Here is a 48,950-nt window from a genome sequence, read left to right as displayed (position 1 = left end):
GCGACGTGCCGATGGCGGCGGCCTCGTGGAGACGTCGGAAGGTCACCGGCCGCACCCGCGGCATGTCGACGGCGAGCACCCCGAGCGTCCGGGGCGTGCGGAGCAGGGCGTCGACGCCGGTGAGCAGCGCCGCGACCGGCCCGCCGTGGCGCGGGTCCTCCCGGACGAAGGTCACGGGCCGCTCGGTGGGCACCTGGTCGCCGACCACCACGACCTCGGCGGCGTCGACGAGCGCGTCGAGCGCGTGCACCAGCAGGGTGCGGCCGTCGACCTCGAGGCCGGCCTTGTCGGCGCCGTCGAGCCGGGTGCCGCGCCCGCCCGCGAGCACGATCGCGCAGAAGCCGCCCCGGCCGGGGTCCAGCAGGTCGCTCATGCCTCCATCCTGGCCCACCCGTCGCGGGCCCGGGCGGGCGCCGGGCGCTCGGGCGGGCGATCCGCGTCACGTGCCGGCCCCCGCGCCTAGGGTGGGTCCATGGACGAGCCCGCCCGCGGCCTGCGCGTCGCCCTCCTGCAGGAGGCCTCCGACCTCGAGCCCGCCCGCAACCGTGATCGTCTGGCCGCGCTCGTGCCCGTCGACGCCGACCTCGTCATCGCGCCCGAGGCCTTCGCCCGGGACTTCGGCGCCGCCGGATCCGACGTCGCCCCGTTCGCGGAGACGCTCGACGGGCCGTTCGTGCGCGAGGTCGAGCGGCTGGCCGCCGAGCGGTCCACCACGATCGTCGCGGGCATGTTCGAGACCTCCGCCGACCCCGCCCGGCCGCTCAACACGCTGGTGGTCCGCGGCGCCGTGAGCGCGGAGTACCGCAAGATCCACCTCTACGACTCCTTCGGCTACCGCGAGTCCGACCGGCTGCTCGCCGGCCCGCCGACGCCGCAGGTCGTCGACCTGGGGACGGCCGCCCGCACCTGGCGGCTGGGCCTGATGACCTGCTACGACCTCCGCTTCCCCGAGCAGGCGCGCCGCCTCGTCGACGCCGGCGCAGAGGTGCTGGTCGTGCCGGCGGCCTGGGTGGCCGGCGAGCGCAAGGTCGACCACTGGCGCACGCTCGTGCGCGCCCGCGCGATCGAGAACACCGTCCACGTCGTCGCGGTCGGCCAGCCCGGTCCGCGCTACACCGGCCACTCGCTGGTCGTCGACCCGCTCGGCGACGTGCTCGTCGAGGGCGGCGAGGACGCGCAGGTCCTGCGCGCCGAGCTCGATCCGGACGCCGTCGCGTCCGCCCGCGCCGTCAACCCGTCGCTGGCCAACCGGCGCCTGTAGCCTCTGCGGTCGTGTCCCGCCGCCCCGCCCTCCCCGTGCCGGTCCCCTCGCCGGTGCCGGTCGGCGTCCTCCTGGCCGCGGGCCTCGCGCTGCTCGTCGCCGCGGCGGTGCCCGTCGGCCCCGACGTGCTCGGCGGTCTCGGCTCCACCCTCGTCGTCGCCACCTACACGTGGGTCCTGGCGGCGCGCACCGGCGGACGGCCCCTGACCTTCGGCGTCCTCGCGGCCGCGCTGGGCGTGACGACGGTGCTGGCCGACCGCGCCTGGCTCTCCACCGGCGCCGCGGTGCTCACCTGCGCCGTCTCGGCGGTCCTCGCCGTCATGACCACCGTGCCCGCCGCGCGGTTCGTCCAGGCCGCGCGCGAGTGCGCCCTCGCGACCGTGACGGCCGGCCTCGGCGCGCTGGCCACCGTCGGCTTCGAGCCCACCGCCAGCCTCACCCGCTTCCAGTACACGACGCTCGTGCTCGCGCTGGTCGGCGCCTTCGCGCTGGTCTTCCGCCTCGGCGCCGGCTTCCACGGCCTCGGACGCCGCGGCCTGCTCACGGTGCTCGGCGGCGGCGTGCTGCTCGTCGGCACCGTGGCCTACGCCGAGCTGCTGCGTCGCTACGGCCCCGGCCCGGTCATGGACCGGCTCTTCGACGTCGCCGACGCCTCGCGCGAGCACCTCGGCGCGTTCCCGCGTCCGGTGGCGGCCGTGCTCGGCATCCCCGCGCTGGCCTGGGGCTGCCACATGCGCGCGCGACGGCGTCAGGGCTGGTGGGTGTGCGCGTTCGGCGTCGCCGCCACCACCCCGATCGCCGCGTCCCTCGTGCAGCCGTCGGCCACGCTGCTCGGCGCCGGACTGCAGGCGCTCTACAGCCTGCTGGTGGGCCTGGTGCTCGGGTACGCCGTCATCCGCGTCGACCTCGCGCTCACCGGCCCCCGGGGACGCCGGGCCCGCCGCGCCGAGGAGGACTCCGCGGTGCGTCCGGAGCCCCCGCGCACCGAGGCGCTGCTGTAGCGCTGCTGCAGCCCTGCTCCCGCGCCGTCGCACCGACTCGGGGTACCTGCCGGTAACGACTACGGTCGCAGCGTGGCCCGTGTGCAGCAGATCGAGATCGTCGCCGAGATGGTCGCCGCCGTCATGACCGTCTCGGTGCAGCCCGGGGCCTCCGTGGCCGCCGGCGACACCGTGGTGCTGCTGGAGTCGATGAAGATGGAGATCCCGGTGCTCGCCGAGGCTCCCGGCGTCGTGAGCGCCGTGAAGGTCGCCGCCGGCGACGTCGTCCAGGAGGGCGACGTGCTCGTGGTGCTCGACCCCGCCTGAGGGCGTCCCGACGCCGGGCTCACCCGGTCGTGAGACACCGCGTCGCCGGATGGTGCGCCGCGCCCACGACGCTGCTACCGTCAGTTGCGTTGAAGGGGACACTCGGGTCCCTCCGCCGGCTGAAAGATCCGCCTGCGGCTCATCTGCACGTCCTTGGTCTTCGGTACTGCTGGGCATCAAGCGCAAGAGATGTCTTCAGCTCGACCGCCGGCACGGTGTCGGCGGATCAACACCCGAAGGAAACGCATCATGGCTCAGGGCACCGTCAAGTGGTTCAACGCTGAGAAGGGCTTCGGCTTCATCGCCCAGGACGGCGGCGGCGACGACGTCTTCGTCCACTTCTCCGCCATCCAGGGCAGCGGCTACAAGTCGCTCGAGGAGAACCAGAAGGTCGAGTTCGAGGTCACCCAGGGCGCCAAGGGCCCGCAGGCCTCCAACGTCACCGCGATCTGATCACGCCTCTCGCGTAGATCGACCGCGTCTCTCGACGCACCGCTCGCCCCCGTCCGGCTCTGCCGGGCGGGGGCGAGTCGCGTCCGGGGACGTGCGCCGCAGAGGGGGCGGGATTCGAACCCGCGGTGGGTCTCCCCACGACCGCTTTCAAGGCGGTTCCGATCGGCCACTCCGGCACCCCTCCTCGAGCCGCCGCCCGCGGGCCGCGGCTCGCGCCGGAGTCTAGTGGTGCGGCCGGGCTACTCCGACCCGCCCAGCTCGAGCTCGACGGCGTCCCACGCCAGGTCGCGACGCCGCTGGGCGTGGTGGGTGAGGTCGAGGGCCAGGCGGCGCAGGTCGTCGAGCTGTGCGGCGGGATCGTGGGGCAGCCGGACGCCGAGCGCGCCGATCCGCTCGAGCAGGGCGCGCCCGGCCCGCACCGTGGCCTCGCCGCGCGCGGCCAGCCAGGCCTCGCCGGCCTCGGCGCGCTCGGCGAGGAGGGCGTCGCGCACGTGGGCGAGCGCCGGCCGCAGCGGCCAGCCGCTCCCGCCGCGGGCCAGGTCGGCGATCGCCCCCTCGAGCTCGGCGATGGACGCCGCGAGGGCGTCGTGACGGGCGGGCGCGTGCGGGTCGAGGAGCGTCATGGCGGGCCTCCCGGAGACGAGGTGGTCCTCGACCATGCACCCGCGAGGTCCGCCTCCGCAAGGGCGTGCGTCGGGTCAGGTCGGGCGGCTGGGAGAATCGGGTCATGGCTCGACGCGATCCCCTCCCCGTGCCGCACGACTACCGGCTCGCCCCGCAGTTCGCCGCCCGCTTCTTCGGCCTCGCCCTGGTGCTGCTCGGCGTCGTCGCCTTCGCCGGCACCGCGATCGTGTCGGTGGCGCCGATCAACCCCGACGTCATGGTGCTGGTCCTCGTGCTGGCCCTGGCCGCGGTGTTCTGGTTCGGCTGGTGGCTGCGCACGCGCGCGACGCTGATGCACGTGGACGCCGAGGGCTACCGCGTCCGCTTCGTGCGCGGCGCCGGCGTCACGCAGGCGGCCTGGACCGACGTCGAGGAGGCCGCCACCGCCTCGCCCCACGGCATCCCGGTGGTCGTCCTGCAGCTGCGCGACGGCGGCACCACCTCGATCCCGGTGCAGGCGATCGCGCTGGACCGCGAGCAGTTCGTCCGCGAGCTGCAGCAGCGGCTGCGCGACGGGCAGACCCGCCCGCGCTGACGCGTCGGACCCGCACCGGACGCTCCGACGCCGCGCCCGACGGAGGCGATTGGGCGCCCGCCACCCGAGGCCTGTAGCCTGCTGCCGCTGTAGGGAGGCGTCGCCTAGTCCGGTCTATGGCGCCCGACTGCTAATCGGGTTTGGGGCTACAACCCCATCGGGGGTTCAAATCCCCCCGCCTCCGCAGACACCGATCCCGCCCGGCCGCGCCGGGCGGGATCGTCTGTCTCCGCAGGTCCCGTCGCCGCGACGTCAGTCGCGCCGCAGCAGGCGCTGGGTGACGGGGTCCTTCTGCGCCTGCGCCGAGCCGGCCAGGGAGGTGGTGCGGAACAGTGCGGCCGCGGCGTACCAGCTCGGGACCGCCAGGCCGACGAACGCCACGAACAGCGCTGCGTCCTGATCGGCGGGCCAGACGTCGGCGAATCGGCCCTCGGCATCGGTGACCAGGCGCAGGAGGATCAGCGGGGCCAGCCCGCCCAGGGCCGCGAGCCCGGCCGCGAGGTAGCGGCGCGGGTGGAGGTACCAGGTGCGGGCCTCGACGGCGGCCTCGACGCCGCTGGCGCCCCCGCCGACGCCCCAGTCGGTCGCGCGGCCCTCCGCCTGTGCGACCAGGCGGGGCAGCACGCTCCACCAGCAGAACGCGTCGACGACGCGACGCCCGGCCGCGCGCACGCGGATCGCGAGCAGGACCGCTCCGACGGCGAGCGCGACGCCCAGCACCAGGCCGCCGACGCGCAGCGCCGGCGCGGCGCCGGACCACGCGCTGGCCGTGAGTCCGGCGGCCGCGCCGATCCCGAGCAGCCAGGCGAGTCCGCCGGCCAGCAGGCGTCCAGGCGCGACGAGCTCGGTGTCGAGCACGCGCAGGGCCCGTGGACGGTGCGGCAGGTGTCCGCCGAGCATCGCCGGGTCGGTGAGGGAGCCCTCGAGGGCCTCCCGGACGGAGGCAGCCGCACGCTCGGAGACGAGTGATCGGGGGGACCTCATGGCCTGGTCGTCCTGCCCCCGCGGACGCGGGGCCGAACCCTGCGGGGCCGCCTCTGTGACCGGCGTCGCGCTGCAGTTTCTCGCACTGCATCAAGTCGCAGTAGGTTTCGAGCAACGTGTCAGGGGGGCACACCACACACTGTGTCCCACTGTTCGAAGTCGGCCGAGACCCGGCCCTGCATGAAGGCGGCACCCATCTCATGAGCACCCTGCGTCGCGTCGGCCTCACCCTGGCCTCCACCGCGCTGTCCCTCGGCCTGGTCTCCCTGGTCGCGCCCGCATCTCACGCTGACACCAGCTGGGACTACAACCGCGTGCCCGTCACGAAGACCAAGTGACCTCCGGGGCCTCCGCGCCCCGACTCAGTCCTGGGCCGTCTCCGCGTCCACCGGCTCCTCGCCGGTGATGCGGAGGCGGCCCATCTGGTATCCGAGCTGGAACCGGGTCTCCGCGTCGTACTCGCCCTTGAGCTCGGCGACGTAGCCGGCATAGGTGCGTGGGCTGACGCCCAGCCGCTTCGCGCTCACCGGGTCGGCGTGACCCTCGATGAGCATGCGGATCGTCATGGAGCGCTGCTCCGCGGCGATGCGGCGCAGGGTGCCGCCGTCCTTGTCGCCGAAGGGCCGGCCGCGCTCCCAGGCGCGCTCGAAGACGTCGACGAGGTAGGCGACGATCGCCGGCTCGCGGATCGCGACGGCCACGCGCATGTCCTCGCTGCCGGGGATGATCGCCACCCGGCGGTCGAGCACGATGAGGCGGTTGAAGAACTCATCGAGCGTTCGCACCTCCGCGCCGCGGGCGCTGACGGCCGCGACGTACTTGTGCGTGATGGTGCTGCGTCGCGCGGAGTGCTGGTAGAGCGTGCGCATCCGCACGCCCCGGTCCAGCGCCGCGGTGTCGCGCAGGGCCGCGCTGGCCAGCGTGCGGGCGTTGCGGCCGGTCTGCGGCTGCGCGGTGAGGATCTCCTCCTCGACGTCGTTGACCAGCCCGGTGAGGTAGGGGCCGATGGCCTCCTCGCGCAGGTGGGTGATGGAGCCGTGACCGGTGCCGCCCGTGGACGCTCGCCGCCAGGTCTGCCCGAGCGAGCCGAAGGCCTGGGCCCACTGCGTCGACTCCTCCAGCAGGCGAGTGCCCTCCTGGCTCATGGGGGCCACGACGTGGCCCTGCACCGCGGAGGGGTCCTCCGCCACCCAGCGCTCGCCCGCGGCGTCGCGCTGGACCAGGCCGATGTCGACGAGCAGCGCGAACGCCGGCGCGAGGTCGGGGCCCTCGGTGACGCGCTCGTCGTCGAGGGCGAAGGAGCCCTCGCGCACCAGCGCCTCGTAGAGCCTCGCGGACTCCGACTCCAGCAGCCTGCGCTGCTCCGGCCCGAACGCCGTCACGCCCCCACCTCCTGTGCTCCCGGCGGTGTCCCGCCTCCGACTTCCATCCTGGCCCATGCCCGGGCCGGCACCGCGCACCACCTCGCCGAACCCGCCTCGAACGCACCTCGTCGGACGCAGCGGGGCCCCCGCCGGATCGGCGAGGGCCCCGGGTGCGCGTCGGGCGAGGGCTCAGAGGCCCAGGCGCGCCTTGAGCCCGTCGAGCTCGGTCCACAGGACGCTCGGCAGGTCGTCGCCGAACTTGTCGAACCACTCCTGGATCTGCGGGATCTCGGCCTTCCACTCCTCGGGGTCGACCGCGAGGGCCGCCTCGAGCGCCTCGGGGGTCATGTCGAGGCCGTCGACGTCGAGCGAGCCCGGCGCCGGGATGTGGCCGATCGGCGTCTCGACCGCGGCGGCCTGGCCCTCGATGCGCTCCACGACCCACTTCAGCACGCGGCTGTTCTCGCCGAACCCGGGCCACAGGAAGCCGCCCTCGTCGTCGCGGCGGAACCAGTTGACGTAGAAGATGCGCGGCAGCTTCGCGGCGTCGTTGTCCTTGCCGACGTTGATCCAGTGGCCGAAGTAGTCGCCGGCGTTGTAGCCGATGAAGGGCAGCATCGCCATCGGGTCGCGACGCACGACGCCGACAGCGCCGATGGCGGCGGCGGTGGTCTCCGAGGAGAGCGTGGCGCCGAGGAAGGTGCCGTGGGTCCAGTCACGGGCCTCGAAGACCAGCGGGACGGTGGTCTTGCGGCGACCGCCGAAGAGGATCGCGTCGATCGGGACGCCGCGCGGGTCGTCGTACTCGGGGGCGAGGATGTCGCACTGCTTGATCGGGGTGCAGTAGCGGCTGTTGGCGTGGGAGGAGAGCTCCTCGGAGTCGGGCGTCCAGGGCTCGCCCTTCCAGGACGTCGCCTCGGCCGGGGTGTTCTCCAGGCCCTCCCACCAGATGTCGCCCTCGGGGGTCAGCGCCACGTTGGTGAACACCGAGTTGCCCTTGTTGATGGTGCGCATCGCGTTGGGGTTGGTGTGCTCGTTGGTGCCGGGCGCGACGCCGAACAGGCCGTACTCGGGGTTGACGGCCCACAGTCGGCCGTCCTCGCCGATGCGCATCCAGGCGATGTCGTCGCCCAGGGTCTCGACCTTCCAGCCGGGGATGGTCGGCTGCAGCATCGCCAGGTTCGTCTTGCCGCACGCGGACGGGAAGGCCGCGGCGATGTACTTGACGACGTTCTGCGGGCTGGTGAGCTTGAGGATGAGCATGTGCTCGGCCAGCCAGCCCTCGTCGCGCGCCATGGCGCTGGCGATGCGCAGCGCGTAGCACTTCTTGCCCAGCAGGGCGTTGCCGCCGTAGCCCGAGCCGTAGGACCAGATGGCCCGCTCCTCGGGGAACTGCACGATGTACTTGGTGTCGTTGCACGGCCACGCGACGTCGGCCTGGCCCTCGGCGAGGGGGTGGCCCACCGAGTGCAGCGCCTGGACGAACGGGGCGTCGAGCTCGGTCATGCGCTCGAGCACGTGGCTGCCCATGCGGGCCATGACGCGCATCGAGGCGGTGACGTAGGCGGAGTCGGTGACCTCGATGCCGAACATCGGCTTCTCGGCCTCGAGGTGACCCATCACGAAGGGGATGACGTACATGGTGCGCCCGCGCATGCAGCCGTCGTAGAGATCACGCATGATCCCCTTCATCTTCTCCGGCTCCATCCAGTTGTTGGTGGGGCCGGCGTCGCGCTCGGCGACGGAGCAGATGTAGGTGCGGTCCTCGACGCGCGCCACGTCGATGGGGTCGGAGGCCGCGTGGAAGGAGTTCGGCTTGATGGCCGGGTTGAGGCGGGTGAACGTGCCGGTCTCGACGAGGGCGTCGGTGAGCTGCGTCCACTCCTCGTCGGAGCCGGTGCACCAGTGGATGGCGTCGGGCTTCATGAGCTCGGCCGCGGAGCGGACGAACTCGAGGATGCCCTGGTGGGTGGTGGGAGCGTCGGTGAGTGCCGGAGTGGCGGTCATCTGCCTGGGATTCCCTCTCGAGCTTCGCGGCTACGCACCTGCTGGGGTGGGCGTGTCCGGCCGTCGAGCGTGTCGACGAATGCGTGGAGTTGTGTGGTCGGATCGCGCGGCGTCGTTGTCGGCGAGAAGTCCGGTGCGGGGGAGGTCGACGGGTCGAGCACTCCTCCACCTCGGTCAGGTTCGCGAGGCTACCCCTCGGACAGGGGGCCTCATATTGGATCGTTCAACGAGTGTGGGACGTCTCACACTCGGATATCGGACGGCCGTGTCTCGCTGGTGTGTCACGTCGCCGACCGGGTGAGGCGGCTGCACGGAGCCCGATTCGGCATCGCCGGAGGACTCCGCTATTCTCCTCAGGTCGTCCTCGGACGGCATGCGCCCGTAGCTCAACGGATAGAGCATCTGACTACGGATCAGAAGGTTTGGGGTTCGAATCCCTACGGGCGCGCAGGACAAAGAGGCGCCTGACCTGCAGAGATGCGGGGCAGGCGCCTCTTTCCGTGCTGGGGGATCACCGCCGTTGCTAACGGCCTGCTAACGCGTCTTCGCGCCCACGCCCCGCAAACGGCGCTGTGAGCTGGCCGTTTGTCGGCGATCTCCGCAAGGGTGGGGCCATGCTCGACAACCCCACGAAGCGCCTTGCCGCCGTCCTCCTCCTCACGACGCTGCCGTTGGCGTCTGCGTGTGGAGGCGGCACTGACCTCGGGGCCGCGCCGACGGCCAGGGCTACGGGATCGCCGAGCGCCAGCGCGTCGCCCACTGCGTCCACTGCTCCGTCAGCCACGGCCGACCCGGATCCCCAGTTCGCTCTGCTGTCGGAGCGCGCGCTCAAATCCGCGTTGTTGACGATCCGGGACATGCCTGTCGGTTACAGCCAGGACGCCAGCAGCGGGTCGAGTGACACCGCCAAGACCTTCTGCGACTACAAGCCTCCGTTCACCGAGAAGATCTCCGTCTCCCGGGACTTCACCAAGGGCGGCGGCATGTCCGCGGAGTTCCTCAGTAGCGGGCTGCGTCAGTTCCAGAACGCCGAGCAGGCCCGGGCAGCCTTCGACGCGCTCGTCAAGGCGCTCGACACCTGCAAGGGGGAGACGTATGAGGGCACGAAGCTCACGTATGCCTTGATGTCGGCGCCGAAGGTTGGCGATGACGCCGTCGGGGTCCGGATCACCGCTGACGGCACGACGCTCCTCCAGAACTTCGCCCTCGTGGGTCCGGTGCTCGTCAACACCGGTGGGGGAGGGGTCATGCAGGCCGACGCTGACGAGATCGCTGGACTGCTCGAGGACCAGGTGTCTGTGTACGAGGACGCCGCCAGTTCAGCGACGTAGGCAAGTACGACCCTGGCGAGTCGAGGCTGGTGCGGCGCTAGAAAGACGCCCTGCGGCTCTTGTCGGTGAGCTCCGCAAGGGTGAGGCTGTGCTTGAGCCCTATGACCGCCTGCCGGGGCGACAGCCGTGGCAGGATCTGTGGCGGCATCGGCGGGCGTTGCCGGGGACATTCGGCCGTGATGAGGACCGTTTGCGCCTGTGGACCATCCAGTCGCGAGAGGCCTACGAGCTGTTGGTCCGCGATGGCGTGCTGCGGGGGAGTCCTGAGCACATCGAGCCGACCTTCGCTATCCCCTATGCCTGGCTCGAGAAGCAGGCCACGGAGCGCCTTGCTACCGGTGCAGGAACGTTGCTATGGCTGTGGGCGCGCGGCCCCGCCTCGATGGTGCGGCAGTGCGCGGTTGACGGGGCTGGCGAGGTGCTTCCGGAGGTCGCCAGGCCGCGTGCGGACGTTCTCCTGTCGAGCTTTGAGGCCTGGCACAGCTGCTTGAACGGCTATCCGCACGTGCCAGACGTGCGCGGCGAGACGCCGGAGGGACTGCTGAAGGTCTACTTGTCAGGCAGGTCACTTCAAGTGCATCCTCGCAGGTCACAGGCGTGTTCGCCGGCCCTGGATGGACAGTCTTGGAGGGCCCTCGGCCAACTACGGATCAGAAGGTTTGGGGTTCGAATCCCTACGGGCGCGCAGGATGACGAAGGCCCCCGCCGATCGGCGGGGGCCTTCGTGCGTCAGGGCACGTACGTCACCCGGTAGGCCGGGCCCAGCTCGTCCTGGACCCGTACGGCGAGGACCTCGCCGGCTCGCTGGATGGCCTCGTGCTCGGCCTTCGCCGCTCGCTCGCGCGCAGGGTGGAGGAGCCGTCCGATGGAGTACCTCAGGCTGACGAGGGTCTGCATGACGGGGACGCCGTCCCACCGGTCGTCGAACACCTCCGGGTCGGTCGCGGCGTCCCAGCGGGCAGCGAACGCCCGGAGGTCCGCTCGCAGGCCCTCGCTGAGGTCGAGGTCGTCGACGTCTCCGTCGTCGTCGAGCCACAGGGGGATGTCGACGAAGTAGTCGGTCATCACCCGGACGCCGATGGGCTCGTCCGAGGGCGGGGTCTCCTTGCTCATGGGATCAGTCTCGCGGGCGAGCGGGCTTGCGCGGTGGGCTGGGGACGACGAGGGGATTGGTCAGGGGAGCTTGGGCGTCGGAGCCCCCCAGTTCCCCTGACCTTTGAGAAGCTCCCCGGTCAGCCGGGGAACTCCTCGGCCTGTGCCGCCGGCGTCAGGGCCGCTGACGTCCGGGATGTGGAGCCCGCCGCTGTCCAGCACCCGAGCCGTCGTCCGTCGTCCGCGGACGGATGTCAGGCTCGGGCGTTCCCGCCGGTCCCCCATCCGAGGAGTCCCGATGTCGAAGCGCGCCCAGGCCACCGCCCGAGCCACCCTGTCCGTCAGCCTCGCGCAGGCGTGGGCGGCGCTGTCGCAGCACGAGGCCATGGCCGGCTGGGGTCCGGGCATGAAGGTCACCGTCGACGACTCCCGCGCGGAGACCCCCGGCGGTGTCGGCGCCGTGCGCCGCATCGCGGCTCCCGGTCCGGCGCCGGCGATCGTCGAGGAGATCACCACCTTCGACGCCCCGCACGTGCTCGGCTACCGCGGCGTGGCCGGCGTCCCGTTCCGCGACTACCGCGGCGAGGTGCGCCTCACGCCTGCCGGCGAGGGCGTCGCCGTCACCTGGACCCTCTCGGCCCAGACCCGTGTGCCGTTCGTCGAGCAGGCCGCGCTGGCGCTGATCTCCCGGACGCTGCTGGCGCTCTACTCGCGCGCGGTGCGCCGGGGCTGACCCGGACCTGCCCGCGCTCAGGCGGGCTCGACGCCCGCGAACGGCACGCTGACGGTGGTGCGGCGGTCGAGGCGGACGTGGTAGCAGGTGCGACGCCGCTCGACGACGGTGCCGATCCGCCCGGCGTACTGACCCGGCGCGACGACGCGGGCCGGCTGGCCGACACCGAGGCGCACCGGGGTGCGTCCGGAGCGGTGCAGGGCGAGGTCGGCGACGTAGTTGGGGTGCATCGGGACGGCTCGGCCGTGATGGGTCCAGGTGAGGACGTGGGCGAGGTCGAAGGCGCGGCTGCAGCGTCCGCAGGTGACGACGCGCTCCGGGCGCCGATGCCGCTCGTAGACATGGCCGGCGCTGCACACGCCCTGCCAGGCGCCGGGCACCCGCGGCGACTCCGCGGACACGCAGCGCTCGCCCGTGCAGCCGATGCGCTGGGCGGTGGCCCGCCAGACGGCGTCGTGCCGGTGGGCCGGCCCGACCAGGGCGTGGGCGATCTCGTGGAGGATCGTGTCGCGCACCTCGGCCTCGTCGTGGAGCGCGGTGACCGGGCCCGACAGGCCGATGACGCGGCGGTCGTGACGGCAGATGCCGGCTCGGCTCTTCGCGCGGTCGATCTCGACGCGCCAGCCCTCGAGGCCGTGCTCGGCCAGGAGGGAGACCGCCAGGCGGCGGGCGGCGTCGAGGTCCATGGGAGAAGCACATCACGCGACGCCGACAGTCCGCGGCGGCGGTCCGGGACCTGGGGATCAGGCCCCGGGGATCAGGGCCCGCTCAACGCGAGGTCGACCGCGCTGACGTCGCCGGCGTCGTCGAGGTGGACGGCGACGGCGAAGTCGCCGAAGCAGTCGCGGCCCTGGTCCGGCCGGATCCAGCCGGCGGCCTCGCCCAGGCCGGCCGGCGTCCTGACGCGGTCGCACCCGACGACGGACGGAGCGTCGTCCTGGATCGAGACCGTCCGCGACCCGAGGTTCGCGTCACGGATGAGATCGAGCACGGAGACCGGGCAGTCACGACCCTCGAGGGTCGCCGCACCGCGGCGGCACGCCGACCACGAGCTCCGACGCCCGGCCTCGGCCGCGTCGAGGCGAGCCACCTCGACGCCGTCGACGTAGAGCGTCGTCTCCCGGGCCCACGGCACCGTCGTCGAGGCGCCGGTGGCGAAGTCGACGAACGCCTGCACCGCGGATCGGGACGAGGCGGTCGCCTCGGCCCTACCGGAGGCCGCGCTGCTCGTGGCGTCGCACCCCGAGACGAGCCCGAGCCCGAGCAGGACGACGGCCAGGGAGATGGCGGCGGGCACGTGCCTGGTGCGTGATCTTCGCATGTGGATCTCCCGATCTCCCGAGGGTGCTGTGAAGGCGAGAGGATGCGTGCCGTCCCTTGGGTGACGCGCCACGGCGCCGATTCGTTGCGACGGCCTGATGTTGGCGCGCTCGGAGGTCGGCGTCGAGCGCTGAGGCCGTCCTCCGGACCTCCTCCCTGCGGGGAGGACGTTGACGCGGGGCCCCTGGGCGCGGAAGGCTCCGCGCACCCCACCCCCCACCCCGAGGAGTCCCATGGACACCTTCTTCGAGCTGGTCCAGTTCGTCGGCCGTCTGCTGTTCGTGTTCCTGATGATCGGATCCGGCATCGGCCACCTCACCCAGACCGCCGCCATGGCGGGCTACGCGGAGTCGCGCGGCGTCACGCCGGCCAAGACCCTCACCCAGGTCAGCGGCGTCGCCCTGCTGCTCGGCGGCCTCTCGGTGCTGCTGGGCGTCTTCGGCGACATCGGCGCGCTCGGCCTGGCGATCCTGCTGATCGTCACCGCCGTGATGATGCACGCCTACTGGAAGGAGAGCGATCCCCAGGCCAAGCAGATGGAGATGATCGCCTTCAACAAGGACCTCGCCCTCGCCGGCGCCGCGCTGTTCATGTGGGTGTACTTCCACTACGACGCCGTGCCGTGGACGCTCACGGACGCGCTCTTCGGCGCCTACTGAGCGCTAGCGAGCCTGACGCGGCGTGACGCCAGGAGCCGCCCCCGGACTCGTCCGGGGGCGGCTCCACCACGTCAGCAGCCCGATCATGGCCAGGCCGGTCCACACGTAGGCGTTGCCGCTGACCTGCTCGAAGGCGTTCCAGTGCAGCTCGCGCCCGTCGCGGAACGGCGCCCACCAGATCGCGCGCGAGGCCAGCACGAGCCCGAGGGCGAGTGCGACGTCGCGGGCGCCGGGACGGCCCGAGGCGAGGACGCCGAGGGTCAGCGGGACCAGCCAGACCCAGTGGTGGTCCCAGCTGATCGGCGAGCAGAGCACCATCGCGAGGGCGGCGACGCCGAGGCCGAGAAGCCGGTCGACGTCGCGGCCCGTGGCCCACAGGCTCCGGGCGCCGAGCAGCGCGACGAGCGCGACCGGCGTCGCGCAGGCGACCCACAGCCAGGTGGGCGCGTCGTGGCCGAGCAGGCGGGCGAGCAGGCCGTTGAGGGACTGGTTGCCGGCGAACTCGGTGGCGCCGATGCGGCTGGAGTCGAAGAGGGTCGAGGTCCAGTAGGTCACCGACTCCCGGGGCGCGACGGCCAGGGCGAGCAGCGCCGTGGCGGCGAAGGTGCCGGCGGCGACGACGGCCGCGCGGCGTCGACCGACCGCGACGAGGAACGCCAGCAGGAACAGCGGGGTCAGCTTGATGCCGGCCGCGAGACCCACCAGCCACCCGGAGAGACGGTGCTGGGGGCCGAGGACGTCGAGCAGCACCAGCGCCATCAGCATCAGGTTGACCTGCCCGAACGACAGCGTCGACCAGACCGGCTGGGCCGCCAGGGCCGCGACGACGAGCAGGCCCATCATCCGCCGGTCGGCGAGCACGCGGTGGGCGTCGGCGCCGAGGTGGTCGACGGTGACGCGCAGCGCCACCAGCAGCGAGCCCACGGACGCCGCGGTCCACATGGCCGCGGCCAGCGGCCAGGCCAGCCATCCCAGCGGCAGCATCAGCAGCGCCGGGAACGGCGGGTAGGTGAAGGGCAGGCTCGCGGTGGGGAAGCGCACCCGGTAGAGGTCGCCGCCGAGCGCGGCCTCCGCGCCCATCCGGTAGACGTGCAGGTCGAGAAACATCCCCGTGCGCCAGGCGACGGTCGCGCCGATCCCCGCGGCCAGGGCCAGGACGACGGCGCTCTCGCGTCGCAGGCGGGGTGCTGCGGGCACGGCGGCAGGGGCGATCGGCGCGGTGCTGGTCACCGGCCGGACGGTAGGACGCCTCGATGGCCGGGTGACGCCGCCGGAGTGGACCGGTGGTGAACGGAGGTACTAGCACCACCGACCACTGTCGGACCCGACCGCGCGGACGACAGCCTGGTGCCCTGCCCCGGAGAGGCCGGGGTCCCAGCCCGAGGAGCATCACCATGACGACCCTGAAGACCCTGACCCGCACCCTGCCCGCCGCCCTCGCCGTCGCGGCGCTGACCGTCGCCGCCGCGCCCGCCCTCACCACCGCCGCCGAGGCCAAGAGCGGCGGCGGCACCCGGGTGATCCGCACCGGCGACTGCACCGGCTCCACCAACTGGAAGATGAAGGCCAAGCCCGACGACGGCCGCATCGAGGTCGAGGCCGAGATCGACAGCAACCGCACCGGCCAGACCTGGCGCTGGACGCTGACCCACGACGGCGGCGTCTCCTCGCGCGGCACCTCGGTGACCCGCGGCCCCAGCGGCTCCTTCACCGTCAACCGCCGGCCGGTCGACTCGGCCGGCTCGGACACCTTCGTCCTGCGGGCCACCCACGGCAGCGAGGTCTGCCGCGCGACCGTGCGTCTGTGAGCGACTCTGGCCCGCCGAGCGACCCCCAGGCCCCATACTGCCGACGATGAGCCCGCTTCGTGACCTGCTCCGAGCTCTGCCCCGAGCTCTGCGCAGCAGCCCGGTGGCGCAGTACCTCGCCGTCGGGCTGCTCGGGCTGGTCGCCGCGCTCGGGGCCGGGCAGGCGATGGCCCGGCACGCCGCCCGCGACGAGGCGCTCGGCGACGCCCGGGCCACCACGCAGGTGCTCGCGACGTCGGTGGCCGAGCCGGCCGTCCCGCGCGGCCTCGTCGACGGCGAGGCCAGCGCGCTGGACCGCTTCGACCGCGTCGTCCTGCAGCGGCTGCTCGTCGACGGCGTGCAGCGGATCAAGGTGTGGCGCGAGGACGGCACGGTCGTCTACTCCGACGAGGCCCGCATCATCGGCGAGCGCTTCGCCCTCGGCGGCGAGGAGCTGGAGATCCTCCGCGAGGGCGGCTCGGAGGCGGAGATCTCCGACCTCGGCAAGCCGGAGAACCGCTTCGAGCCCCGCGGCCGCGGACTCGTCGAGGTCTACACCCAGATCCACAGCCCCGAGGGCGAGCCGCTGCTCTTCGAGACCTACTACGCCGCCGACGGCATCGACCGTCGTCAGGCCGAGGTGCTGGCGCCGTTCCACGAGGTGCTGCTGGTCTCCCTCGGCCTGCTCGTGGCGCTCGGCACCGCGATGCTGGCGCTGATGAACCGCCGCGTGCGGCGGGCCGCCGCCGAGCGCGAGCGGCTGCTGCGCAACGCCGCCACCGCCTCCGATGCCGAGCGGCGCCGCATCGCGCGCGACCTGCACGACGGCGTCGTCCAGGACCTCGCGGCGTCCTCGTTCACGGTGAGCGCCCTGGCCCGCGACGCCGGGCCCGAGCAGCGTCCCGCGCTCGACGGCGTGGCGACGACCCTGCGCACCAGCATGCGCAGTCTGCGGTCCCTGCTGGTGGAGATCCACCCGCCCGAGCTCACCGTCGCCACCCTGCCCGCGGCGCTGCAGGACCTCCTCGCCCCGGCCGAGGCCGCCGGCGTCACGGCCTCGCTCCACGTCGGCGACCTGGGCGACGTCGACCCGCGCTCGGTGACGCTGGTCTGGCGGGTCGCGCAGGAGGGCGTGCGCAACGCCCTGCGTCACGCGCAGGCCTCGAGCGTGCACGTGCGGGTGCGCCGCGAGGACGACCTCCTCGTCCTGGAGGTCGTCGACGACGGCCGCGGCTTCGACCCCGCCTCCACCCGCGCCGCCACCAGCTACGGGCTGCGGGGCCTGCAGAGCCTCGTCGTCGACCACGCCGGCCGGCTCGCGGTGACCTCCGCGCCGGGTGCCGGCACCACGATCCACCTGGAGGTGGCCGCATGAGCGCGCCGATCCGCGTCGTCCTCGTCGACGACCACGCCGTGCTGCGCACCGCCCTGGCCGGCTACCTCGACGGCGCCGAGGACATCGAGGTCGTCGGCACCGCCGGCGACGGCGCCGAGGGAGTCGCGCTCGTCGAGAGGCTGGCGCCCGACATCGCGCTCATGGACCTGCAGATGCCCGGCATGGACGGCGTCGAGGCCACCCGTGCGATCGTCGCCCGTGGCGGCACCGACGTGCTGGTGCTCACCTCCTTCTCCGACGCCGAGCGCATCGTCGCCGCGCTCGACGCCGGGGCGCTGGGCTACCTGCTCAAGGACGCCGAGCCCGAGGAGGTCGTCGAGGGCGTGCGCCAGGTGCGACGCGGCGGCTCGCCGATCCACCCGCGGGCGGCCCGCGAGCTGCTGGGCGCCCGTCCCGCGCCGCGTCACGACCCCGGCCTGAGCCCGCGGGAGACCGAGGTGCTGGTGCTCGTGCGCCGCGGCCTGGTGAACAAGCAGATCGCGCGCGAGCTCGGCATCACCGAGCGCACCGTCAAGGCGCACCTCACCTCGGCCTTCGCCCGCATCGGCGTCCAGGACCGCACCCAGGCGGCCGTGTGGGCCGAGCGCCAGGGGCTGGGCGACTGACGCTCGGTTGGGCGCCGGTCCCAGGGGGTAGGAGGCGCTGCGTGAGCGAGATCGTCTTCGACCAGGTCCAGATCGGCAAGGGCCTCAAGCCCCTGGCCCAGCACGGCTTCGTGGTGCTCTCCGAGGGGCGCATCACGCTGCTCGGCACCGACCGGCAGGTGATCGCCGAGGGCCCCATCGCCGAGGCCGACGCCTCCTTCGTCAAGCTCACCCGCAAGCGCACGATCGCGCTCACCGTGGGCGGCGAGCGCCTCAACGTCGCACCGGGATGGGGGACGTTCGTCGGCACCCTGCCCATCGCCACGGGCAGCGCCAAGAACGCCGCCCTGGTGCTCATGGAGTGCCTGGAGAACGGCGGTCGCCTGCCGGAGTGACCGGCGTCCCGCGTCAGGACGCCGCGCGGGCGGGCGCACGGCGCACGCGCCGCGCGATCAGGCGCGAGCCGAGCAGGAACACGCCCAGCACGATCGTGGCGACGACGATGAACGACGTCGCGGTGCCCTCGCCGACGAGCTGACGCACGCCCATGCCGCCGACGACGGTGGTGAGCCACACCAGGACGCCCGCCGGCCAGCCGGTGCCGGTCCAGGCGCGGGCCGTCACGATCGCCCAGCCGACGGCCAGGCCGGCGAGGAACGGGCCGGCGGTCTTCAGCACGCCGAGCAGCGTGAGGCCCTCCTCGTGGCTGGAGCGGCCGATGGCGGCGAAGACGAGCACGAGGACGACGTCGACGGGGAGCCAGAGCCAGCGCATGCGTCCATCATGACCGGGGCGGCATGACGCCGGCGCCGCGGGCCGCCAGGATGGCCCGCATGGCGATGTTCGGATGGACCCTGCACGGCGATGGACGCACGATCGGGGACGGCGCGATCGTCGCCCCCACCGAGCGGCTCACCTGGCCGCGGACGGTGGGCCTGGGCGCCCAGCACCTGGTCGCGATGTTCGGCGCGACGTTCCTGGTGCCGGCGCTCACCGGCTTCCCGCCCACCACGACCCTGCTGTTCTCCGGGCTCGGCACCTGCCTGTTCCTGCTGATCACCGGCAACCGGGTGCCGAGCTACCTCGGCTCGTCGTTCGCCTTCATCGCCCCGATCCTGGCGGCGGGCTCGCAGGGCAGCGCGCTGTTCGGCGTCATGGCCACGGGGCTGCTGCTGGCGCTGGTGGGACTGGTCGTCGTCGCCACCGGCTCGGGCTGGATCGACGCGCTCATGCCGCCGGTGGTGACCGGCTCGATCGTCGCGCTCATCGGCTTCAACCTCTCCGGCACCGCCACGACGAGCTTCCAGGCCTCGCCGTGGGTCGCGCTCATCACCCTCGTGACGCTGCTGCTCGCGGCGGTGGTCTTCACCGGCATGCTCGCGCGCCTGGCGATCCTGCTCGGCGTGGTGGTCGGCTACGTCGCCGCGGCGATCGGCGGCGTGCTCGACTTCGGCCCCGTCGAGCGCGCCGACTGGTTCGGCCTGCCCGACCTCACCCACCCCGACCCGACGTGGAGCGTGCTGCCGGCGTTCCTGCCTGTGGTGCTGGTGCTGATCGCCGAGAACGTCGGCCACGTGCGCACCGTCGCCCACCTCACCGGCGACCCCGAGGTCGACGCCCGCTCGGGCCGTGCGCTGCTGGCCGACGGCGTCGCCACGACGCTCGCCGGCCTCGGCGGCGGCTCGGGCACCACCACCTACGGCGAGAACATCGGCGTCATGGCGGCCACCCGCGTCTACTCCACCGCCGCCTACTGGGTGGCGGGGCTGCTCGCGGTGGCGCTGAGCCTCTCGCCGAAGGTCGGCGCGCTCGTCGACACCATCCCCGCCGGCGTGCTCGGCGGCGTCACGGTGGCGCTGTACGGCCTCATCGGCGTCGTCGGCATCAAGATCTGGGTCGACCGCGGCGTCGACCTCTCCGATCCCGTCAACCAGCTCACCGCCGCCGTCTCCCTGGTGATCGGCATCGGCAACCTGACGCTGACCCGCGGCGACGTGCAGGTCACCGGCATCGCGCTGGGCACCGTCGCGGCGCTCGCGGTCTACCACGGCATGCGCGCCGTCGAGCGGCTCCGCGGACGTGCCGCGGAGCCGCTCGTCGACTGATCCCTCAGGCCTGCTGCAGCCCGGGGTTGCCGGCCTCGACGACGAACGACTGCCGCGTCGAGACGGGGGCGCCGGGACGCTTCACGTACGGCAGCACCTTGAAGTCCGCGCGCAGCTCGCGCGGGGTCAGGGTGGCGGTGACGTAGCCGCGCTGGCTGTTGGCGAACCGGATCCAGGGGTTCTCCTTCAGCTGCTGGGTGGTGGCGGTGGTGGCGTCCGAGCCGTCGCCGCCGCTGGTGATCGAGGTGGTCACCAGCTCGACGCCGATGGGCTTGCCGTCGGGGCGGTCGAAGTCCTGGAGCAGGTCGTTGGCGTAGTGGCGGTGGACGTCGCCGGTGAGCACCACCGGGTTGGCGACCTTGCGCTCGACGATGCCGTCGAGCAGGCGCTGCCGGTTGGCGGCGTAGCCGTCCCAGCCGTCCATGGAGAGCCCGACGTCGGGGCCGGCGGTGAGGTCGCGGCGGGCCATGAACACCTGCTGGGCGATGACCTGCCAGGTGGCGGGGGAGCGGTCGAGGCCGTCGAGGAGCCACCTCTCCTGCTGCTCGCCGCAGATGCTGCGGGCGGGGTCGAGGGCGTCGGTGCAGCCGACCGCCACGGTGTCGCCGCAGGCCTGGTCGTCGCGGTACTGGCGGGTGTCGAGCAGGTGCACCGTGGCCAGGCGGCCCCAGGCCAGGCGGCGGTAGATGGAGATGTCGGGGCCGCGGGGGATCGAGGAGCGACGCAGCGGCATGTTCTCGTAGTAGGCCTGGAAGGCCGCGGCGCGGCGGGCCGGGAAGCCGGGCGCCTGGGAAGGGTCCTCGGGGGTCTCGTCGGCCCAGTTGTTCTCGACCTCGTGGTCGTCGAAGACCACCGACCACGGCGCCACCGCGTGCAGCTCCTGGAGGTCGAGGTCGGTCTTGTACTGCGCGTGCCGCTGGCGGTAGCCGGCCAGGTCGACGGTCTCGGGGCCCTGGTGGTCGCGGACGTTGCCGCCGGGCGCCAGGTAGTCGCCGGCCTTGTACTCGTACTGGTAGTCACCCAGGTGCATCACCAGCTCGGGCTGCTCCTCGGCCAGGCGCCGGTAGGCGGTGAAGAAGCCGTGCTCGAACTGCGAGCACGACACCGCGCCGAAGGTCAGCGAGGAGACGCGGTCGCCGAAGGCGGGGGCGGTGCGCGTCAGACCCGTGCGGGAGACGTGCGTGCCGACGCGGAAGCGGTACCAGTACGGCCGCGCGGCCTGCAGGCCCGAGACCTCCACGTGCACCGAGTGCGCCGCCTGCGGACGCGCCAGCGCGACGCCGCGGCGCACGACGCGCCGGAACCGGTCGTCCAGGGCGAGCTCCCAGACCACCGGCACGGTGCGCGAGGGCATGCCGCCTCGGCCGTCGGCGGCGAGCGGGTCGAGCGCGAGCCGCGTCCAGAGCACGACGCCGTCGGGCAGCGGGTCGCCCGAGGCGACGCCGAGGGTGAAGGGGTCGCGGCGCAGGGTCGTCGCCTGCGCCGGGGCGCCGACGCCGAGGAGCGTCAGGGTGGTCGCGCCGCCGAGGGCGAGACCGCCGCCGAGCACGGTGCGGCGGGCGGCCGGTGTGGCAAGGGGGGTGGCGAGGGGGGTGGCGAGGGGGCTCGTGGTCACGAGGCTGGGTCCTTCCCGAGAGTGGAGGCGGCCCGGGGGCGGGCCGCCGTCACGCTGCCCCGTGGACCTTCCCTCGAGGTGGACGTGCGGTGAACACTGGCGGGGCGCGCCGACCTCAGGTCGCGCTCCACGGTGCCGATCGGGCGGAGGTGGCGGTGACCGACCAGACCCTGCGCGCCGGCGAGCACCCGGTGCACGTGCGCGGCCTGCGGGTGCGCTTCGGCGAGGTGGAGGCCGTCGGCGGCATCGACCTCGACGCCGAGGCCGGCCAGGCCACGGCCCTGCTGGGCCGCAACGGCGCCGGCAAGTCGACGACGATGCGGGTGCTGGCCGGCGTCGTCCCGCCCACCGAGGGCGAGGTGCGCGTCGCCGGGTTCGACCTGCGCACCGAGACCATGCAGGCGCGCCGCGCCGTCGGCTACTGCCCCGACATCGGCGGCCTCGTGCCGCGCGCGACGCCGTGGGAGCATCTGCAGCTCTCCGCGCGCCTGCGCGGCCTGGACCGTCACGACCCGGCGTGGGAGGCCCGCGCCCGCGACCTGCTGGAGCGCTTCGGCCTCGGCGACGTCGCCCACCGGATCACCGCCGGCTTCTCCCACGGCATGGGACGTCGCCTCTCGGTGGTGCTGGCCGCGATGCACGAGCCCGACGTCCTGCTGCTCGACGAGCCCTTCGACGGCGTCGACCCGCTCGGCGTCGAGGCCACCCTCGCGCTCGTCGCCGACGCCCGCGCCCGCGGCGCCGCGGTGCTCGTCTCGACGCACCTGCGCGACCTCGCGGTCGCCGCCTGCACCCAGGTGCGCGTGCTGCGCGGCGGTGCGCAGGTGGCGGTGGTGAGCGCGGCGCGGATGGGCGGCGAGGAGGGCGCGCGTGTCTACCGCGACCTCCTCGACTGACCTCGTCGGGGCCCCTCGTCTGCTGGATCGTCTGCTGGACCCGCTGCGCGACGTCGCCGCCCTGCTGGCCTTCCGGCGCGGCTCCGCCGGCCGCACGCGCGGCCGCTGGGCGGCGTCGCTGCTGATGCTCTCGCTGATCCTGGCCGCGAGCGTGCCCGCCTGGACGCCGCACGCCGGCGGCTCCGGACGCGCGTTCAACCTGCTGGTGCTGCTGCCCACGGCGATGGCCGCGCTGGTGCTGATCACCGCGATCTCGGCGATCGCCGGCGCGGGCGGCCGCGAGCTGCTGGCCCGCGAGCCCGCGCAGGTCTTCCCCGTCAGCCCCACCGTCGACCACCTCGGGGCGCTGCTGCTCGCGCCGCTCACGATCGCGTGGGTGGTGCAGGCCTGGGTGCTCCTCGGCTCCGCGGCCTACGCCGTCGGCCCGCACCCGGGGACGCTGGTGGGCCTGCAGGTGGGGCTGGCACTGTGGCTGCTCATGGCCACGGCCCTCGGGCAGGCGCTGGCCTGGCTGGTGGAGTCGGTGCGCCGCCGACCCGGCGGGCTGGTGCTCGTGCGCGCCACCGCGGCCGTGCTCGTCGTCGCCGCGCTCGTGCTGCAGGCCACCGGACGCCTGGTGCCGCTCATGGACGCCGTCCCCACCTCGGCCGTGCTGATCGGCCTGCTCGACGCCCCCGGCCCGCGCTTCGGGCTGACGCTGGTCGCGCTCGCGGCGGTGACGGCGGGCGTCGTCGTCCTCGGCGCCCTGCCGGCCACCTGGGCCGCGCGCCTGCTGCCCGTCGACGAGGTGGCCGCCGAGACCGGGCACCGCCGGGTGCGCCCGGCGGCGCGCTCGGTGCACGCCGCCCTGGTGCGCGGCGACCGCGCGTCGGTGTGGCGGGCGGTGCCGATGCGCCGCGGCCTGCTGGTGCTGGCGCTGGGCCCCGGGCTCGTCGCCGTGCTCGGCGACCTGCCGTGGTCGTCCCTGACGCTCCTGCCCGGCCTCGTGGTCTCCGGCGGGGCGCTGCTGTTCGGCGTCAACGTCTGGTGCCTCGACGGCGGCGGCGGACGCTGGCGGGAGTCGCTGCCGGTGCCGGCCGACGCCGTCTTCCGCGCCCGCACGCAGGTGCTGGCCGAGTTCCTGCTGGCCGCGGGCGTCCTGACCGTGCTCGTCGCCGGGCTGCGGGCCGGGGTGCCGACCCCGGCCGAGGCCAGCGCGCTGCTCGCCAGCCTGCTGGTGGTGCTGGTGCAGGTGACCGCGGCGTCGATGCGGTGGTCGCAGCAGCACCCCCACGCCGTCGACCTGCGCTCGGCGCGCGCGACGCCCGCGCCGCCGACGGCGATGATCGGCTACTCCGCGCGGCTCGCGCTGAGCACCACCGTCACCGGCCTGCTGTTCTCCGGGATCGCCCAGCTCGACGACGCCCGCGTGCCGCTGCTGCTGGCCGTCCCGATGCTCGCGTGGTCGGGCTGGCGGCTGCTGCGGGTGCAGCGGCGCTGGTGCGACCCCGCGCAGCGAGCCGTCGTCGTGCTCACCGTCACGGCCTGACCCTCCACTGGGTGGGGGCGGTGGCGGCCCCGTCGGTGGGAGGGTGACGCCGTGCTGGCCCATCGCTGTCGCGTCTGCGACAACCCACTGTTCGCCGAGAACTCCGTCTGCGTCTCCTGCGGCACCGCCCTGGGGTGGTCGCGCGAGGAGCGCGCGATCGTGCCCGTCGACGCCGAGGGCCGCTACACCGACGCCGCCGGCCTGGTGTGGCACGTGTGCCGCAACCTCGACCTCTCCGGCTGCACCTGGCTGGCCCGGCTCGAGGGCGGCCAGTGCTTCTCCTGCGACCTCACCCGCACCCGCCCCGCGGACGACGACACCGCCGGCCTGGCCGCGTACGCCGTCGCCGAGGCCGCCAAGCGACACCTCATCACCGAGCTCGACGGGCTCGGCCTGCCGATCCTCGGCAAGGACCCCGTCACCGGCGACCCCGAGAACGGGCTGGCCTTCGACCTGCTCTCCAGCGTCGCCGAGGACGTCACGATCGGGCACGCCGACGGCGTCATCACCCTCGACCTCGCCGAGAGCGACGACGCCTACCGCGAGCGGGTGCGCGCCCGCCTCGCCGAGCCGTACCGCACCATGCTCGGCCACCTGCGCCACGAGGTGGGCCACTACTACGAGTGGCAGCTGGTGCGCGGCGAGGAGCGGATGGCCCGCTGCCGCGAGCTGTTCGGCGACGAGTCGGCCAGCTACGCCGACGCCCTCGAGCGTCACTACTCCGAGGGCGCGCCCGCCGGCTGGGAGACCTCCTACATCTCCACCTACGCCACCATGCACCCCTTCGAGGACTTCGCCGAGACCTGGGCGCACCTGCTGCACATCTGCGACACCGTCGAGACCGCCCGCGAGTTCGGCCTGGCCGCCGTCGGCCCGGTGAGCGCGTTCTCGCGGTTCCGCGACGTCGTCACCGGCGTGTGGGTGCCGCTCTCGACCGCGCTGAACCAGATCAACCGCAGCATGGGCAAGGACGACCTCTACCCCTTCGTCATCCCCGCGCCGGTGCTCGACAAGCTCGACTTCGTCGCCTCGCTGGTGCCGGCCACCGCCGGCGAGGACCACCCGCAGGGAGCCGCCGTCCCCGCCTGAGCGCGGCTACCGTGGCGCCATGGCAGACGACCTGACCCCCACGTACGTCGAGAAGGGCAAGGCCTTCGAGCGCGACATGACCTACGTGCCCGACCGGATCACCAAGGACGCCCGGCGTCCCGAGCACGGCCCGGTCGACGGCGAGCTGTGGCCGGTCGAGCCGGGCCGCTACCGCCTGGTCGCCGCCCGTGCCTGCCCGTGGGCCAACCGCGCCATCATCGTCCGCGAGCTCCTCGGCCTGCAGGACGTCATCTCGCTCGGCACCCCCGGGCCCACGCACGACAAGAACTCCTGGACCTTCGACCTCGACCCCGGCGGCGTCGACCCCGTGCTCGGCATCCCGCGGCTCAAGGACGCCTACGAGAAGCGGTTCCCCGGCTATCCGCGCGGCATCACGGTGCCGGCGATGGTGGAGATCTCCTCCGGCGAGGTCGTCACCAACGACTTCCCCTGGATCACCCACGACCTCTTCCACGAGTGGCGCGAGTTCCACCGCGAGGACGCCCCCGACCTGTGGCCGACGGCCCAGCGCGAGGAGATGGAGGAGGTCATGAAGCGGATCTTCACCGAGGTCAACAACGGCGTCTACCGCTGCGGCTTCGCCGGCTCCCAGGAGGCCTACGAGGCGGCGTACGAGCGGCTCTTCACCGCGCTCGACTGGCTCGAGGAGCGCCTCGCCGACCGCCGCTACCTCATGGGCGAGGCGATCACCGAGGCCGACGTCCGCCTCTTCACCACCCTCGTGCGCTTCGACCCCGTCTACCACGGGCACTTCAAGTGCAACCGCTCCAAGCTCACCGAGATGCCGAACCTCTGGGGCTACGCCCGCGACCTGTTCCAGACCCCCGGCTTCGGCGACACCGTCGACTTCGAGCAGATCAAGGCGCACTACTACGTCGTCCACACCGACATCAATCCCTCCGGCATCGTCCCCGCCGGGCCTGACCTGTCGGGGTGGACGACGCCGCACGGCCGGTTCTAGAAGTTCCCCGGCTGACAGGGGAACTTCTAGAAGGTCAGGGGAACTTGGGGCCGTTCTCGCAGAAGTTCCCCTGACCAATCTCCGCTCGGGCGCGCCCTAGGCTGACGTCCGTGGGACACGGACACGGGCACGGCCACGGGCACGCCGCCGGACGAGCGGCCGATCGTCGACGTCTGCGCATCGTCCTGGCGGTCACCGCGAGCGTGATGGTCGTGGAGATCGTCGGCGCGGTCGTCACCGGCTCGCTGGCCCTGCTCGCCGACGCCGGCCACATGGCCACCGACGCCGCCGCGGTGGCGCTCGCGCTGGCCGCGTCCTACGTCGCCAGCCTCCCGGCCGGGCGTCGCTCGACGTTCGGCTACCACCGCGCCGAGATCCTCGCCGCGCTGGCCAACGCCGTCGTCCTGCTGGTGGTGTGCGGCTACCTGGCCTACGCCGCGATCCCGCGGCTGATCGACCCCAGCGCCGTCGACGCCGGCCCCATGGTGGCCTTCGCGCTCGTCGGCCTGCTCGCCAACGGCATCTCGATGACGGTGCTCTCACGGGGCGACGCCGACTCGCTCAACGTCCGCGGCGCGCTCAACGAGGTCTTCGCCGACCTGCTCGGCTCCCTGCTCGCGGTGCTGGCCGGCGTCCTGATCCTGCTCTTCGGCTGGGACCGCGCCGACCCGGTGGCCTCCCTGCTCATCGCCGCGATGATCCTGCCCCGCTCGCTGGTGCTGCTGCGCGACGCCGTCGCGGTGCTGCTCGAGGTCGCCCCCGCGGGCCTGGACCTCGACGCCGTGCAGCACCACCTCGGCCACGTCGAGGGCGTCGTCGAGGTGCACGACCTTCACGCCTGGACCATCACCTCGGGCCTGCCGAGCCTCTCGGCGCACATCACCGTCACCGACGAGGCCCTCGAGGCGCGCGGCGTCGGCGCCGTCCTCGACGACCTGTGCCACTGCGTGGCCGACCACTTCGACGTGCGCCACGTGACCTTCCAGGTCGAGCCGCTGAGCCACCGCCAGCACGAGGACCTCGGCGAGGTGCACCGGTGAGCGAGGCGGCGTCCGCCTTCCGCTGCTCCCTGGCGAGCCTGCGCGACGACGAGCCGCTCGCCGGCAGCGCCCCGGCCGACGTCCGCTGGCTGATGGTCGAGCAGCCGGGCGCCTGGCTGCCGAAGGCCGCCGACCTCGTCACGCTGCCCGACGACGTCCGGGCGGGTGCGTGGGCCGACGCCCGGGTGCAGCTGATCCGCCGGCACGGCGGCGGTCGCACGCCCGACGGGCTCACCGCGTACCGGGTCGACCTGGAGCGCGGGACGCTCGAGCGCGCCGTCGCCTCCTCGCTCGCCGCGCTGGCCCAGGCGCGCTGGGAGCCGGAGGCCGGGCCGCTGTGGCTGGTCTGCGCGCACGGCCGCCGCGACGTCTGCTGCGCCGAGCTCGGCCGCCCGATCGCCACCCGCCTGGCCGCCCGCTGGCCCGCGGGCACCTGGGAGACCAGCCACCTCGGCGGCCATCGCTTCGCCGCCACCCTCCTCGCGCTGCCGTCGGGCGTCGTGCTCGGCCGGGTGGGCGAGGACGACGCCGTCCCCGCCGCCGAGGCGCTCCTCGCGGGCCGGATGCCCGACCTCGCCGTCGTGCGCGGTCAGGCCGGACGCGCATCCGCGGCGCAGGCCGCCGAGCTGCACGTGCGGGCCGCCCGCTCGCTGACGGGCCTCGACGCCGTCCGCTCGGTGGTGCTCGACGGCGACCTCGCCCACGTGCACTTGGCCGACGGTGCCGACGCGCCGGTCACGGTGCGCGTCACCGCCGCCTCCACGCCGAGGCGTCAGAGCTGTGGGGATGCGAAGGTGAAGCCCGCGACGGCCTACGTCGTCAGCGAGGCCTGAGGCTCGCGGCCCATCACCTGGGTGCCAGCAGCGAGCGTGCCCAGGGTGCGCCAACCGGTGGCGAGATAGAGACGCACCGCGGGATCGTCCGGGTCGTCGCTGGTGCTGAGCAGGCAGCGGCCCTCGACGCCCTCGAGCACGGCGTCGAGCAGCGCCCGGCCGAGCCCGCGTCGGCGTGCTGAGGGCAGCACCGCGAGCTCGACGAGCTCGAAGTGACCGCCGATCCAGGTCTCGGCGAGCCCGGGCAGGGACTCGGCCACGAGATCGGACCAGTACTGGCCCCGCTCGCCGCGGTAGCCCCAGGCGAAGCCGACCACGCGATCCTCGTCGGCGGCCACGGCGAGCCGGAAGCCGTCCCGGGCGGCATGTCGTCCGAGCACGTCCTCGCGGAACGCGTGCTCGCCCTCGACGTCGCCGAACACGGCGTCGTAGCAGGGCCACAGCCGCCCTGACAGCGCCCGGGCCTCCGTGCCGTCGACGACGCGGATCGGCGTCGAGCCCACGACGCTCAGTAGCCCGACGGCTTGCCGTCGGTGTCGAGCCAGGTGCGGAAGAAGCCGGAGAGCTCGCGCCCGGACACCGACTCCGCCAGCGCGACGAGCTGGGCGGTGGTGGCCGAGCCGTGACGCCGATCGGCGGCCCAGCGCTGGACGAACCGGAAGAAGTCGCGGTCGCCGATGCGCTCGCGCAGCGCCTGCAGCGTCATGGCGCCGCGGTTGTAGACCGGGTCGCCGAAGAGGTCGGCGGGGTCGGTGAACCTCCGCGGCGCCGGGCTCCACAGCGCGTCGCTGGCCGGGCGCTGGTAGAGGCTGTCGAAGCGCGCCGCGGTGCTCGGGCCGCCGTGCGTCGCGCCCCACAGCCACTCGGCGTAGGTGGCGAAGCCCTCGGCGAGCCAGATGTCGTGCCAGTCGCGCAGCGTCACGGAGTCGCCGAACCACTGGTGGGCGCTCTCGTGGACGACGGTGGAGATGTCGGCGCTGCCGACCGGGTAGAACGGCCGGGTCTGGGTCTCGAGGGCGTAGCCGACCGAGGCGTCGTCGACGAGGCTGCCGCCGGCGCGGAACGGGTACGGCCCGAACCACCGCTCCTCGGCCTTCAGGACCTCCGCGAGCCGTCCGGTGGCGCCGGCGCTCGCACCGGTCTGCACGTAGGTGCGCAGCGGGATCCGGCGGCCGTCGGTGGAGGTGAAGGTGGAGCGGGTGACGCTGAACCGCCCGATCGAGACCATCGCGAGGTAGGTGGCCATCGGCTCGGGCGCGCTCCACGTCGACGTCGTCGAGCCGCCGCTGGTGCGCTCGCCGACGAGGTCGCCGTTGGCGGTGGCGCGGTAGCCGACGGGCGTCGTGATGACGTAGCGGTAGCTGGCCTTGTCGGCGGGGGTGTTGTTCGACGGCAGCCAGGTCGACGTGCCGACGGGCTCGCCGAGCGCTGTGGCGCCGTCGGTGGTCGTCACCCACCCCTCGATGGAGTCGTCGGGGTCGGTGTGCGTCGGCGGCTTGCCGGCGTAGCCGACGGTGACGCGGAACGACCTCCCGTCCGCGATCGGTCGCGCGGGGCTGACGACGAGCTCGCTGCCGCGGCGCACGGCCTTCGCGCGGACGCCGTCGACCGCCACGCCGGTGAGCGCCGGGCCCTCGTAGTCGAGGTGGAAGGAGTCCAGGCGCGCCGTGGCGCGCGCGGTGATGCCGATGGCCGCCTGGACCCGGCCGCTGACCGGCGTCCAGGTCAGGCGGACGTCGTAGTGGCGGACGTCGTAGCCGCTGTTGCCCTGGCTGGGGAAGAGGGTGTCGGAGCGCTGGGTGCCCGGCGCGTAGACCGCCGACGCCGGCAGCGTCGTCAGGGCCAGGGCTCCGGTGAGCGCGGTGACGAGGAGGGCGGGGCGGCGCAGTCCGAGACGGGTCACCGGCTCAGTGTGCCGCCCCGCCGCGTCGTCGTCACGGGTGGTCGGGGGATCAGGTCAGGGAGAACTGGACGTTGTCAGGGGTCACTTCCCCTGACAACGTCCGGTTTCCCCGGATATCCGGGGAAACCGGCATGCCCCCGGGGGTCTATCCGATCACCAGCCCCCCGCCCTCGGGGTCGACGTCGACCCGCACGCGAGCGCCGTCGACCACCTGACCGCCGATGAGCAGCCGGGCGAGGGGATCGCCGATGGCCGACTGGATCAGCCGACGCAACGGGCGGGCGCCGTAGGCGGGGTCGTAGCCGGTGGTGGCCAGCCAGGTGCGGGCGGCGTCGGTGACCTCGATGCTGATCCGCCGCACCGCCAGGCGCCGCTCGAGCAGCGCCAGCTGCAGGTCGACGATCGAGGTGAGCTCCTCGGGGGTGAGCGCCTCGAAGACCACGATCTCGTCGAGGCGGTTGAGGAACTCGGGCTTGAAGGAGGAGCGCACCGCGGCCAGCACCGACTCGCGACGCCGCTCGGGGTCCAGCAGCGGGTCGACGAGGAACTGCGAGCCGAGGTTCGAGGTGAGCACGACGATGGTGTTGCGGAAGTCGACGGTGCGTCCCTGGCCGTCGGTGAGGCGGCCGTCGTCGAGCACCTGCAGCAGGATGTCGAAGACCTCGGGGTGCGCTTTCTCCACCTCGTCGAGCAGGACGACGGAGTACGGGCGGCGGCGCACGGCCTCGGTGAGCTGGCCGCCCTCGTCGTAGCCGACGTAGCCGGGAGGGGCGCCGACGAGGCGGGCCACCGCGTGCTTCTCGGCGTACTCGCTCATGTCGATGCGCACCATGGCGCGCTCGTCGTCGAAGAGGAAGTCGGCCAGCGCCTTGGCCAGCTCGGTCTTGCCGGTGCCGGTGGGGCCGAGGAAGAGGAACGAGCCCGTGGGCCGGTTCGGATCGGCGATGCCGGCGCGCGAGCGGCGGACGGCGTCGCTGACGGCGCGGACGGCGTCGTGCTGGCCGATCAGGCGCGCGCCGAGCACGGACTCCATGTCGAGGAGCTTCTCGGCGTCGCCCTGCAGCATCCGGCCGGTGGGGATGCCGGTCCAGGCCTCGACGACCTCCGCGATCTGCTCGGCACCGACCTCCTCGCCGACGAGGCGCTCCGCGACGGGCACCGCTCCGCCGGCGCCCGCGGCGTCGACGGCGCTGATCTGCGACTCCAGCTCGGGGATGCGACCGTAGAGCAGCTCGCTGGCCTTGCCGAGGTCGCCCTCGCGCTGGAGGCGGTCGGCCTCGATGCGCAGCTGGTCGAGCTGACGGCGCAGCTCGCCCTCGCCCTCCAGCGAGGACTTCTCCCGCTCCCAGCGGGCCTCGAGGCCGCGCAGCTCCTCCTGCTTGTCGGCGAGGTCGGCGCGCAGGTGCTCGAGGCGCTCGACGGAGGCGTCGTCGCTCTCCTTGGCCAGCGCGAACTCCTCCATGCGCAGCCGGTCGACCTGGCGGCGCAGGCGGTCGATCTCCTCCGGCGAGGACTCGATCTCCATGCGCAGGCGCGAGGCGGCCTCGTCGACGAGGTCGATGGCCTTGTCGGGCAGCTGGCGCCCCGAGATGTAGCGGTCGGAGAGGGTGGCGGCGGCCACGAGGGCGGCGTCGGTGATGCGGACGCCGTGGTGCGCCTCGTACTTCTCCTGGATGCCGCGCAGGATCTGGATGGTGTCCTCGACGCTGGGCTCGCCGACCAGCACCTGCTGGAAGCGCCGCTCGAGCGCGGGGTCCTTCTCGATGCGCTCGCGGTACTCATCCAGCGTGGTGGCGCCGATCATGTGCAGCTCGCCGCGCGCCAGCATCGGCTTGAGCATGTTGCCGGCGTCCATGGCGGAGTCGCCGCCGGCGCCCGCGCCGACGACGGTGTGCAGCTCGTCGATGAAGGTGATCACCTGGCCGCCGGCGTCGCGGATCTCCTCGAGGACGGCCTTGAGCCGCTCCTCGAACTCGCCGCGGTACTTCGCGCCGGCCACCATCGCGGCGAGGTCGAGGCTGAGCACCCGGCGGCCCTTGAGGGAGTCGGGGACGTCGCCGGCGACGACGCGCTGGGCCAGGCCCTCGACGACGGCGGTCTTGCCGACGCCGGGCTCGCCGATGAGCACGGGGTTGTTCTTGGTGCGCCGCGAGAGCACCTGGATGACGCGGCGGATCTCGGAGTCGCGGCCGATGACGGGGTCGAGGCGACCCTCCTCGGCGGCGGTGGTGAGGTCGACGGAGTACTTCGCGAGCGCCTCGTAGGTCGACTCGGCGTCCTGGCTGGTGACCCGGCGGTTGCCGCGCACGGCGCTGAGGCCCTCGCGCAGGCCCTCCTCGGTGAGGCCGGCCTCGCGCAGCACGGTGCGGGCCGAGGACTCCACGGTGGCCAGCGCGATGAGCAGGTGCTCGGTGGCGACGTAGTCGTCCTTCATGAAGGTGGCCAGGTCGAGCGCGGAGGCGAGCACGCGGGTGAGCGCGGCCGAGCCGGACGGCGCCTGGACGCTGCTGCCGGTGGCGCTGGGCAGGGCATCGCGCTGGGCGGCCGCGGCGCGGACGAGGGCGGGCGCGTCGGCGCCGGCCTGGGTGACCAGCGACGCGGCGGTGCCCTCGGGCTGCAGCAGCAGGGCGACGAGGAGGTGGATGGGCTCGACGACGGTGTTGCCGGCGGTGGTGGCGGACACCTGGGCGGCCTCGACGGCCTCCCGGCTGCGGGTGGTGAACCGCTCGGCCCCGAACTGACTCATGGGCGGCACTCCTGGTGACGGTGGACGCCGACGCCCCTCGCGCCGGTCATCTGTCCCAACAGTGTGAGACTTGAGTCTGTTCCGCTCAAGTCTTGTGCATCCGCGGGATCAGATCAGGGCCGGCTCCGGCACGGGGTGGGACGGCGTCAGGACGGGTCGGACGCCTCCGGCGGGGCGTCGTGCGCCGGGAACTCCGCGATCGCGGCCTGCTCGTCGACCAGGCAGGTGCGGCAGAAGTCGACGCCGAAGGGCGTGAGGTGGATGCTGCGCCGCACCACCTTCGCGAAGCGCACCGAGTGCATCGCGGCCAGCACGTCGGGCTGGGCCTCGACCACCTGGTAGTCGAGCGGATCGCGCAGCGGCTCGGCGGAGAACCAGATGAGCCCGAGCCGGAAGAGGTTGTTGAGGTAGGCCGGCACGCGGTCGACGTGCCGCAGGCCCGCGCGCGGGCCGATCATCGTCAGGCCCGGCGCGATGAGCTGGCTGCTGACGACGCCGAGCGGGCCGCCGGTGCGCACGTCGACGCTGGGCTGCGGGCCGCCGTTGAGCAGCAGCAGCAGGATGCGGCCCTCGTCGGGGGCGAGCTCGTCGAGGATGCGGTCGTAGGCCGGGTGGGACTCCTCGTCCATCCACACGTCGCGGGAGCGCTCGAGCAGCTCGGCGCCGCGCTGCCGCAGCCGCTCGGGCGTGGAGCGGCCACGCTCGTTGTTGACGTGCAGGTGCGCCGAGACGACGACCGAGGGGCCATCGTTCGAGGGGTCGACGATCTCGCCGAGCGACTCCGCGGCCTGCACCAGCGCCCTGCCCACCGGGGTGCCGGCCGAGACCGAGCGGGAGAGCTCGCCGACGACCGAGGCCATCTTGGTGGCGTCGGCGGCCAGGGCGGCGGCCTCGCGGGAGTCGGTGACGGCACGGGCCAGGCGTCGTCCGGTGCGCACGTAGGCGCGCACCGACCAGCCGGTGGTGTGCCAGGCCGCCGACGCCGCCACGCGGGCCAGGCCCGGCAGCGCCTCGACGGCCGGGGCGAGCGCCTCGGTGAGCGGCACCGGCGTCACGTCGGTCTCGTCGGGCCCGTAGACGCGCTCGAGCGCCTCGTCGAGGGACCGCTCGTAGGCCTCGTCGCGCTCCATGGAGCCGGTCATGCGCCCATCACGCGACCCCGAAGATCCACAGGTGCAGGAAGCCGCCGGCCAGACCCATGATCGCCCCGTGGGCGTAGAGCATCCACTCGTCCTCCTTGATCGCCGAGCGCATCATCTCGACGAAGTCTCGCGGAGGGAGCTCCTTGGTGCGGCGCGCGATCAGCACGCGGATCCTCTCCGACTGCCGCTTGCTGAACTCGGGGTCCTGGAAGGGCGTCAGCGTGCGGCCGACGGCCTCGCGGGCCACGGAGTCGCGGATGTTGTCGAAGCGGGTGGGGCCGACGGCCATCCGGACCGCCGCGCGGGCGGGGCCGGCGGCCTTGTCGATGGCCGGCTTGAGCGCGGTGGCCAGCATCTGACGCGTGCGGTCGCCGCGCGGGCCCTCCATGAGGAAGTCGCCGATGCGCTCGAGGGTGATGACGTCCTCGGCGATGATCCGGGCGTACACCTCGGCGGCCTGGTCCTGGCGGCGCAGGAACAGGCCGTGGGCCTTGATGCCCAGGTAGCGCTTGGGCTCGGTGGGCTCGAAGATCAGCCACATGCCCAGGGCGTTGGTGACCCAGCCGACGACCACGCCCAGGATCGGCAGCAGCCACCACTGCCCGAAGATCGAGTCGACGATCGCCACCGGGATGCCGAGCAGGAAGCCGAAGATGAAGCCGAAGGCCACCATCAGGTTCAGCTCGCGCTGACCGAAGTCGCGGAAGATCCGCACGACCAGCGCGGGGTTCTTCTGGAAGTGGTCGATCACCATGATCTTGGGGTCGAGCAGCTGGTCGATGTGCACGCCGATCTCGGTGGTGATCTTGCCGACCACCGACGGCAGCTGCGCCTGGACGCGCTCGATGACCGCGTTGCGCACCGGACGCGGCAGGTCGCGCCACAGCCGCGGGTGCTCCTGGCGCATCACGGAGTCGACGAGCTCGGGCAGCTCGGGGCGGAACACGGTGATGATGTGCTCGGCGATCTGGTCGGGCTCGAGCTGCTGGTAGAACTCCGCCGGCGTCCCGAGCTTGGCGATCGCCTTGTCGACCGCGATCGAGCCCATCTTGGCCGCGCGGGCCGGGACGATGCCCTGCCAGCCGATGCCGCCCTGGAGGATGCCGGGCACCTCCTGCAGCTTGCGCGGCAGCAGCCCGCTGAGCTCGGCCATGCCGGGGATCCTGACGCCGCGGAAGCGCACCGGGCTGAAGAGCATCCACAGGCCCGACCAGTTGATCAGCCAGCCGACGATGCCGGTGAAGAGCGGGATGGTGAGGAAGTGGACCCAATGGATCTCCGAGACCCACTCGTTGAACCACTCCACGCGTCACTCCTGCTCTCGCGTCGGAGTTGCCCGTCGCGCCCCATGCGGCATGACGACCGTCACGCCCGCGCGCTGAGCGTAGAAGGCCGACGCGCGGGACGCCACCGATCGTGTCGATCCGCACGCCCGAGGACGCTCCTCGCCTCGACGCCGTGACGTGCCTCGCAGGTTCTGCGGCGCTCGGACCTGCCGGACACGCCGCACGGGGGCAGTTTCCCCGGTCGACCGGGGAAACTGCCCCCGGCGGCCCGCGCGTCGCCACCACCGAGCCGGCGGGAGGCCGGAGCGGAGGCCGAGATCAGCGGGAGCGGTCGCGACGCCACACGACGACGGAGCCGGCGGGGTCGGGGGAGCGCAGGACGGGGAGGCGTCCGGGGGTGCGGGGGACGTCGGCGCGTCGGGCGTCGAGGGTCTGGCGCAGGGCCTCGCGGGTGGCCTCGAGCTCGGCCTGCAGCTCCTCGTTGCGGGCGCCGAGGGCGCGGACGCGGTCCTCGAGCTGCAGGATGCGGCGCACGCCCTCGAGGCCGATGCCGGCGGCGGTGAGGTCGGCGATGGTGCGCAGCAGCTCGATGTCGTGCAGGGAGTAGCGGCGCCCGCCGCCGCCGGTGCGGCCAGGGGTGATCAGGCCGAGGCGCTCGTAGGTGCGCAGGGTCTGCGGATGCAGGCCGGTGAGCTCGGCGGCGACGCTGATGACGTAGACGGCCGCCTCCGGGCTCGGCTCGAAGCGGCGCTCCTCGAACGGCGGGCGGGCCATCGTCAGCCCGCCTTCTCGAACAGGTTCGCGCGCAGCGGGGTGCCGGCCGACGCGGTGCGCAGGGCCTCGAGCGCGGCGCGGACCTCCGGGTTGAGGGTGCCGGGCACCTGCACCTCGACGGTGGCCAGGAGGTCGCCGCGGGTGCCGTCGGCGCGCTGGGCGCCCTTGCCGCGCACGCGGAACGTGCGTCCGTTGGGGGTGCCGGCGGGCACCTTGAGGGTGACGGGGGTGCCGCCGAGCGTCGGGATGCGGATCTCGGCGCCGAGCGCGAGCTCGTCGATCGAGACCGGGACGTCGAGGGTGAGATGGTCGTCCTTGCGGCCGAAGAGCCGGTGCGGGGAGACCTTGACGGTGACGAAGAGGTCGCCGGCCGGGCCGCCGTTCTCGCCGGGCGCGCCCTTGCCGCGCAGACGGATGCGCTGGCCGTCCTTGACGCCGGCGGGGATGCGGGCCTGGATCGTGCGCGCCGAGGCACCGCGGCCCGAGCCGTGGCAGGTGGGGCACGGCTCGTCGTAGACCAGCTGACGTCCACCGCAGGCGGGGCAGGTCTCGTTCATCGAGAACCCGCCGCCGACCCCGGCCGCGACGTAGCCGGCGCCGTCGCACTGGCTGCACACGCGCGGCTTGGTGCCGGGCTTGCCGCCGCTGCCCGAGCAGGTGGAGCACGGGGAGTCGGAGGTCAGGCGCAGCGAGATGGTGACGCCCTCGAGGGCGTCGGTGAAGCCGATGGTGGCGGTGGTGTCGACGTCGACGCCCTTGGTGGCGCGCGGACGCTGCCGGCCGCGGCCGAAGCCGCCGCCGAAGAGGTCGCCGAACATGTCGCCGAGGCCGCCCTGGCCGCCGGCGCCGCCCTGCTGACGCAGCAGGTCGTCGAGGTTGAAGCCCCCGGCTCCGCCCGGGCCGCCGAACCCGCCGCCGAACCCGCCGGGCATGCCGCCGGCGGCGTGGAGGCGCCGCAGCTCGTCGTACTTGGCGCGCTTGTCGGGGTCGCCGACGACGTCGTAGGCCTCGGCGACGGCCTTGAAGCGGTCGTGCTTGGCGGTGTCACCGGGGTTGGAGTCGGGGTGGTTGTCGCGGGCGAGGCGGCGGTAGGCCTTCTTGATCTGGTCCGCCGTGGCGTCCTTGGCGACGCCGAGCACGGCGTAGAAGTCCTTCTGCGCCCAGTCGGCGCGCATGCCGTCGGTGCTGCTCACGCGGGAGTCCCTCCCCTCGGTGCTCGAGGATCGATCGTAGTGGTGCGAGTCGAGCGGGGCGGAGCCTTCGTGAGGCTCCGCCCCGACCCGGGTGGTGCTGGTGCTGCTGGGGTGCTGCTCGTCGGGCCGGTCAGGCGGGCTCGACGACCAGCACCTGCGCGGCGCGGACGACGCGCTCGCCGATGCGGTAGCCGGCCTTGGCGACCACCTTGCAGGTGGTGACCTCGACCTCGGCGTCGGTGCCGAGGTTGCTCAGCGCCTCGTGCAGGGCGGGGTCGAAGGCGTCCCCGGCCTCGCCGAAGCGCACCAGGCCCAGCGCCGCGACCGTGCGCTCGAGCTGCTCGGCGACGGCCTTGAGGCCGCCCTCCAGGGGCTCGTGCTCGCGGGCGCGGTCGATGGTGTCGAGCACCTCGACGATGGTCGTGAGCACGGCGTACGTGGCGTTCTCGCGGACGAGCTCGCGGTCGCGGTCGACCCGGCGCTTGTAGTTGAGGAACTCCGCCTGCAGGCGCTGGAGGTCGGAGGTGCGCTCGGCCAGCTCGGCCTCGGCCCGCGCGAGCGGGTCGGGCTCCTCGGAGGAGGGCTCGGCCCCCTCCTCCGAGGCTGCTGCCTCGGCGTGCTCGGCCTCGGCGACGTCCTGGGGCTCCAGGGGACCGCCCTCCTCCAGCCAGTCGCTGACGGCGTCCTGCTCCTCGGGGGGACGGGACTCGGTCACTTGGACTCGCCCTCGCCGGCCTGGCCCGACTCCTCGCCGGTCTCGTCGACCACCTCGGCGTCGACGATGTCGTCGTCGGCCTCGCCGGTGGCGCCGGTGGCGCCGCCCGCGGCCGCGGAGTCGGCCTCGGCCGCGGCGTAGAGCGCCGCGCCCATCTTCTGGCTCGACTCGTTGAGCTTCGCGACGCCGGCCTTGAGCGCCTCGGCGTCGGCCTCGGCGTCCTCGAGGGTGGCCTTGAGGGCGTCGACGTCGGCCTGGACCTCGGTCTTGACGTCCTCGGGCAGCTTCTCGGCGTTGTCGGTGAGGAACTTCTCGGTGGTGTAGACGAGCTGGTCGGCCTGGTTGCGGACCTCGACGGCCTCGCGACGCTTGGCGTCGGCCTCGGCGTACTGCTCGGCCTCGCGCACCATGCGGTCGATCTCGTCCTTGTTGAGCGAGGAGCCGCCGGAGATCGTCATCGACTGCTCCTTGCCCGACGCGGTGTCCTTCGCGGTGACGTGGACGATGCCGTTGGCGTCGATGTCGAAGGAGACCTCGATCTTCGGGATGCCGCGGGGGGCCGGCGGGAGGCCGGTGAGCTCGAAGTTGCCCAGCGGCTGGTTCTCCGCCCAGATCTGGCGCTCTCCCTGGGCGACGCGGATCTCGACCGACGGCTGGTTGTCGTCGGCGGTCGTGAAGATCTCGCTGCGCTTGGTGGGGATCGTGGTGTTGCGCTCGATGAGGGTGGTCATGATGCCGCCCTTGGTCTCGATGCCCAGGCTCAGCGGGGTGACGTCGAGGAGCAGGACGTCCTTGACCTCGCCCTTGAGCACGCCGGCCTGGAGCGCGGCGCCGTTGGCGACGACCTCGTCGGGGTTGACGCCCTTGTTGGGCTCCTTGCCGCCGAGGAGCTCCTTGACGAGCTCGGTGACGGCGGGCATGCGGGTGGAGCCGCCGACCAGGACGACGTGGTCGATCTCGCCGACCTTGACGCCGGCGTCCTTGAGGACCTCCTGGAACGGCGCCTTGGTGCGCTCGATGAGGTCGGCGGTGAGCTTCTGGAACTCGCTGCGGGTCAGGCGCTCCTCGAAGTGGAGCGGGCCGGACTCGCCGTGGGTGATGTAGGGCAGGTGGATGGTGGTCTCGGATGAGGAGGACAGCTCGATCTTCGCCTTCTCCGCGGCCTCCTGGAGGCGCTGCTTGGCGATCTTGTCGGCGCCGAGGTCGACGGCGTTGGCGTCCTTGAACTTCTTGACCATCCACTCGACGACGCGGTTGTCCCAGTCGTCGCCACCGAGGTGGTTGTCGCCGCTGGTGGCCTTGACCTCCACGACGCCCTCGCCGATCTCCAGCAGGGAGACGTCGAAGGTGCCGCCGCCGAGGTCGTAGACCAGGATGAGCTCGTCCTCGCCCTTGTCGAGGCCGTAGGCGAGCGCGGCCGCGGTGGGCTCGTTGACGATGCGCGAGACGTTGAGGCCCGCGATCTCGCCGGCCTCCTTGGTGGCCTGGCGCTGCGCGTCGGAGAAGTAGGCGGGGACGGTGATGACCGCGTCGGTGACCGTCTCGCCGAGGTAGGCCTCGGCGTCGCGCTTGAGCTTCTGCAGGACGAACGCGCTGATCTGCTGCGGGGTGAAGGACTTGTCGTCGATCTGCTGCTTCCAGTCGGTGCCCATGTGGCGCTTGACCGACCGGATGGTGCGCTCGACGTTGGTGACGGCCTGGCGCTTGGCGACCTCGCCGACCAGGACCTCGCCGTTCTTGGCGAAGGCGACGACCGACGGGGTGGTGCGCGCACCCTCCGCGTTCGCGATGACGGTGGGCTCGCCGCCCTCCAGGACCGACACGACGCTGTTGGTCGTGCCGAGGTCGATGCCGACCGCTCGTGCCATGGGTGGAACCTCCAGTGAGTTCGGGTGGGGTGCTGCTGCGGTGACTGCGGTGATGACTGCTGTGGTGAGCTCAGCGCCGCGGCTCTGCCATGGTGCGTCGCTGCGACGATGATGTCCAAATTCTTGAGTCTGATCAACTCAACTTCACTCACTGGGCACAACATAGGGAAGGGGTGGTCTGTTCCCGGGTGAGCAGGGAATAGCGATCCGGTGGCACGGTGGGTCCCATGACTGTCCCGACCGTGACCCTGAACAACCAGACGACCATCCCGCAGCTCGGGTTCGGCGTCTTCCAGGTGCCGCCGGCGCAGACCGCCGACACCGTCACCACCGCCTTCGAGGTCGGCTACCGCCACATCGACACCGCCGAGATGTACGGCAACGAGCAGGAGGTCGGCCTGGCCATCGCGCAGTCCGGCATCCCGCGCTCGGAGCTCTACATCACCAGCAAGCTCAACAACGGCTACCACCGTCCCGACGACGCCCGCCGCGCCTTCGACGACACCATGGCCAAGCTGGGCCTGGACCAGATCGACCTCTTCCTCATCCACTGGCCGCTGCCGACGCTCTACGACGGCGACTACGTCAGCACGTGGAAGACCCTGACGGAGTTCGTGGCTGACGGCCGCGCCCGCTCGATCGGCGTCTCGAACTTCCAGCCGGCCCACCTCGACCGCATCGTCGCCGAGACCGGCGTCGTGCCCGCGGTCAACCAGATCGAGGTGCACCCCTACTTCGCCAACGAGGAGGCCCGCGCCGGCTCGCACCGGCACGGCGTCGCCGTCGAGGCGTGGTCGCCCATCGCCCAGGGCAAGGTGCTCGACGACGCCGTCATCGGCGAGATCGCGCAGGCCCACGGCAAGACTCCCTCGCAGGTCACCCTGCGCTGGCACGTCGAGCGCGGCGACATCGTCTTCCCGAAGTCGATGCGTCGCGAGCGCATGGAGGAGAACTTCGCGATCTTCGACTTCGCCCTGACGCCCGAGCAGATCCAGGCCATCGACGCGCTCGACCGCGGCGAGGACGGCCGCACCGGCCCGAACCCGGACGTCTTCGACTACGTCCCGGAGTGAGTCCCGGCCCCTACTGAGCACGCACGGCTCCGACGCCCCCGCCTCTGCGGCGGGGGCGTCGGCGCGTCCGGGGTCAGGCGTCGAGGTGACCGGCCCACCGCTCGAGCAGCGCGGCCAGCTGGGCGCGCTCGGCGGGGGTGAAGAGCGCCAGCAGGCGCTCCTCGTTGGCGAGGTGGCGGGGGAGGACGGCGTCGACGAGCCGCACGCCCTCCTCGGTGAGGGTGACGACGCGGCTGCGGGCGTCGTCGACCGAGACCGCGCGCGAGACCAGGCCGGCCCGCTCGAGGCGGTCGATGCGCTTGGTGACCGCGCCGGAGGTGATCATCGTGGTGCGGCCGATCTCGCCGGGGGTGAGCACGTAGGGCGCCCCGGTCCGCCGCAGGGCGGCGAGGACGTCGAACTCGCCGTCGGAGAGCCCGGCCTCGGCGAAGACCGGGCGCAGCTCGGCATGGAGCGCCTCCCCGATGCGGTGCAGGCGGCCGACGACGTCGAGCGGCGAGGTGTCGAGGTCGGGTCGCTCGCGGGCCCACTGGGCGCGCAGTCGGGCGACGTGGTCGGTCACGGACTGGAACATATCTTCCCCGGAAGGCATTGTGTCTTCCATGGAAGACATCTCGGAGCGGCACCTCTCGGAGCGGACGCGGCTCCTCGCCCTCGCGGCCGTCGCGCCGCTGGCCTGGGGCACCACCTACGTCATCACCGCGACGGCCCTGCCGCCGGACCGTCCCCTCTTCTCCGCCGCCATGCGCGCGCTGCCCCCCGGCCTGGTGCTGCTCGCCGTCACCCGCACCCTCCCGCCGCCGGGCTGGCGCCTCAAGGCGCTGGTGCTCGGACTGTGCAACATCGGGCTGTTCTTCCCGCTGGTCTTCCTCGGCGCCTACCGCCTCCCCGGCGGGCTGGCCGCCACCCTGCAGGCGGTCTCGCCGCTGGTGGTCATGGCGCTGGCCGTGCTCATCCTCGGCGAGCGCCCCGGCGTCCGCGCCGTGCTCGCCGGTCTGGTCGGCCTGCTGGGCGTCGGCCTGCTGGTGCTGCGCGCTCCGCAGACCCCCGACGTCCTGGGCCTGGCCGGAGCGCTCGGCTCGGTGCTGGTCTCCGGCCTTGGCTTCGTGCTGGTGCGCCGCTGGCAGCCGCCGGTGGGCATGCTGACGCTGGTCTCCTGGCAGCTGGTCGTCGGCGGCGTCCTGCTGGTGCCGCTCGCGCTGCTTCTCGAGGGCGCCCCGCCCGCGCTCGACGCCCCGGCCCTCGCGGGCTACGTGTGGCTCGGCGGCGTCGCCACCGTGCTGGCCTACGTCTGCTGGTTCAGCGCCCTGAGCCGGCTGCCCGCCGGCAACGTGGCGCTCGTCGGCCTGCTCAACCCCGTGATGGGCACCGTGCTCGGCGTCGTCGTGCTCGCGGAGTCCTTCGGCCCGGCGCAGGCGCTCGGCACCGCGCTGGTGGTCGGCAGCGTCCTCGCGGCGCGCGGCCGCGGGCCGGACTCAGCCGACCGTGACCTCGACGGGGTTGGACGTCTTCCCGCCATCGGAGTCGACGACGCGGAACCGGTTCTTGCCGACCTGCCCGGTCTGCACGTAGGTGGAGAAGGCGCCGTTGCTGACGACGACCGTGACGTCGAAGTCCTGCCAGGAGCCCGCCTGCAGGCGCTGGACCTGGAGCACCGCGCCCTCGCCCTCGGGGTAGGTGCCGCTGAGGTCGATGCGCTCCATCGGGCCGACGGCCGTGGTGCCGACGCTGAGGTTGATGCCGTCCTCCTTGCTCGGGGAGGCGCTCGGCTTCCGTGAGGGCCGCGCCGACGCCGAGCGCGAGGGGCTCTTCGAGGGCTCGGCCGCCAGCGTGATGAGCGGCCCCGACGGGCCCTCGGTGCGCGAGGGCGTCGGCAGGTACATCGAGGAGTCGGCCGCGGGGTCGCCGGAGCTGTCGTCGCCGCCCACGCCCGCGACCTTCACCGCGACGAGGGCGACCAGGCCGACGATCAGACCCAGCGCCAGGCCGACGCCGACCAGCGCGATGAGCCCGGTGACGACCGGGTTGTCGGTGGGTCGGGGGCGGTCGGGCTGCTCGGTCACCCGCTCATCCTCCCGTGCCGAGGGCCCGAGCCCAAGTCCGGTCCGGCCGGGCGAGTCGGCCGACCCCGTCGTCCGTGGTGGGTCGGAGGGACCTCAGAGGCCCCGCTTCCAGGCGATGTCCTCGACGAGCCGACGGCTGCGCCAGCCCTCGGGCGTGCGCACCAGCGTGTGGTGGTAGAGCCCGCCGAGCTCGACGACCTTCGTGCCGCCCGCGCCGTCGTCCATGGTCATCGGGTTGTGGAAGTAGGCGGTGCAGGTGGCCTCGTCGGGGCCGGTGAAGTCGATGTCGAGCTGGCCGAGCATGTGCAGGCGGGTGCGGAAGAACAGCGGCAGCATCTCCGCGAGCCACGGCTTGATCACCGCGAAGGTGTCATGGATGCCGCCCGAGGCGACGTAGTCGATGTCGGCGTCGGGGGTGAACACGGTGTCGAGCCGGTCCCACTCGCCGGCGTCGATCGCCCGGGTGTAGCGGGTGAGGACGTCGGCGATCTCGAGCCGGTCGCTGATCTCGGTGAGCTCCACGGTGTGAACTGTGGCACAAAAGTGGAACACGTTCTATATTTCGCGTGCAGCCACCAGAGAGGTCGACATGCGATTCAGCTACGCCGAGGCGATGACCCGCGCCGAGTACTACGCCCCGCTCGCCCAGGCGGCCGAGGCGGCCGGCTACACGTCCATGACGGTGGCCGACAGCCTCATCTACCCCGAGACCTCCGACTCCAAGTACCCGTACACCGACACCGGCGACCGGGAGTTCCTGCAGGGCAAGGAGTTCATCGAGACGATGGTGCTCTGCGCGCACCTGTTCGCCCACACCACGACGCTGCGGCTGACGCCGTTCGTCCTCAAGCTGCCCGTGCGGCCGCCGGTGCTGGTGGCCAAGCAGGCCTCGTCGCTGGCCTTCCTCTCGAACAACCGCCTCGGCCTCGGCGTCGGCATCTCGCCCTGGCCCGAGGACTTCGCCAACCTCGGCGTCCCGTGGGAGCGGCGCGGCAAGCGCATGGACGAGTGCATGGAGATCCTGCGCGGCCTGACGTCGGGGGAGTTCTTCGGCTACTCCGGCGACTTCTACGAGATCGACCGCCTCCAGCAGTGCCCCGCGCCCACCGAGCGCATCCCGCTGCTCGTGGGCGGCCACGCCGACGCCGCCCTGCGCCGCGCCGTGCGCCTCGGCGACGGCTGGATGCACGCCGGCGGCGACGGCGAGGAGCTCGACCGCCTCCTGACCCGCCTCGCGGAGATCCGGAAGGAGGAGGGCGACACCCGCGACGACTTCGAGGTGCACGTCATCAGCTACGACGCCTACACCCTCGACGGCATCAAGCGCCTGGAGGACAAGGGCGTCACCGACTGCATCGTCGGCTTCCGGGTGCCCTACATCAAGGGCCCCGACACCGAGCCGCTCGAGACCAAGGTCAAGCACCTCGAGCAGTACGCCGAGAGCATCATCGCCAAGGCCGGCTCGTGAGCGCGGTCGAGGACGCCGCGGCGATCGAGGGCACCGACGGCTCCTGGGACCTCACCGCGCCGCTGCGCGAGGCGATCGCCGAGGCCGAGCGGCTCATCGCCGGCGCGCCGTTCATCCGCACCGAGGCCGACCTGCTCGAGGGCTACGACTACCTCGCCGGGCGCATCCGGATGGCGATGCAGACCGCCTTCGACTACGACCTCGAGCGGCCGCTGTTCGTCAACCCCACCCACCAGTTCTCCCGCCAGGGCCTGGACAACCCCGACGCGATCTACTTCAACGCCTACCTCAAGGAGGGCGTCGAGTACGTGATCCGCGGACGCCGCGGCACGACCGCCGACCTGTCCTTCCAGGTCATGGGCGGCGCCTACACCGCGACGTCCGCGGCCACCTCGATGCTCGCCTTCGACGACCGCGAGCTCGAGCGCGACGCCGAGGGCCGCTTCGAACTCCGCTACACCGCCGAGCCGGGTGCGAAGACGCTCATCGTCCGCGAGGTCTTCAACGACTGGGACGCCGAGGAGCGCGGCACGATCACCATCGAGCGCGTCGACACCCTCGGCCGGCCGGCGCGTCCGCTCACCCGCGCGCTGCTGGCCAAGAAGTACGAGGTCGCCGCCCGCAGCCTCACCTCGAGCATCCAGACGTGGTTCGCCTTCCCCCAGTTCTTCCAGTACAAGGAGCCGGTCAACACGCTGACGACGCCGCAGTCGACCCCGGGCGGGCTCGCGTCGCAGCGCTCCTCGATCGGCCACTACGCGCTGGCCGAGGACGAGGCGATGATCGTCACCGTCCCGCGGTGCGACGACGCCGCCTACCAGGCGATCCAGATCGGCTCGGACTGGTACGCCTCCACCGACTACGAGACCCACCAGACCTCGCTGACCAAGGCGCAGGCGCAGACCGATCCCGACGGTCTGATGCGCTTCGTGGTCTCCGAGCATCCGCCGCTGGACGGCGCCCCGATCGCGAACTGGCTGGAGACCACCGGCCATCGCACCGGCTCGATGATGCTGCGCTGGCAGCGCCTCGAGCGCGACCTCGGCCCCGACGACGGACCGCAGGTCCGCGTCGTCCCCTTGGCCGAGGTGGCCCAGCACCTCCCGCACACCGCCCCCCTCACCCCCGAGCAGTACGCCGACCGCATCGCGGCCCGGCAGCGCTCCGTCGCCCGAAGGATGATCTCGTGAGCACCGTCGCCGCCGCCTTCACCGAGTCCCACGCCGCCGTCGAGGCGCGCTACCGGCCCCTGCCGCTGCTGGAGGGCAAGGTGGTCGTGCTCTCCGGCGTCGGCCCCGGCCTGGGCCGGGCGCTGGGCGAGGAGGCCGCCAAGATGGGCGCCGACCTCGTGCTGGTCAGCCGCACCGAGTCCCGGCTGGAGAGGATGGCCGAGGTCGTGCGCGGCCACGGCCGCCGCGCGCTCGTCGTCCCCACCGACATCACCGACGAGGACGCCCGGGTGCGGCTGGTCGAGCGGACGCTGGAGGAGTTCGGCCGCGTCGACTGCCTGCTCAACAACGCCTTCGGCATCCCGCCGATGGACCCCGTCAGCGGACTGTCGGTGGAGTCGCTGCGCGCGGCCAACGAGACCAACGTGTTCGCGCCGCTGCGCCTCTCGGCGCTCTTCGCCGACGCCCTCGCCGCCACGCACGGCTCGATCGTCATGCTCAACTCCTGCGTCGTGCACTCCTCGCAGCCGGAGTACAGCGGCTACAAGCTCTCCAAGGGCGCGCTGCTGCACCTCGCCTCGTCGCTGGCCACCGACCTCGGTCCGCGCGGCATCCGCGTCAACAGCGTCGCGCCGTCCTACATCTACGAGGACGTCAACCAGGGCTACTTCGACTGGCTGGCCTCGGTCGACGGCGTCACCCACGACGAGATCTACGCGCAGAAGGCCGCGCCCACCGACCTCAAGCGGCTCGCGTCCCCCGAGGAGGTCGCGCGTGCCACGCTGTTCCTGGCCACCGACCTCGCCTCGGCGATCACCGGGCAGCTGGTGAACGTCGACTGCGGCGAGTTCCACAACGAGTCCTGAGCGAGCCATGAGCGACAACGTGATGACCCGCGAGCGCGCGGACGTCGGCACCTACGAGGACATCGCCGCCGCGGCGATGCGCACCACCGGCCTCGACGACTTCGGCGGCACCGCGCACGAGGAGGGCCTGCGGGTGCTCGTCGAGGACCTCGGCTCGCCGGAGGCCGGGCTCACGCCGCGGGGCAACTACTTCCAGCGCTCGGAGGTGAAGTCGGCGCTCGTGGGCCGGCTGCTCACCCAGGCTGCGTTCACCGCCCGGCCCGACCACGCCGACGTGCCGATCGAGCGCCCGATCTTCCTCATGGGCCTGCCGCGCACCGGCACCACCGCGCTGCACCGGCTGCTCTACGCCGACCCGGGCGCGCAGGGCCTGGAGATGTGGCTGACGCAGGTGCCGCAGCCGCGTCCGCCGCGCGAGCGCTGGGACGACGACCCGGTGTTCTCGATGATGCAGGCCGGCTTCGCCGCCCACCACCAGGAGAACCCCGAGTTCATGGGCATCCACTACATGGACGCCACCTCGGTGGAGGAGTGCTGGCGGCTGCTGCGCCAGACCGGCAAGTCCAACTCGTATGAGTCCCTGGCGAACCTGCCGCGCTACAGCCAGTGGCTGCAGGGCCAGGACTGGACCGACGCCTACGCGCGCCACCGGCAGAACCTGCAGCTCATCGGGCTCAACGAGCCGGAGAAGCGGTGGGTGCTGAAGAACCCCTCCCACATGACCGCCCTCGACGCGCTCATGACCGCCTATCCCGACGCGCTGATCGTCTACACCCACCGCGACCCCGTCGTGTGCATCGCCTCCTCGTGCTCGCTCTCGGCCGAGACCACCGCCGGGCACTCCGACACCTACCGCGGCGGCGTCATCGGACACACCCAGCTCGACCTGTGGTCGCGCTCCTTCCACGCCTTCCACGACGCCCGTCACAGGTACGACCAGGCGCAGTTCCTCGACGTCTCCTTCGACGCCTTCCGCGCCGACCAGGTCGGCACCGTCCGCGCCGTCTACGACGCCTTCGACCTGCCGTGGACCCCCGACGTCGAGCTCGCCGTCCGCGAGGCCGACGAGGAGCTGCGCAGCGGCTCGCACGCGCCGTCGCACCGCTACTCCCTCAAGGACTACGGCCTCACCGAGGAGCGCGTGCGTCAGGCGTTCGAGCGGTGAGCGGCCCGGTCGCCGTGCCGCGGCGCCACCGCGTGGTGCTGTGGGGCACCGGCGTCGTGGGCTCGATGGTGGTGGCCGAGCTCGTCGACCACCCGCTCTTCGAGCTGGTCGGCGTGGGCGTCTCGAACCCCGACAAGGTGGGCCGCGACGCCGGCGAGATCTGCGGCCTGCCGCCGATCGGCGTGATGACGACGGACTCCGTCGAGGAGCTCGTCGCGCTGCGGCCCGACGCGCTGGTGCACTACGGCCCCACCGCCGCGCACGCCGATGACAACATCCGCGTCATCACCGCCTTCCTGCGCGCCGGCATCGACGTGTGCTCCACCGCGATGACGCCGTGGGTGTGGCCGAGCCTGCCGTCGATCCCGCCGACGTGGATCGACCCCGTCCGCGAGGCCTGCGAGGCCGGCGGCGCGTCGTGCTTCACCACCGGCATCGACCCAGGCTTCGCCAACGACCTCTTCCCGATGACGCTCATGGGGCTGTGCGGCCGCGTGGAGTCGGTGCGCGCCTCCGAGCTGCTCGACTACACCGACTACGAGGGCGACTACGAGGACGAGATGGGCATCGGCCGACCGCCGGAGTTCACCGCCCTGCTGGAGATCCCCGAGCTGCTGATCATGGCCTGGGGCGCCACCGTCCCGATGATCGCGCACGCCGCCGGCATCGAGCTCGACGACATCACCACCACCTGGGAGAAGTGGGTGACGCCCACCGACCGGCCCTCCGCGAAGGGCGTCGTGGCCGCCGGGCAGGTGGCGGCGATCCGGTTCACGATCAACGGCGTCTACGACGGCCGCGAGGTGATCACCCTCGAGCACGTCAACCGCATCGGCCTCGACGCCGCACCCGAGTGGCCCACCGGCTCCGGCGACGACGTCTACCGCGTCGACGTCGTCGGCTCGCCGTCGATCAGCCAGGAGACCGCCTTCCGGTTCACCGACGGCTCCGGCCGCGCCCCGGCCGTCGCGGGCTGCCTGGCCACGGGCCTCCGCGCGCTCAACGCGGTGCCGGCCGTCGTCGCGGCGGCGCCGGGGTTCGTCACGGCCCTGGACCTGCCGCTGATCCCGGGAGTGGGCACGATCCGCTGAGCCGCGCCCTCCGGTGATCGAGCCTGTCCGGTGATCGAGCCTGTCGAGATCCCTCAGCCCGCCGCGGGGCGTGCCGCGCGGCGGTAGTCCTGCGGGCTCTCGCCGTGGTGGCGCTTGAACGCCGAGCTCAGCGCGAACGGCGTGGCGTAGCCGACCCGCTCGGCGACGGCGGCCAGCGTCAGGTCGCCCGAGCGCAGCAGGTCGGCGGCCAGGCTCAGGCGCCAGTGGGTCAGGTAGGCCATCGGCGCGACGCCGAGCGCGGTGGTGAACCGGCGGGCCAGCGTCGCCCGTGAGCAGCCCACCGCGGCGGCCAGCGAGTCGGCGCTCCACGGGTGCGCGGGGGCCTCGAGCAGCAGCCGGACGGCGTCGGCGACGAGCGGGTCGCGCGCGGTGCGGAACCACGCCGACTCCAGGGTCTCCTCGGCGGCCGCCCAGGCGCGGACGACGCTGACCAGCACGAGATCGAGCAGCCGGTCGAGCACGACGTCCTGTCCGGGCGCCTCGCGCGCCAGCTCGTCGGCGATCAGGGTGGTGAGGGCAGGGGAGACGTCGCCGGCGCGCACCACCGCCAGCCGCGGCAGGGCGGCGAGGAGGCGGCGTCCGACGGCGCTCTCGAGCTCGTAGGCGCCGGTGAGGAGCACGGCGCCGTCGGGGCCGACGTCGAGGCTGTTGCCCCAGGTGCGGCGGCCGAGCGTCATCTCCTCGGTGAGGCTGCGGCCGTCGGGTGCCACGCAGTGCTGCCCCGGCAGGATGACGACGTCGACGGGCGTGGCGGGGTCGTCGCACAGCCGCCAGCAGCCGGCGTCGTCGCCGGGACGCTCGAGGGCGACGTCGCCCTCCTCGAGCAGCACCTGCTCGCCGTCG

General features: G+C 73.1%; 51 protein-coding genes and 3 tRNA genes. 30 read left to right on the top strand and 24 right to left on the bottom strand.

The annotated features are described in order from the left end of the window. A partial coding sequence (gene mobA / locus ACZDWJ_RS00630) for a molybdenum cofactor guanylyltransferase (RefSeq protein WP_463518972.1) occupies positions 1-373 on the bottom strand: 373 nt, incomplete at its 3' end. A gap of 99 nt (positions 374-472) precedes the next feature. Between mobA and ACZDWJ_RS00625 the strand changes: the two genes are divergently transcribed. From ACZDWJ_RS00625 to ACZDWJ_RS00610, 4 genes are all read left to right on the top strand, one after another. Then, a complete protein-coding gene (locus tag ACZDWJ_RS00625; RefSeq protein ID WP_463518971.1) occupies positions 473-1,261 on the top strand; it encodes a carbon-nitrogen hydrolase family protein in 789 nt (262 codons plus the stop codon). Positions 1,262-1,272: 11 nt separating this feature from the next. After that, the gene (locus ACZDWJ_RS00620) at positions 1,273-2,262 is read left to right on the top strand and encodes a hypothetical protein (protein ID WP_463518970.1); all 990 of its coding nucleotides are present in this window, start codon (positions 1,273-1,275) and stop codon (positions 2,260-2,262) included. Positions 2,263-2,334: 72 nt separating this feature from the next. Continuing rightward, positions 2,335-2,568 (top strand): biotin/lipoyl-binding carrier protein, encoded by a 234-nt coding sequence (locus tag ACZDWJ_RS00615; protein ID WP_463518969.1) that lies wholly within the window; start codon positions 2,335-2,337, stop codon positions 2,566-2,568. A 249-nt stretch (positions 2,569-2,817) separates the two neighbouring features. Further along, complete coding sequence (locus tag ACZDWJ_RS00610) at positions 2,818-3,021, top strand: cold-shock protein (RefSeq protein ID WP_463518968.1); 204 nt, start codon at positions 2,818-2,820, stop codon at positions 3,019-3,021. Positions 3,022-3,120: 99 nt separating this feature from the next. On the opposite strand, the gene ACZDWJ_RS00605 is transcribed toward ACZDWJ_RS00610, so the two are convergent. Continuing rightward, a tRNA-Ser gene (locus ACZDWJ_RS00605) sits at positions 3,121-3,205 on the bottom strand. 55 nt (positions 3,206-3,260) lie between these two features. Continuing rightward, positions 3,261-3,644 (bottom strand): hypothetical protein, encoded by a 384-nt coding sequence (locus tag ACZDWJ_RS00600; protein WP_463518967.1) that lies wholly within the window; start codon positions 3,642-3,644, stop codon positions 3,261-3,263. 104 nt (positions 3,645-3,748) lie between these two features. Here ACZDWJ_RS00600 and ACZDWJ_RS00595 point away from each other — a divergent pair, with 104 nt between their 5' ends. Both ACZDWJ_RS00595 and ACZDWJ_RS00590 read left to right on the top strand, forming a co-directional pair. Then, positions 3,749-4,219, top strand: coding sequence for a hypothetical protein (locus tag ACZDWJ_RS00595; RefSeq protein WP_463518966.1), 471 nt, complete (start codon positions 3,749-3,751; stop codon positions 4,217-4,219). A 93-nt stretch (positions 4,220-4,312) separates the two neighbouring features. After that, positions 4,313-4,403, top strand: a tRNA-Ser gene (locus tag ACZDWJ_RS00590). Positions 4,404-4,471: 68 nt separating this feature from the next. Here the strand turns inward: ACZDWJ_RS00590 and ACZDWJ_RS00585 are convergent. Beyond that, positions 4,472-5,203, bottom strand: a complete 732-nt coding sequence (locus ACZDWJ_RS00585; RefSeq protein WP_463518965.1) for a hypothetical protein — start codon at positions 5,201-5,203, stop codon at positions 4,472-4,474. Between the two features lie 200 nt (positions 5,204-5,403). On the opposite strand from ACZDWJ_RS00585, the gene ACZDWJ_RS00580 reads away from it, so the two are divergent. Further along, positions 5,404-5,541 (top strand): hypothetical protein, encoded by a 138-nt coding sequence (locus ACZDWJ_RS00580; RefSeq protein ID WP_463518964.1) that lies wholly within the window; start codon positions 5,404-5,406, stop codon positions 5,539-5,541. 24 nt (positions 5,542-5,565) lie between these two features. Here ACZDWJ_RS00580 and ACZDWJ_RS00575 read toward each other — a convergent pair whose 3' ends face one another. Together ACZDWJ_RS00575 and ACZDWJ_RS00570 are read right to left on the bottom strand one after the other, a co-directional pair. Continuing rightward, positions 5,566-6,585: a LuxR family transcriptional regulator gene (locus ACZDWJ_RS00575; RefSeq protein ID WP_463518963.1), complete on the bottom strand. Its 1,020-nt coding sequence runs from the start codon at positions 6,583-6,585 to the stop codon at positions 5,566-5,568. Between the two features lie 171 nt (positions 6,586-6,756). Then, positions 6,757-8,574 (bottom strand): phosphoenolpyruvate carboxykinase (GTP), encoded by a 1,818-nt coding sequence (locus ACZDWJ_RS00570; RefSeq protein WP_463518962.1) that lies wholly within the window; start codon positions 8,572-8,574, stop codon positions 6,757-6,759. 375 nt (positions 8,575-8,949) lie between these two features. On the opposite strand from ACZDWJ_RS00570, the gene ACZDWJ_RS00565 reads away from it, so the two are divergent. The 3 genes from ACZDWJ_RS00565 to ACZDWJ_RS00555 all read left to right on the top strand — a co-directional run bounded on the left by ACZDWJ_RS00565 (position 8,950) and on the right by ACZDWJ_RS00555 (position 10,659). Next, positions 8,950-9,022 (top strand) — tRNA-Arg (locus ACZDWJ_RS00565). A gap of 166 nt (positions 9,023-9,188) precedes the next feature. Further along, positions 9,189-9,905, top strand: a complete 717-nt coding sequence (locus ACZDWJ_RS00560) for a hypothetical protein (protein WP_463518961.1) — start codon at positions 9,189-9,191, stop codon at positions 9,903-9,905. Continuing rightward, positions 9,808-10,659: a DUF3841 domain-containing protein gene (locus tag ACZDWJ_RS00555; RefSeq protein ID WP_463518960.1), complete on the top strand. Its 852-nt coding sequence runs from the start codon at positions 9,808-9,810 to the stop codon at positions 10,657-10,659. Before ACZDWJ_RS00560 ends, ACZDWJ_RS00555 begins: the two co-directional genes overlap by 98 nt. On the opposite strand, the gene ACZDWJ_RS00550 is transcribed toward ACZDWJ_RS00555, so the two are convergent. Further along, positions 10,635-11,018 (bottom strand): hypothetical protein, encoded by a 384-nt coding sequence (locus ACZDWJ_RS00550; RefSeq protein ID WP_463518959.1) that lies wholly within the window; start codon positions 11,016-11,018, stop codon positions 10,635-10,637. The two genes, ACZDWJ_RS00555 and ACZDWJ_RS00550, sit on opposite strands and share 25 nt — an antisense overlap. Before the next feature lie 277 nt (positions 11,019-11,295). On the opposite strand from ACZDWJ_RS00550, the gene ACZDWJ_RS00545 reads away from it, so the two are divergent. Then, complete coding sequence (locus tag ACZDWJ_RS00545) at positions 11,296-11,730, top strand: SRPBCC family protein (RefSeq protein WP_463518958.1); 435 nt, start codon at positions 11,296-11,298, stop codon at positions 11,728-11,730. Between the two features lie 17 nt (positions 11,731-11,747). On the opposite strand, the gene ACZDWJ_RS00540 is transcribed toward ACZDWJ_RS00545, so the two are convergent. Then, positions 11,748-12,416, bottom strand: coding sequence for a SprT-like domain-containing protein (locus tag ACZDWJ_RS00540; protein WP_463518957.1), 669 nt, complete (start codon positions 12,414-12,416; stop codon positions 11,748-11,750). A 71-nt stretch (positions 12,417-12,487) separates the two neighbouring features. Next, positions 12,488-13,027, bottom strand: coding sequence for a hypothetical protein (locus tag ACZDWJ_RS00535; RefSeq protein ID WP_463518956.1), 540 nt, complete (start codon positions 13,025-13,027; stop codon positions 12,488-12,490). Positions 13,028-13,283: 256 nt separating this feature from the next. Between ACZDWJ_RS00535 and ACZDWJ_RS00530 the strand changes: the two genes are divergently transcribed. Beyond that, a complete protein-coding gene (locus ACZDWJ_RS00530) occupies positions 13,284-13,709 on the top strand; it encodes a DoxX family protein (RefSeq protein WP_463518955.1) in 426 nt (141 codons plus the stop codon). Between the two features lie 3 nt (positions 13,710-13,712). Here the strand turns inward: ACZDWJ_RS00530 and ACZDWJ_RS00525 are convergent, their stop codons facing one another. Next, positions 13,713-14,939 (bottom strand): glycosyltransferase 87 family protein, encoded by a 1,227-nt coding sequence (locus ACZDWJ_RS00525; protein WP_463518954.1) that lies wholly within the window; start codon positions 14,937-14,939, stop codon positions 13,713-13,715. A 164-nt stretch (positions 14,940-15,103) separates the two neighbouring features. Here ACZDWJ_RS00525 and ACZDWJ_RS00520 point away from each other — a divergent pair, with 164 nt between their 5' ends. From ACZDWJ_RS00520 to ACZDWJ_RS00505, 4 genes are read left to right on the top strand one after another with little or no spacing between them, the layout of a single operon-like run. Then, complete coding sequence (locus tag ACZDWJ_RS00520; protein ID WP_463518953.1) at positions 15,104-15,517, top strand: hypothetical protein; 414 nt, start codon at positions 15,104-15,106, stop codon at positions 15,515-15,517. A gap of 46 nt (positions 15,518-15,563) precedes the next feature. Beyond that, positions 15,564-16,871, top strand: coding sequence for a sensor histidine kinase (locus ACZDWJ_RS00515; RefSeq protein WP_463518952.1), 1,308 nt, complete (start codon positions 15,564-15,566; stop codon positions 16,869-16,871). Then, complete coding sequence (locus tag ACZDWJ_RS00510; protein ID WP_463518951.1) at positions 16,868-17,497, top strand: response regulator; 630 nt, start codon at positions 16,868-16,870, stop codon at positions 17,495-17,497. The genes ACZDWJ_RS00515 and ACZDWJ_RS00510 overlap by 4 nt, the downstream gene beginning before the upstream one ends. A gap of 41 nt (positions 17,498-17,538) precedes the next feature. After that, positions 17,539-17,871, top strand: a complete 333-nt coding sequence (locus tag ACZDWJ_RS00505; protein WP_463518950.1) for a hypothetical protein — start codon at positions 17,539-17,541, stop codon at positions 17,869-17,871. Between the two features lie 13 nt (positions 17,872-17,884). Here the strand turns inward: ACZDWJ_RS00505 and ACZDWJ_RS00500 are convergent, their stop codons facing one another. After that, on the bottom strand, positions 17,885-18,250 hold the full coding sequence (locus tag ACZDWJ_RS00500) for a DUF3054 domain-containing protein (protein ID WP_463518949.1): 366 nt from the start codon (positions 18,248-18,250) through the stop codon (positions 17,885-17,887). Positions 18,251-18,309: 59 nt separating this feature from the next. On the opposite strand from ACZDWJ_RS00500, the gene ACZDWJ_RS00495 reads away from it, so the two are divergent. Further along, positions 18,310-19,581, top strand: a complete 1,272-nt coding sequence (locus ACZDWJ_RS00495) for a uracil-xanthine permease family protein (protein WP_463518948.1) — start codon at positions 18,310-18,312, stop codon at positions 19,579-19,581. 4 nt (positions 19,582-19,585) lie between these two features. Here ACZDWJ_RS00495 and ACZDWJ_RS00490 read toward each other — a convergent pair whose 3' ends face one another. Continuing rightward, positions 19,586-21,196 (bottom strand): alkaline phosphatase D family protein, encoded by a 1,611-nt coding sequence (locus ACZDWJ_RS00490; RefSeq protein WP_463518947.1) that lies wholly within the window; start codon positions 21,194-21,196, stop codon positions 19,586-19,588. Positions 21,197-21,351: 155 nt separating this feature from the next. Here ACZDWJ_RS00490 and ACZDWJ_RS00485 point away from each other — a divergent pair, with 155 nt between their 5' ends. From ACZDWJ_RS00485 to ACZDWJ_RS00460, 6 genes are all read left to right on the top strand, one after another. Further along, positions 21,352-22,092, top strand: a complete 741-nt coding sequence (locus tag ACZDWJ_RS00485) for an ABC transporter ATP-binding protein (protein WP_463518946.1) — start codon at positions 21,352-21,354, stop codon at positions 22,090-22,092. Then, the gene (locus tag ACZDWJ_RS00480; protein ID WP_463518945.1) at positions 22,067-23,620 is read left to right on the top strand and encodes a hypothetical protein; all 1,554 of its coding nucleotides are present in this window, start codon (positions 22,067-22,069) and stop codon (positions 23,618-23,620) included. The genes ACZDWJ_RS00485 and ACZDWJ_RS00480 overlap by 26 nt, the downstream gene beginning before the upstream one ends. A gap of 51 nt (positions 23,621-23,671) precedes the next feature. Then, on the top strand, positions 23,672-24,709 hold the full coding sequence (locus tag ACZDWJ_RS00475) for a zinc-binding metallopeptidase family protein (RefSeq protein WP_463518944.1): 1,038 nt from the start codon (positions 23,672-23,674) through the stop codon (positions 24,707-24,709). A gap of 19 nt (positions 24,710-24,728) precedes the next feature. Beyond that, complete coding sequence (locus ACZDWJ_RS00470) at positions 24,729-25,691, top strand: glutathione S-transferase family protein (protein WP_463518943.1); 963 nt, start codon at positions 24,729-24,731, stop codon at positions 25,689-25,691. 110 nt (positions 25,692-25,801) lie between these two features. Next, positions 25,802-26,731, top strand: coding sequence for a cation diffusion facilitator family transporter (locus ACZDWJ_RS00465; protein ID WP_463518942.1), 930 nt, complete (start codon positions 25,802-25,804; stop codon positions 26,729-26,731). Further along, a complete protein-coding gene (locus ACZDWJ_RS00460; protein ID WP_463518941.1) occupies positions 26,728-27,564 on the top strand; it encodes a sucrase ferredoxin in 837 nt (278 codons plus the stop codon). The genes ACZDWJ_RS00465 and ACZDWJ_RS00460 overlap by 4 nt, the downstream gene beginning before the upstream one ends. Here ACZDWJ_RS00460 and ACZDWJ_RS00455 read toward each other — a convergent pair. The 9 genes from ACZDWJ_RS00455 to dnaK all read right to left on the bottom strand — a co-directional run bounded on the left by ACZDWJ_RS00455 (position 27,543) and on the right by dnaK (position 39,191). Continuing rightward, positions 27,543-28,067, bottom strand: coding sequence for a GNAT family N-acetyltransferase (locus ACZDWJ_RS00455; RefSeq protein WP_463518940.1), 525 nt, complete (start codon positions 28,065-28,067; stop codon positions 27,543-27,545). The genes ACZDWJ_RS00460 and ACZDWJ_RS00455 overlap by 22 nt on opposite strands. A gap of 5 nt (positions 28,068-28,072) precedes the next feature. Next, positions 28,073-29,467 (bottom strand): M1 family metallopeptidase, encoded by a 1,395-nt coding sequence (locus ACZDWJ_RS00450; protein ID WP_463518939.1) that lies wholly within the window; start codon positions 29,465-29,467, stop codon positions 28,073-28,075. 145 nt (positions 29,468-29,612) lie between these two features. After that, positions 29,613-32,213 (bottom strand): ATP-dependent chaperone ClpB, encoded by a 2,601-nt coding sequence (gene clpB / locus ACZDWJ_RS00445; RefSeq protein WP_463518938.1) that lies wholly within the window; start codon positions 32,211-32,213, stop codon positions 29,613-29,615. 146 nt (positions 32,214-32,359) lie between these two features. Next, positions 32,360-33,355: an Abi-alpha family protein gene (locus tag ACZDWJ_RS00440; protein WP_463518937.1), complete on the bottom strand. Its 996-nt coding sequence runs from the start codon at positions 33,353-33,355 to the stop codon at positions 32,360-32,362. Positions 33,356-33,362: 7 nt separating this feature from the next. Continuing rightward, positions 33,363-34,661, bottom strand: coding sequence for a hypothetical protein (locus ACZDWJ_RS00435; protein ID WP_463518936.1), 1,299 nt, complete (start codon positions 34,659-34,661; stop codon positions 33,363-33,365). Positions 34,662-34,959: 298 nt separating this feature from the next. Next, the gene (locus ACZDWJ_RS00430; RefSeq protein WP_463518935.1) at positions 34,960-35,415 is read right to left on the bottom strand and encodes a heat shock protein transcriptional repressor HspR; all 456 of its coding nucleotides are present in this window, start codon (positions 35,413-35,415) and stop codon (positions 34,960-34,962) included. Between the two features lie 2 nt (positions 35,416-35,417). Beyond that, complete coding sequence (dnaJ, locus tag ACZDWJ_RS00425) at positions 35,418-36,608, bottom strand: molecular chaperone DnaJ (RefSeq protein ID WP_463518934.1); 1,191 nt, start codon at positions 36,606-36,608, stop codon at positions 35,418-35,420. Positions 36,609-36,738: 130 nt separating this feature from the next. Beyond that, on the bottom strand, positions 36,739-37,323 hold the full coding sequence (gene grpE, locus ACZDWJ_RS00420; protein ID WP_463518933.1) for a nucleotide exchange factor GrpE: 585 nt from the start codon (positions 37,321-37,323) through the stop codon (positions 36,739-36,741). Further along, positions 37,320-39,191, bottom strand: coding sequence for a molecular chaperone DnaK (gene dnaK / locus ACZDWJ_RS00415; protein ID WP_463518932.1), 1,872 nt, complete (start codon positions 39,189-39,191; stop codon positions 37,320-37,322). Before dnaK ends, grpE begins: the two co-directional genes overlap by 4 nt. Positions 39,192-39,418: 227 nt before the next feature. Here dnaK and ACZDWJ_RS00410 point away from each other — a divergent pair, with 227 nt between their 5' ends. Beyond that, complete coding sequence (locus ACZDWJ_RS00410) at positions 39,419-40,264, top strand: aldo/keto reductase (RefSeq protein ID WP_463518931.1); 846 nt, start codon at positions 39,419-39,421, stop codon at positions 40,262-40,264. Between the two features lie 73 nt (positions 40,265-40,337). Here the strand turns inward: ACZDWJ_RS00410 and ACZDWJ_RS00405 are convergent, their stop codons facing one another. After that, complete coding sequence (locus ACZDWJ_RS00405; RefSeq protein ID WP_463518930.1) at positions 40,338-40,826, bottom strand: MarR family winged helix-turn-helix transcriptional regulator; 489 nt, start codon at positions 40,824-40,826, stop codon at positions 40,338-40,340. Positions 40,827-40,866: 40 nt separating this feature from the next. Here ACZDWJ_RS00405 and ACZDWJ_RS00400 point away from each other — a divergent pair, with 40 nt between their 5' ends. Further along, on the top strand, positions 40,867-42,042 hold the full coding sequence (locus tag ACZDWJ_RS00400; RefSeq protein WP_463518929.1) for a DMT family transporter: 1,176 nt from the start codon (positions 40,867-40,869) through the stop codon (positions 42,040-42,042). 378 nt (positions 42,043-42,420) lie between these two features. Here ACZDWJ_RS00400 and ACZDWJ_RS00395 read toward each other — a convergent pair whose 3' ends face one another. Next, a complete protein-coding gene (locus tag ACZDWJ_RS00395) occupies positions 42,421-42,849 on the bottom strand; it encodes a nuclear transport factor 2 family protein (RefSeq protein WP_463518928.1) in 429 nt (142 codons plus the stop codon). A 67-nt stretch (positions 42,850-42,916) separates the two neighbouring features. Here ACZDWJ_RS00395 and ACZDWJ_RS00390 point away from each other — a divergent pair, with 67 nt between their 5' ends. Genes ACZDWJ_RS00390 through ACZDWJ_RS00370 form a run of 5 tightly spaced genes read left to right on the top strand, consistent with a single transcriptional unit; the run spans position 42,917 to position 48,086 of the window. Further along, entirely contained in the window at positions 42,917-43,795 is an 879-nt protein-coding gene (locus ACZDWJ_RS00390) for a TIGR03619 family F420-dependent LLM class oxidoreductase (protein WP_463518927.1), read from the top strand. After that, the gene (locus ACZDWJ_RS00385; RefSeq protein WP_463518926.1) at positions 43,792-44,985 is read left to right on the top strand and encodes a hypothetical protein; all 1,194 of its coding nucleotides are present in this window, start codon (positions 43,792-43,794) and stop codon (positions 44,983-44,985) included. Before ACZDWJ_RS00390 ends, ACZDWJ_RS00385 begins: the two co-directional genes overlap by 4 nt. Further along, positions 44,982-45,830, top strand: coding sequence for an SDR family oxidoreductase (locus ACZDWJ_RS00380; protein WP_463518925.1), 849 nt, complete (start codon positions 44,982-44,984; stop codon positions 45,828-45,830). Before ACZDWJ_RS00385 ends, ACZDWJ_RS00380 begins: the two co-directional genes overlap by 4 nt. 7 nt (positions 45,831-45,837) lie before the next feature. Then, entirely contained in the window at positions 45,838-46,995 is a 1,158-nt protein-coding gene (locus ACZDWJ_RS00375; protein WP_463518924.1) for a sulfotransferase family protein, read from the top strand. After that, on the top strand, positions 46,992-48,086 hold the full coding sequence (locus ACZDWJ_RS00370; RefSeq protein WP_463518923.1) for an NAD(P)H-dependent amine dehydrogenase family protein: 1,095 nt from the start codon (positions 46,992-46,994) through the stop codon (positions 48,084-48,086). Before ACZDWJ_RS00375 ends, ACZDWJ_RS00370 begins: the two co-directional genes overlap by 4 nt. Positions 48,087-48,139: 53 nt before the next feature. Here the strand turns inward: ACZDWJ_RS00370 and ACZDWJ_RS00365 are convergent. Next, a partial coding sequence (locus ACZDWJ_RS00365; protein WP_463518922.1) for an AraC family transcriptional regulator occupies positions 48,140-48,950 on the bottom strand: 811 nt, incomplete at its 5' end.

This window comes from Nocardioides sp. B129/18 (assembly GCF_055282735.1).
The sequence above is the reverse complement of the archived record's forward strand: the minus strand, read 5'-3'. Positions and strand labels throughout refer to the sequence as shown.

What these genes read in the sequence shown, in the direction of transcription:
- ACZDWJ_RS00625 (WP_463518971.1), top strand. Translation starts at nt 473, where the DNA reads ATGGACGAGCCCGCCCGCGGCCTGCGCGTCGCCCTCCTGCAGGAGGCC.
- ACZDWJ_RS00610 (WP_463518968.1), top strand. Translation starts at nt 2,818, where the DNA reads ATGGCTCAGGGCACCGTCAAGTGGTTCAACGCTGAGAAGGGCTTCGGC.
- ACZDWJ_RS00600 (WP_463518967.1), bottom strand. Translation starts at nt 3,644, where the DNA reads ATGACGCTCCTCGACCCGCACGCGCCCGCCCGTCACGACGCCCTCGCG.
- ACZDWJ_RS00595 (WP_463518966.1), top strand. Translation starts at nt 3,749, where the DNA reads ATGGCTCGACGCGATCCCCTCCCCGTGCCGCACGACTACCGGCTCGCC.
- ACZDWJ_RS00585 (WP_463518965.1), bottom strand. Translation starts at nt 5,203, where the DNA reads ATGAGGTCCCCCCGATCACTCGTCTCCGAGCGTGCGGCTGCCTCCGTC.
- ACZDWJ_RS00580 (WP_463518964.1), top strand. Translation starts at nt 5,404, where the DNA reads ATGAGCACCCTGCGTCGCGTCGGCCTCACCCTGGCCTCCACCGCGCTG.
- ACZDWJ_RS00570 (WP_463518962.1), bottom strand. Translation starts at nt 8,574, where the DNA reads ATGACCGCCACTCCGGCACTCACCGACGCTCCCACCACCCACCAGGGC.
- ACZDWJ_RS00560 (WP_463518961.1), top strand. Translation starts at nt 9,189, where the DNA reads ATGCTCGACAACCCCACGAAGCGCCTTGCCGCCGTCCTCCTCCTCACG.
- ACZDWJ_RS00550 (WP_463518959.1), bottom strand. Translation starts at nt 11,018, where the DNA reads ATGAGCAAGGAGACCCCGCCCTCGGACGAGCCCATCGGCGTCCGGGTG.
- ACZDWJ_RS00545 (WP_463518958.1), top strand. Translation starts at nt 11,296, where the DNA reads ATGTCGAAGCGCGCCCAGGCCACCGCCCGAGCCACCCTGTCCGTCAGC.
- ACZDWJ_RS00540 (WP_463518957.1), bottom strand. Translation starts at nt 12,416, where the DNA reads ATGGACCTCGACGCCGCCCGCCGCCTGGCGGTCTCCCTCCTGGCCGAG.
- ACZDWJ_RS00530 (WP_463518955.1), top strand. Translation starts at nt 13,284, where the DNA reads ATGGACACCTTCTTCGAGCTGGTCCAGTTCGTCGGCCGTCTGCTGTTC.
- ACZDWJ_RS00520 (WP_463518953.1), top strand. Translation starts at nt 15,104, where the DNA reads ATGACGACCCTGAAGACCCTGACCCGCACCCTGCCCGCCGCCCTCGCC.
- ACZDWJ_RS00515 (WP_463518952.1), top strand. Translation starts at nt 15,564, where the DNA reads ATGAGCCCGCTTCGTGACCTGCTCCGAGCTCTGCCCCGAGCTCTGCGC.
- ACZDWJ_RS00510 (WP_463518951.1), top strand. Translation starts at nt 16,868, where the DNA reads ATGAGCGCGCCGATCCGCGTCGTCCTCGTCGACGACCACGCCGTGCTG.
- ACZDWJ_RS00500 (WP_463518949.1), bottom strand. Translation starts at nt 18,250, where the DNA reads ATGCGCTGGCTCTGGCTCCCCGTCGACGTCGTCCTCGTGCTCGTCTTC.
- ACZDWJ_RS00495 (WP_463518948.1), top strand. Translation starts at nt 18,310, where the DNA reads ATGGCGATGTTCGGATGGACCCTGCACGGCGATGGACGCACGATCGGG.
- ACZDWJ_RS00470 (WP_463518943.1), top strand. Translation starts at nt 24,729, where the DNA reads ATGGCAGACGACCTGACCCCCACGTACGTCGAGAAGGGCAAGGCCTTC.
- clpB (WP_463518938.1), bottom strand. Translation starts at nt 32,213, where the DNA reads ATGAGTCAGTTCGGGGCCGAGCGGTTCACCACCCGCAGCCGGGAGGCC.
- ACZDWJ_RS00440 (WP_463518937.1), bottom strand. Translation starts at nt 33,355, where the DNA reads ATGACCGGCTCCATGGAGCGCGACGAGGCCTACGAGCGGTCCCTCGAC.
- ACZDWJ_RS00430 (WP_463518935.1), bottom strand. Translation starts at nt 35,415, where the DNA reads ATGGCCCGCCCGCCGTTCGAGGAGCGCCGCTTCGAGCCGAGCCCGGAG.
- dnaK (WP_463518932.1), bottom strand. Translation starts at nt 39,191, where the DNA reads ATGGCACGAGCGGTCGGCATCGACCTCGGCACGACCAACAGCGTCGTG.
- ACZDWJ_RS00410 (WP_463518931.1), top strand. Translation starts at nt 39,419, where the DNA reads ATGACTGTCCCGACCGTGACCCTGAACAACCAGACGACCATCCCGCAG.
- ACZDWJ_RS00400 (WP_463518929.1), top strand. Translation starts at nt 40,867, where the DNA reads ATGGAAGACATCTCGGAGCGGCACCTCTCGGAGCGGACGCGGCTCCTC.
- ACZDWJ_RS00390 (WP_463518927.1), top strand. Translation starts at nt 42,917, where the DNA reads ATGCGATTCAGCTACGCCGAGGCGATGACCCGCGCCGAGTACTACGCC.
- ACZDWJ_RS00375 (WP_463518924.1), top strand. Translation starts at nt 45,838, where the DNA reads ATGAGCGACAACGTGATGACCCGCGAGCGCGCGGACGTCGGCACCTAC.